37 protein-coding genes and 1 pseudogene (1 of these 38 running past the window's edge) are annotated in these 57,671 nt (G+C 70.3%); 26 read left to right on the plus strand and 12 right to left on the minus strand.

Going from position 1 to position 57,671, the window contains the following annotated elements:
* Positions 1-182 precede the first annotated feature (182 nt).
* From HLI28_RS06985 to HLI28_RS07005, 5 genes are all read left to right on the plus strand, one after another.
* The gene (locus HLI28_RS06985; protein ID WP_171246864.1) at positions 183-803 is read left to right on the plus strand and encodes an ATP-dependent Clp protease proteolytic subunit; all 621 of its coding nucleotides are present in this window, start codon (positions 183-185) and stop codon (positions 801-803) included.
* Positions 804-853: 50 nt separating this feature from the next.
* Entirely contained in the window at positions 854-1,567 is a 714-nt protein-coding gene (locus HLI28_RS06990; protein WP_246246503.1) for an ATP-dependent Clp protease proteolytic subunit, read from the plus strand.
* 153 nt (positions 1,568-1,720) lie between these two features.
* Positions 1,721-2,986, plus strand: a complete 1,266-nt coding sequence (gene clpX / locus HLI28_RS06995; RefSeq protein ID WP_171246797.1) for an ATP-dependent Clp protease ATP-binding subunit ClpX — start codon at positions 1,721-1,723, stop codon at positions 2,984-2,986.
* Positions 2,987-3,063: 77 nt separating this feature from the next.
* Positions 3,064-3,441, plus strand: a complete 378-nt coding sequence (locus tag HLI28_RS07000) for a chorismate mutase (RefSeq protein ID WP_171246798.1) — start codon at positions 3,064-3,066, stop codon at positions 3,439-3,441.
* Positions 3,442-3,621: 180 nt separating this feature from the next.
* Positions 3,622-4,863, plus strand: coding sequence for a baeRF2 domain-containing protein (locus tag HLI28_RS07005; protein ID WP_171246799.1), 1,242 nt, complete (start codon positions 3,622-3,624; stop codon positions 4,861-4,863).
* Positions 4,864-4,951: 88 nt separating this feature from the next.
* Here HLI28_RS07005 and valS read toward each other — a convergent pair whose 3' ends face one another.
* The gene (valS, locus tag HLI28_RS07010; RefSeq protein ID WP_171246800.1) at positions 4,952-7,738 is read right to left on the minus strand and encodes a valine--tRNA ligase; all 2,787 of its coding nucleotides are present in this window, start codon (positions 7,736-7,738) and stop codon (positions 4,952-4,954) included.
* 109 nt (positions 7,739-7,847) lie between these two features.
* Here valS and HLI28_RS07015 point away from each other — a divergent pair, with 109 nt between their 5' ends.
* The 4 genes from HLI28_RS07015 to HLI28_RS07030 all read left to right on the plus strand — a co-directional run bounded on the left by HLI28_RS07015 (position 7,848) and on the right by HLI28_RS07030 (position 11,506).
* A complete protein-coding gene (locus tag HLI28_RS07015; protein WP_171246801.1) occupies positions 7,848-8,744 on the plus strand; it encodes a bifunctional helix-turn-helix transcriptional regulator/GNAT family N-acetyltransferase in 897 nt (298 codons plus the stop codon).
* Positions 8,745-8,771: 27 nt separating this feature from the next.
* Positions 8,772-9,782: a TIGR03557 family F420-dependent LLM class oxidoreductase gene (locus HLI28_RS07020; protein WP_171246802.1), complete on the plus strand. Its 1,011-nt coding sequence runs from the start codon at positions 8,772-8,774 to the stop codon at positions 9,780-9,782.
* Between the two features lie 53 nt (positions 9,783-9,835).
* Complete coding sequence (cofE, locus tag HLI28_RS07025; RefSeq protein ID WP_171246866.1) at positions 9,836-10,618, plus strand: coenzyme F420-0:L-glutamate ligase; 783 nt, start codon at positions 9,836-9,838, stop codon at positions 10,616-10,618.
* 99 nt (positions 10,619-10,717) lie between these two features.
* Complete coding sequence (locus HLI28_RS07030; protein ID WP_171246803.1) at positions 10,718-11,506, plus strand: alpha/beta fold hydrolase; 789 nt, start codon at positions 10,718-10,720, stop codon at positions 11,504-11,506.
* Positions 11,507-11,542: 36 nt separating this feature from the next.
* Here HLI28_RS07030 and HLI28_RS07035 read toward each other — a convergent pair whose 3' ends face one another.
* Positions 11,543-12,763 (minus strand): AI-2E family transporter, encoded by a 1,221-nt coding sequence (locus HLI28_RS07035; RefSeq protein WP_171246804.1) that lies wholly within the window; start codon positions 12,761-12,763, stop codon positions 11,543-11,545.
* Positions 12,764-12,865: 102 nt separating this feature from the next.
* Between HLI28_RS07035 and HLI28_RS07040 the strand changes: the two genes are divergently transcribed.
* Positions 12,866-13,315: a cold shock domain-containing protein gene (locus HLI28_RS07040; RefSeq protein WP_171246805.1), complete on the plus strand. Its 450-nt coding sequence runs from the start codon at positions 12,866-12,868 to the stop codon at positions 13,313-13,315.
* A gap of 9 nt (positions 13,316-13,324) precedes the next feature.
* Here the strand turns inward: HLI28_RS07040 and corA are convergent, their stop codons facing one another.
* A complete protein-coding gene (corA, locus tag HLI28_RS07045) occupies positions 13,325-14,482 on the minus strand; it encodes a magnesium/cobalt transporter CorA (RefSeq protein WP_171246806.1) in 1,158 nt (385 codons plus the stop codon).
* Positions 14,483-14,775: 293 nt separating this feature from the next.
* Entirely contained in the window at positions 14,776-15,819 is a 1,044-nt protein-coding gene (locus HLI28_RS07050) for a zinc-binding dehydrogenase (RefSeq protein ID WP_171246807.1), read from the minus strand.
* A 146-nt stretch (positions 15,820-15,965) separates the two neighbouring features.
* Between HLI28_RS07050 and HLI28_RS07055 the strand changes: the two genes are divergently transcribed.
* Entirely contained in the window at positions 15,966-18,287 is a 2,322-nt protein-coding gene (locus tag HLI28_RS07055) for a M28 family peptidase (RefSeq protein WP_171246808.1), read from the plus strand.
* Positions 18,288-18,300: 13 nt separating this feature from the next.
* Here HLI28_RS07055 and HLI28_RS07060 read toward each other — a convergent pair whose 3' ends face one another.
* Together HLI28_RS07060 and HLI28_RS07065 are read right to left on the minus strand one after the other, a co-directional pair.
* Positions 18,301-19,002, minus strand: coding sequence for a histidine phosphatase family protein (locus HLI28_RS07060; protein ID WP_171246809.1), 702 nt, complete (start codon positions 19,000-19,002; stop codon positions 18,301-18,303).
* A gap of 126 nt (positions 19,003-19,128) precedes the next feature.
* A complete protein-coding gene (locus tag HLI28_RS07065) occupies positions 19,129-20,076 on the minus strand; it encodes an NAD(P)-dependent alcohol dehydrogenase (protein WP_171246810.1) in 948 nt (315 codons plus the stop codon).
* An 83-nt stretch (positions 20,077-20,159) separates the two neighbouring features.
* On the opposite strand from HLI28_RS07065, the gene HLI28_RS07070 reads away from it, so the two are divergent.
* Both HLI28_RS07070 and HLI28_RS07075 read left to right on the plus strand, forming a co-directional pair.
* A complete protein-coding gene (locus HLI28_RS07070) occupies positions 20,160-20,801 on the plus strand; it encodes a TetR/AcrR family transcriptional regulator C-terminal domain-containing protein (RefSeq protein ID WP_171246811.1) in 642 nt (213 codons plus the stop codon).
* Between the two features lie 93 nt (positions 20,802-20,894).
* Positions 20,895-21,329 carry a hypothetical protein gene (locus HLI28_RS07075; protein WP_171246812.1) on the plus strand — a complete coding sequence of 145 codons (435 nt, stop codon included), beginning with the start codon at positions 20,895-20,897 and terminating at the stop codon, positions 21,327-21,329.
* A gap of 50 nt (positions 21,330-21,379) precedes the next feature.
* Here the strand turns inward: HLI28_RS07075 and ddaH are convergent, their stop codons facing one another.
* On the minus strand, positions 21,380-22,141 hold the full coding sequence (ddaH, locus tag HLI28_RS07080; RefSeq protein WP_171246813.1) for a dimethylargininase: 762 nt from the start codon (positions 22,139-22,141) through the stop codon (positions 21,380-21,382).
* A 332-nt stretch (positions 22,142-22,473) separates the two neighbouring features.
* Between ddaH and HLI28_RS07085 the strand changes: the two genes are divergently transcribed.
* The 9 genes from HLI28_RS07085 (at position 22,474) to HLI28_RS07125 (ending at position 45,463) form a co-directional block, all read left to right on the plus strand.
* Positions 22,474-23,187 carry an 8-oxoguanine DNA glycosylase OGG fold protein gene (locus HLI28_RS07085; protein ID WP_171246814.1) on the plus strand — a complete coding sequence of 238 codons (714 nt, stop codon included), beginning with the start codon at positions 22,474-22,476 and terminating at the stop codon, positions 23,185-23,187.
* A 72-nt stretch (positions 23,188-23,259) separates the two neighbouring features.
* Positions 23,260-24,459: a DUF6361 family protein gene (locus tag HLI28_RS07090; protein WP_171246815.1), complete on the plus strand. Its 1,200-nt coding sequence runs from the start codon at positions 23,260-23,262 to the stop codon at positions 24,457-24,459.
* A gap of 23 nt (positions 24,460-24,482) precedes the next feature.
* Positions 24,483-26,267 carry a phospholipase D family protein gene (locus HLI28_RS07095; protein ID WP_246246504.1) on the plus strand — a complete coding sequence of 595 codons (1,785 nt, stop codon included), beginning with the start codon at positions 24,483-24,485 and terminating at the stop codon, positions 26,265-26,267.
* Positions 26,264-29,803 carry a helicase-related protein gene (locus HLI28_RS07100; RefSeq protein WP_171246817.1) on the plus strand — a complete coding sequence of 1,180 codons (3,540 nt, stop codon included), beginning with the start codon at positions 26,264-26,266 and terminating at the stop codon, positions 29,801-29,803. Before HLI28_RS07095 ends, HLI28_RS07100 begins: the two co-directional genes overlap by 4 nt.
* A 143-nt stretch (positions 29,804-29,946) precedes the next feature.
* Positions 29,947-35,139 carry a DEAD/DEAH box helicase gene (locus HLI28_RS07105; RefSeq protein ID WP_171246818.1) on the plus strand — a complete coding sequence of 1,731 codons (5,193 nt, stop codon included), beginning with the start codon at positions 29,947-29,949 and terminating at the stop codon, positions 35,137-35,139.
* A complete protein-coding gene (locus HLI28_RS07110) occupies positions 35,139-37,982 on the plus strand; it encodes a helicase-related protein (RefSeq protein ID WP_171246819.1) in 2,844 nt (947 codons plus the stop codon). Before HLI28_RS07105 ends, HLI28_RS07110 begins: the two co-directional genes overlap by 1 nt.
* Positions 37,979-42,025 (plus strand): Eco57I restriction-modification methylase domain-containing protein, encoded by a 4,047-nt coding sequence (locus HLI28_RS07115; RefSeq protein WP_171246820.1) that lies wholly within the window; start codon positions 37,979-37,981, stop codon positions 42,023-42,025. The genes HLI28_RS07110 and HLI28_RS07115 overlap by 4 nt, the downstream gene beginning before the upstream one ends.
* Before the next feature lies 1 nt (position 42,026).
* A complete protein-coding gene (locus HLI28_RS07120; protein ID WP_171246821.1) occupies positions 42,027-44,273 on the plus strand; it encodes an McrB family protein in 2,247 nt (748 codons plus the stop codon).
* Positions 44,273-45,463, plus strand: coding sequence for an McrC family protein (locus HLI28_RS07125; protein WP_171246822.1), 1,191 nt, complete (start codon positions 44,273-44,275; stop codon positions 45,461-45,463). The genes HLI28_RS07120 and HLI28_RS07125 overlap by 1 nt, the downstream gene beginning before the upstream one ends.
* A gap of 60 nt (positions 45,464-45,523) precedes the next feature.
* Here HLI28_RS07125 and HLI28_RS16035 read toward each other — a convergent pair whose 3' ends face one another.
* A complete protein-coding gene (locus tag HLI28_RS16035) occupies positions 45,524-46,114 on the minus strand; it encodes a SprT-like domain-containing protein (RefSeq protein WP_425483384.1) in 591 nt (196 codons plus the stop codon).
* 439 nt (positions 46,115-46,553) lie between these two features.
* Here HLI28_RS16035 and HLI28_RS07135 point away from each other — a divergent pair, with 439 nt between their 5' ends.
* The 3 genes and pseudogenes from HLI28_RS07135 to HLI28_RS16040 all read left to right on the plus strand — a co-directional run bounded on the left by HLI28_RS07135 (position 46,554) and on the right by HLI28_RS16040 (position 52,879).
* Positions 46,554-49,571, plus strand: a complete 3,018-nt coding sequence (locus HLI28_RS07135) for a PD-(D/E)XK nuclease family protein (protein WP_343035713.1) — start codon at positions 46,554-46,556, stop codon at positions 49,569-49,571.
* Positions 49,568-52,081 (plus strand): annotated as a pseudogene (locus HLI28_RS07140) (UvrD-helicase domain-containing protein); the annotation flags it as partial. The gene HLI28_RS07135 and the pseudogene HLI28_RS07140, both read left to right, overlap by 4 nt.
* 42 nt (positions 52,082-52,123) lie before the next feature.
* The gene (locus HLI28_RS16040; RefSeq protein ID WP_425483385.1) at positions 52,124-52,879 is read left to right on the plus strand and encodes a PD-(D/E)XK nuclease family protein; all 756 of its coding nucleotides are present in this window, start codon (positions 52,124-52,126) and stop codon (positions 52,877-52,879) included.
* Positions 52,880-53,581: 702 nt separating this feature from the next.
* On the opposite strand, the gene HLI28_RS07145 is transcribed toward HLI28_RS16040, so the two are convergent.
* From HLI28_RS07145 to HLI28_RS07160, 4 genes are all read right to left on the minus strand, one after another.
* Positions 53,582-54,832, minus strand: coding sequence for a hypothetical protein (locus tag HLI28_RS07145; RefSeq protein ID WP_216077473.1), 1,251 nt, complete (start codon positions 54,830-54,832; stop codon positions 53,582-53,584).
* 239 nt (positions 54,833-55,071) lie between these two features.
* On the minus strand, positions 55,072-55,572 hold the full coding sequence (locus HLI28_RS07150) for a hypothetical protein (RefSeq protein WP_171246824.1): 501 nt from the start codon (positions 55,570-55,572) through the stop codon (positions 55,072-55,074).
* A gap of 40 nt (positions 55,573-55,612) precedes the next feature.
* The gene (locus tag HLI28_RS07155; RefSeq protein WP_171246825.1) at positions 55,613-56,872 is read right to left on the minus strand and encodes a HipA domain-containing protein; all 1,260 of its coding nucleotides are present in this window, start codon (positions 56,870-56,872) and stop codon (positions 55,613-55,615) included.
* A gap of 1 nt (position 56,873) precedes the next feature.
* Positions 56,874-57,113, minus strand: coding sequence for a helix-turn-helix transcriptional regulator (locus HLI28_RS07160; protein ID WP_343035710.1), 240 nt, complete (start codon positions 57,111-57,113; stop codon positions 56,874-56,876).
* 169 nt (positions 57,114-57,282) lie between these two features.
* Between HLI28_RS07160 and HLI28_RS07165 the strand changes: the two genes are divergently transcribed.
* Positions 57,283-57,671: the 5' portion of an MFS transporter gene (locus HLI28_RS07165; protein WP_343035711.1), read on the plus strand. 994 nt of this gene lie beyond the right edge of the window; 389 of the gene's 1,383 nt are visible here — the first part of the coding sequence; the start codon lies at positions 57,283-57,285; its stop codon lies off the right edge, out of view.

Here is a 57,671-nt window from a genome sequence, read left to right on the forward strand (position 1 = left end):
GACGACGGCCCGTACCCTCCGCGCGGAGGGTACGGGCCGTCGTCGTCCCCCGGTCCGGCGGGTCCCGGCGCCTGTGCGCCTGCAGCGAAACATGCGGTTTCCGGGACTCGGCGGGCACCCGGTGCACGTTAGGGTCGAGCGACAGCGAAGCGAAGGAGACGGACGTGAACGACTTGCTGCAGATGGGTGACGGGGCACCGCAGGCCCGCGCCGAGGGCCAGGGCTTCGGCCTCAACGACTCCATCTACAACCGGCTCCTCAAGGAGCGCATCATCTGGCTGGGTTCGGAGGTGCGCGACGACAACGCGAACGCCATCTGCGCCCAGATGATGCTGCTCGCGGCGGAGGACCCCGAGAAGGACATCTACCTCTACATCAACTCCCCGGGCGGCTCGATCACGGCCGGCATGGCGATCTACGACACCATGCAGTTCATCCAGCCCGACGTCGCCACCGTCGCGATGGGGATGGCTGCCTCGATGGGCCAGTTCCTGCTGTCCTCCGGCGCGAAGGGCAAGCGCTACATCACGCCGCACGCCCGCGTGCTGATGCACCAGCCCTCCGGCGGCGTCGGCGGCACCGCGACCGACGTGCGCATCGGCGCCCAGCTGATCATGCACATGAAGAAGGTGCTCGCGGAGCTCACGGCCGAGCAGACCGGCCAGCCGCTCGAGAAGATCCTCAAGGACAACGACCGCGACAGCTGGTTCACGGCCGAGGAGGCCCTCGAGTACGGCTTCGTGGACCGGGTCGTCGCCAACGCTTCCTCGGTGTCCGGGGGCGGCGGCACGACCGCCGAGTGACCCGACCACGGTCGACCGAGACCCCAGCTGACTTCCCACCGAGGAGAACCATGAGCTACTCCGCCGAGTACCAGTTCGCCGAGCGGGCCGCGCGTCTCGCCGGCGACGCCGCCCGCCCGGGCGGGATCGCGCTGCCGCACGGCGCCCCGTCGTCGCGGTACGTCCTGCCACAGTTCGAGGAGCGCACGCCGTACGGCTTCAAGCGCCAGGACCCGTACACCAAGCTTTTCGAGGACCGCATCATCTTCATGGGCGTCCAGGTCGACGACGCGTCGGCCGACGACATCATGGCCCAGCTGCTCGTCCTGGAGTCCCAGGACCCGGACCGCGACGTGATGATCTACATCAACTCCCCGGGCGGCTCCTTCACCGCGATGACCGCCCTGTACGACACGATGCAGTTCATCAAGCCGCAGATCCAGACCGTCTGCCTCGGGCAGGCGGCCTCGGCGGCGGCCGTGCTGCTCGCCGCCGGGCAGCGGGGCAAGCGGCTCGCGCTGCCCAACGCACGGGTGCTGATCCACCAGCCCGCGATGGAGGGCGGCGGCTACGCCCAGGCGTCGGACATCGAGATCCACGCCAACGAGCTCATCCGCATGCGCGAGTGGCTGGAGGAGACGCTGGCCCACCACACGGGCAAGCCCGTCCAGGAGATCCGCGACGACATCGAGCGCGACAAGATCCTCACGGCCGCCCAGGCCCAGGAGTACGGCCTCGTGGACCAGGTCCTCGACTCCCGCAAGCCCGCTCAGCTCGGTGCCTGAGCAGCCGGTTCACCGGTGACGACACCGCTCGCGACCCGGGTGCCGACCCTCGTGTCGGCACCCGGGTCGCGCCACACCGGAGTTCTCGGCTGACAACCGGGCCCGGGTGGTGTGGAATGGTCGAAGACGCGCACGAGAACAAGGAGGCCCGCGGTGGCGAGAATCGGTGACGGTGCAGACCTGCTCAAGTGCTCCTTCTGCGGGAAGTCGCAGAAGCAGGTCAAGAAGCTCATCGCTGGGCCGGGTGTGTACATCTGCGACGAGTGCATCGACCTGTGCAACGAGATCATCGAGGAAGAGCTCGGTGAGACCACGGAGCTGGGGCTGACCGAGCTGCCGAAGCCGCGGGAGATCTTCGACTTCCTCGAGCAGTACGTCATCGGCCAGGAGCCGGCCAAGCGGGCCCTGGCCGTCGCGGTCTACAACCACTACAAGCGCGTGCAGGCGGCGCCGGCGGCGAAGGACGACCAGGACGCGGTGGAGATCGCCAAGTCCAACATCCTGCTCATCGGCCCCACGGGGACGGGCAAGACGTACCTGGCGCAGACGCTCGCGAAGATGCTCAACGTCCCGTTCGCCATCGCCGACGCCACGGCGCTCACCGAGGCCGGGTACGTGGGCGAGGACGTCGAGAACATCCTCCTCAAGCTCATCCAGGCCGCCGACTACGACGTCAAGAAGGCCGAGACCGGCATCATCTACATCGACGAGATCGACAAGGTGGCCCGCAAGGCCGAGAACCCGTCGATCACGCGGGACGTCTCGGGCGAGGGCGTGCAGCAGGCGCTCCTGAAGATCATCGAGGGCACCAGCGCGTCGGTGCCCCCGCAGGGCGGGCGCAAGCACCCGCACCAGGAGTTCATCCAGATCGACACCTCGAACGTGCTGTTCGTCGTCGCCGGAGCGTTCGCGGGTCTGGACGACATCATCGCCTCCCGGGCGCGGCAGCGCGGGATCGGCTTCTCCGCCCCGATGGAGTCGACCACCGACGTCGACCTCTTCTCGGAGGTCCGGCCCGAGGACCTGCACAAGTACGGGCTGATCCCCGAGTTCATCGGTCGACTGCCCGTGATCTCCTCCGTCTCGCCGCTCGACCGCGACGCCCTGGTGCGCATCCTCAGCGAACCGCGCAACGCCCTGGTCAAGCAGTACCAGCGCATGTTCGAGATCGACGGCGTGCGCCTGGAGTTCGCCGACGACGCGATCGACGCGATCGCCGAGCAGGCGCTCCTGCGCGGGACGGGTGCACGCGGGCTGCGCGCCATCATGGAGGAGGTCCTCCAGCAGGTGATGTTCGACGTGCCGAGCCGCGACGACGTCGAAGGCGTGGTCATCACCCGCGAGGTCGTCGAGGAGAACGTCAACCCGACGATCGTGCCGCGGTCCTCCGGTCCCGTGCGCAACCGCAAGTCCGCCTGATCGCACCGCCTCGGACGGCCGACGGCCACATCGTGGCCGGGCCGTCGCGCTGACGTCGCCGCCCGTAGGATCGAGCCATGGCTGAGCCCTTCGACGAAGCGCCCGTGCCCGAGACCGGTCGTGCGCTGCCGACCGAGATCCTCGGCCTGCGCAGCACGATCGACAACATCGACGCGGCCCTGGTGCACCTGCTCGCCGAGCGGTTCCGCGCGACGCAGCGCGTCGGGGAGCTCAAGGCCACCGAGGGGCTGCCGCCGGCGGACCCGCAGCGTGACCGTCAGCAGATCGACCGTCTGAAGGCCATCGCCTCGGGCGCCGGGCTCGACCCCGAGTTCGCCGAGCAGTTCCGCCACTTCATCGTCTCCGAGGTGATCCGCCGCCACGAGCGCATCGCGGCCGAGCACGCCGCCGCCGGGCGTGCCGACGAGGTACCACCCCTGGACACCTACAGTTGAAGGGGTGGCGGCTTCTGAGCCGCCCGAGCACCTCGTCCTGCCCGGCCCCGGTTCACGGCGGACCTGCGCCCGCCCGTGCATCGCCCCTGGTGAGAAGGCCTTTTCGTCAGCGCGGATGCGCACTGCGCCGATCCGGAGCAGGCTGGAGGTTCACAGTCGACGGACCCGAGGGGGAACTGCATGAAGATCGATTGGCTCAAGCCCTTGGTCGGCCGCCCCGGCCCGTTCGCGACCGTCTATCTCGACGCCACGCGTTCGGTCGAAGCCGGTGACAAGGATGTGGCGAACCGCTGGCGCTCCGTGCGCCGTTCGCTCGCCAAGCAGGGTGCCGCGGACCAGGTCCTCAACGACCTGGACGACGCCGTGGACCGCCCGACGTGGGTGCACGGGCCGCACGGTCGAGTGCTCATCGCCGACGACGAGGGCGTTCTCGTCGACCGGGTGCTGAAGGAGCCGCCGCCGGTGATGGCGGGTGTCTGGCACCGCGTGCCGAGCCTGCTGCAGGCGGCACGCTCGGCCGACGAGGAGGTGGACGCGCTGGTCGTCGCCGTCGACCGGCTGGGGGCCGACTTCTTCCCGGTGGGGTCCGACGGGTTCCCGTCCGGGGACAAGGAGACGTTCGAGGGCCCCGACGACGAGGTGTCGAAGACCTCGAGCACCTCGACGAAGCGGTCGGTGATCGAGTCGCGGGCCGAGGACTCCTGGCACCGCAACGCCGAGGCGATGGCCGGCGAGATCGACCGCCGCGTGGCCGCCTCCCGACCGGAGATCCTCCTGCTCACCGGCGACGTGAGGGCCGTGAGCATGGTCCGGGACGCGCTCGGCCAGCAGGCGGCTCAGCTGACCGTCGAGGTGTCCGGCGGCGGCCGGGACGACGGCGTGCACGCGGGGCACTTCGCCGAGACCGTCGTCGAGGCGCTGGACTCGTTCCGGGAGCGCCGCCGGGAGGCGGTGCTCGCCGCGCTGCGTGAGGGTCTGGGCCGGGAGTCCGGCGCCGTCACGAGCATCGGTGACGTCGCCCAGGTGCTGGCCCGTGGCCAGGTGAAGCAGCTCGTGCTCTCCGAGGAGCTCGCGGACGACGCGGCCCGGGCGCTGCACGCGTGGGTCGACGGTTCGGTCGAGGAACCCGGCCTCGGTGGGCTGCTCAACGGGTTCCAGCTCTGGATCGGACCGGACCCGATGCACATCGCGGCCTCGCGGACCGAGCTCGACGGGGTCGGGGACCTCGAGGAGCTCCCGGCCGCGACGGCCCTGCTGCGTGCCGCCATCGGCCAGGACGCCGGGCTGGTCTTCGCGCCGACCGGGTCGGTCGAGCTGCGCGACGGCGTCGCGGCGACGCTGCGCTGGGACGACGGCGGCACGCCGCACGAGTCGGCGGCCACGATGAGCGGCGACGACGGACGGGTCTCCATGGCCCACTGAGAGGTCGCACGACACGGCCCCGGCACCCTGGGAAGGGTGCCGGGGCCTCGTGCTGTCGAGGGTGCCCCGCGGAGGAGCGCCCGGGGGCTCAGCCGCGCGGCTTCTTGACCGGCGGCTCGCCCAGCTCGTGCTCGACCACGACGATGCCGCCCTGGACGTCCGGGTCGCCCTGGCCGTCGGTGGCCTCGACGAGCTCGAGGGGCCCGGTGACCCGGCCGGCGCCGCGCAGGTCCACCACGGCGGACTCGACGCCCGGCAGCAGGTGTGCGGGCACGGCCACCGTCCCGGACAGGATCGGGGTCTTCATGGAGACCTTGGCGGCCGACTTCAGCTTGCGCAGCGCCGCCAGGGCGTGGCCCGCGGCGGTCAGGCCGGTCGGGTCGACGCCGGCCGCGGCGTCGCGCAGCGGCCGGGCCGTCGGCCACTCCGCGCGGTGCACGGACCCGCTGCGCCACCAGGACCAGACCTCCTCGGTGGCGAACGGGATGAACGGCGCCAGCAGCCGCAGCATGACGTCGAGCGCGATCGCCAGCGCCGTGCGGGCCGAGAGCGTGTCGGCGGTCACCGTGCCGTCGGCGCCGTACGCGCGGTCCTTGACGAGCTCGAGGTAGTCGTCGCAGAACGCCCAGAAGTACGACTCGGTCAGCTCCAGGGCCCGGGTGTGGTCGTAGGACTCCAGCGCCGTGGTCGCCTGGTCGACGACGTCGGCCAGCCCGGCCAGCATGGCGCGGTCCAGGTCGACGGTCACGGCCGCGGGGTCCAGCGCGATCTCGCCCGCACCGGTCTCCGGGTCGACGCCGAAGGTCAGCGCGAACTTCGAGGCGTTGAGCACCTTGATCGCCAGGCGCCGGCCGATCTTCATCTGACCGATCTCGAACGCCGCGTCCGTCCCGAGGCGTGCCGCGGCCGCCCAGTACCGCACGGCGTCGGACCCGTGCTGCTCCAGCAGGTCCATCGGGGTGACGACGTTGCCCTTGGACTTGGACATCTTCTTGCGGTCCGGGTCGAGGATCCAGCCGCTGATGGCCGCGTGCTTCCAGGGCAGCACGCCGCACTCGAGGTGCGAGCGCACGACCGAGGAGAACAGCCAGGTGCGGATGATGTCCTGGCCCTGCGGGCGCAGGTCCATGGGGAAGACGCGGTCGAACAGGTCGGCGTCGCGCTCCCAGCCGGAGACGATGAGCGGCGTCAGCGAGGACGTCGCCCAGGTGTCCATCACGTCGTTGTCGCCGACGAACCCGCCCGGCACCCCGCGCTGGGACTCGTCGTAGCCGGCCGGGGCCTGCGACGTCGGGTCCACCGGGAGCTCGGCCTCGGACGGCGTGATGAGGCGGTCGTAGTCGACGTCGCCGTGCTCGTCGACGCCGTACCAGACCGGCACCGCCACGCCGAAGAACCGCTGCCGGGAGATGAGCCAGTCACCGTTGAGGCCGTTGACCCAGTTCTCGTAGCGGACCCGCATGAAGTCGGGGTGGAAGTCCAGCTCCTTGCCCCGTCCGAGCAGCTCGGCCTTCAGGTCGCGCCGGGTCCCGGCGGCGTTCCACTCGCGACCCCCGTTGCGGATGTACCACTGGCGCGAGGTGACGATCTCGAGCGGCTTGTCGCCCTTCTCGTAGAAGTTCGTCATGCGCTGGGTCGGGGTCGGCTCGCCGTCCAGGTCGCCGGACTCGCGCAGCGCGTCCACGACGGCGGTGCGGGCGCTGAACGACGTCTTGCCGGCCAGTCCCTCGGCGTAGAGGTCGGCGCCGGGGCCGCCGGCGATCCACTCGGGCGTCTCGCGGGCGAGCCGGCCGTCCCGGCCGATCACCGAGCGGGTCGGCAGCTGCAGCTCGCGCCACCACTGCACGTCGGTCAGGTCGCCGAAGGTGCAGCACATGGCGATGCCGGCACCCTTGTCCATCGCGGCGGCGTGGTGGGCCAGCACGGGCACCTCGACGCCGAACAGCGGCGAGGTGACCGTGGTGCCGAACAGGTGCTGGTAGCGCTCGTCGTCCGGGTGGGCGATGAGCGCCACGACGGACGGCACCAGCTCGGGTCGGGTCGTCTCGATGTGGACCGGCTCGCCGCCCTCGCGGTGGAACGCGACGCGGTGGTAGTGGCCGGGGTACTCCCGGGCCTCGAGCTCGGCCTGGGCCACGGCCGTCTGGAACGTGACGTCCCACAGGCCGGGCGCCTCGGCCTGGTAGGCCTCGCCCCGGTCCAGGTTGCGCAGGAACGCCCGCTGGGAGGCCGCGCGCGAGGTCGCGTCGATGGTCTGGTACGTCTGCGACCAGTCCACGGACAGGCCGAGCAGGCGCCACAGCTCCTCGAACTGGCGCTCGTCGTCGGCGGTGAGCTCCTCGCAGAGCTCGATGAAGTTGCGGCGGCTGATCGGCACCTGGTCCGCCGGCTTCACCTTCTTGCCCTCGGTGCCCTGGTGGGGCGGGGTGAAGCCGGGGTCGTAGGGCAGCGACGGGTCGCAGCGCACGCCGTAGTAGTTCTGCACGCGGCGCTCGGTGGGCAGGCCGTTGTCGTCCCACCCCATCGGGTAGAAGACCTCCTTGCCGCGCATGCGCTGGAACCGGGCGACGACGTCGGTGTGGGTGTAGCTGAAGACGTGGCCCACGTGCAGCGAGCCGGAGACGGTCGGGGGCGGGGTGTCGATCGAGAAGATCTGGTCGCGGGTGGCCGACCGGTCGAAGGCGAACGTGCCCTCGGCGGCCCACCGCTCGTCGAACTTCTGCTCCAGACCGTCCGTGCTGACCTTGTCCGGTACCTCCCTGACCACCGCGCGCACGACGTCGGCTACCTGCTCGGCCTGGCTGCCGGAGGTCGCGTTCGCTGCGGGGGTCTGTGCGGGCGCGGCGGGCGCCCCGGGGTTCGGGAAGTCGCTCATGGTGCCTCATTGTCCCAGATCCCCCGGGGCGGGCGGACGCCCCGTCGCCACGAGGGAACGCGGGGTGGGGCATGGTGCTCGAGCGGCGCGACTGGCTAGGGTCGGGCCCATGAGCGTGAGGGGTCACGTCGACGTCCTGCGGCGGTTCAACCGGAGCTACACCCAGCGGGTGGGCGTGCTGGAGGAGTCCTTCCTGGGCCTGGGCATGGCGCTCGGCACCGCGAGGCTGTTGTACGAGATCGGCGCCGCCCCGGACACGACCCGCGCCCTGCGCGCGCGGCTCGGCCTGGACCGCGAGTACCTGCGCCGGTTGCTGCGTCGGCTGCAGGAGGAGGGGCTGGTGAGCGTCGCGCCCGACCCGGAGGACCCGCGCCGTCGGCGGGTCACCCTGACGCCGGCGGGCCGTACCGCCTGGGAGGAGCTCGACCGACGCTCCGACGAGCGGGCCCGTCGGTTCGTCGACCCGCTCACCGCGCGGCAGCGTGCCCGGCTCTCGGCGGCGCTCGGCGAGGCGGACCTGCTTGTCCGCGCCGCCACCGTCGAGCTGGTGATGGTCGCGCCGGACGATCCGGTGGCGAGGCGGGCCGTGCTCGCGTTCTTCGCGGAGGTCGGCGAGCGCATCGGCAGCACCGACGCGTTCGACGTCGACGCCGCGCTCGCCGCGGACGCCGAACGGCTCGTCCCGCCGCTCGGCGGGTTCGTCGTCGCCGCCTCCGGCGGGGACCCGGTCGCCTGCGGGGGTGTCCAGGACCTGGGGGACGGCGTCGCCGAGATCAAGCGGATGTGGGTCGACACCGCCTGGCGCGGTGCCGGGCTCGGCTCGCGACTGCTGCGCCGCCTGGAGGACCTCGCGGTCGAGCTCGGGCACAGGGAGGTCGTGCTCGACACGAACGGGGTCCTCGGCGAGGCGGTCGTGATGTACGAGGAGGCCGGCTACCGGCAGGTCGAGCGCTTCAACGACGACCCGTACGCGACGCACTTCTTCGCCAAGGACCTGACCACGTGAGGTCCGCGGCGGCGTAGGGTCGTCCCCATGGCAGCTTCGAAGGACTTGACCGTCGGCTACGCCGCGATGCTCGAGCAGTTCCACCCCACCGACGTGGTCGACTACTCGGCCTACGCCGAGGAGCACGGATTCGACGGCGTGATGGCCGCCGACCACTTCCAGCCCTGGGTGCCGCAGCAGGGGGAGGCCGCGTTCGTGTGGAACGTGCTGACCGCCCTGGGCGAGCGCACACGCGGTGACATCGGTCCGGGGGTGACCTGCCCGTCGTTCCGGTTCCACCCGGCGATGGTGGCGCAGGCCTCGGCGACCCTCGCCGCGATGTACCCCGGCCGGCACTGGCTCGGGCTGGGCTCCGGCGAGGCGCTCAACGAGCACGTCACCGGCGGCTACTGGCCGGAGGCGCCGGAGCGCATCAACCGGATGTTCGAGGCCATCGACATCATCAAGAAGCTCTTCGCCTCGGGCGTCGAGGGCAAGGACGTCAAGCACTCCGGGCAGTTCTACAAGATGGAGTCCACGCGGTTGTGGACCATGCCCGAGGTCCCGCCGGAGATCCTCGTCGCTACCGCCGGGCCGATCACGGCCAAGCGGGCCGGCAAGCACGCGGACGGCCTCATCACGGTGGGGGCGCCGCTGGAGAAGATCGAGATGCTGTTCGGCCGGTTCGACGCGGGCGTCAAGGAGTCCGGTCGGGACGCCTCGACGATGCCGAAGGTCCTCCAGGTGCACATGTCCTGGGCGGAGACCGACGAGGAGGCCATGGCCAACGCCATGACCGAGTGGCCGAACGGCGGCATGAAGTTCCCCAAGGCCGACATCCGGTCGCCGCACGACTTCGCCCAGATGGCCAAGCTGGTCCGCCCCGAGGACTTCTCCGGTCGCATGGTGGTCTCCGCCGACCCGGACGAGCACCGCCAGGCCATCCAGCAGTACGTCGACCTCGGGTTCGACCGCATCTACCTGCACAACGTGGGCCGGAACCAGAAGCAGTGGATCGAGGTCTTCGGGCGCGAGGTGCTGCCGAAGCTGGTCCGGTGACCGGTCCCGACGACGCGGCGCACGGCGCCACGGCCCGGCTCGACGGCGCCCGGATGATGCTCTGGGCGCCGCCGGGCCTGGGCGAGGTCCGCCCGGGCGACGACCTCGCCGTGCTGATCGGCGACCTGCTGGCGGCCGACGCCGACCGGACCGGTGACGCCCTCGCCGAGGGTGACGTCGTCGTCGTCACGTCCAAGATCGTCTCCAAGGCCGAGGGGCGCGTGGTGCGCGCCGCGGACCGCGAGCAGGCGATCACCGACGAGACCGTGCGGGTCGTCGCCACGCGCGAGCGGCCGGACGGCCTGCCGCCGCTGCGGATCGTCGAGAACCGGCTCGGGCTGGTGATGGCCGCCGCCGGGGTCGACGCCTCGAACACGCCCGACGGCACCGTGCTGCTGCTGCCCGAGGACCCGGACGCCACCGCGCGCTCGGTGCGGGCGGCGCTGCGGGCACGGTACGGGCTGGACCGGCTCGGCGTCGTCGTCACCGACACCGCGGGGCGCCCGTGGCGGGAGGGTGTCACCGACATCGCGATCGGCGCGGCCGGTCTGATGGTGCTGGACGACCTGCGCGGCGGCACGGACTCCCACGGGCGGCCGATCTCGGTGACGGTCACGGCGGTGGCCGACGAGATCGCCGCCGCCTCGGAGCTGGTCCGCGGCAAGGCGACGGGCCGGGCGGTCGCCGTGGTGCGCGGCGTCGGGCGGTTCGTGCTCGGCGGTGACGACGGTGCGGGACCGGGAGCGCGCCGCCTCGCGCGGACCGGTCCCGACGACCTGTTCCGCGAGGGGAGCGCCGAGGCGTACGCCCGGGGGCTGGCCGACGGCCGGGGGTGACGGGCCTCACGAGGTGGGGCGTCCCGTCGCCGAGCGGCGCCGGGTGCTGCACTATGGCCCTGGCGACCGGGTCGACCACCCGGCGGGAAGGAGACGGAGATGACCCACCACGTGACGAGCGTGGCCGGAGACAGGGTCGGGTTCGACCGCGACGGCGAGGGGCCCGCGGTGGTCTTCGTCGCCGGGGCGGGGCCGTACCGGGCGATCGACCCCGTGACCACCGAGACCGCTCAGCGGTGTGCGCAGCAGGGGCTGACCGCGGTGGTGTACGACCGGCTGGGTCGGGGCGACAGCCCGGCGGACGGGGTGCTCGACCTGGAGCGTGAGCTGTCCGCCCTCCACGCGGTCGTCGACGCCGCCGGTGCGCCGGTGGTGCTCGTCGGTCACTCCTCGGGTGCCGCGCTCGCGCTGTGCGCCGCGGACGCGGAGATGCCGGTCTGCGGGCTCGTGCTGTGGGAGGCGCCGTTGGCGCGGTCGGCCGACGACACCTACGAGTGGATCACCGAGTTCGAGAAGCGGCTGGACGCCGAGGACTACGTGGGCGCCCTCGAGCAGTACATGAAGGACATGCCGCGCGAGTGGCTCGAAGGGCTGCGCGCCTCGCCGGACTTCGAGCAGATCGCGCGGGCCTCGATCAGCCAGCGCGCCGACGGCCAGGCGCTGGTGCGGGCCACCGACCTCATCGAGGCGGACCTGCTGCGCGAGCTCGCCGTCCCGGTCCTGGCGACCTACGGCACGCGGACCTTCGACGAGATGCCGGTCGCCGCCCAGCGCGTCGCGGACGCCGTCACCCGCGGCCAGGCACGGGAGGTCGCCGGCGCCGACCACACCTGGGACGTCGGGGCGATGGCCGACCAGATCGTGCAGTTCGTCCGCGACGAGACCTGAGCCCTGCCGACGCGGCAGCGCGTGCGCCGGCCGGGGTCAGCGCGGCGCGTCGTCGTCGGCGTCGCCCCGGGCGGGGCCCTCCGCATCCTGCGGGGCGGTGGCGGGCCGGTCCGGTGCTGCCACCACGGGGCCCGGGGCGGCCCGGTCCTCCGCCGCGGGGTCGACGTCGTCGCCGGAGAGCCAGCGCAGCCAGTCCTGACGGGGATCGCCCTCGAGCAGCAGGGCCCGGACCAGCAGCGTCAGCGGGATCGACAGGATCGCGCCGAGCGGGCCGATGACGAACGTCCAGAACACGACGGACACGAAGCTCAGGGTGAGCGAGAGCGAGACGGCGTCCGAGACGAACTTCGGCTGGACGAACACCTGCAGGACGACGTTGACCACGCAGTAGATCGCGACCACGGCCAGGGCGAGCTGCCACCCGCCCACGACGAAGGCCATGACCATGGGTGGCACGAGGCCCAGGATGAAGCCGATGTTCGGCACGAAGTTGGTGACGAACGCCAGGATCGCCCAGATCGCGGCACCCGGGACCCCGAGCAGCGACAGCGCGATCCCGTCCACGACCGCCACGACCGCGCCGAAGGTGGCGTTGACGACGTAGTAGCGGCGCACCCCGCTGCTGAAGCGGGTGGCTCGCTCGATCGCGCCGGCACGCGAGACGCCGAAGTGCCGGGAGGCGGTGGCGTACCGGCCGGCGTCGGCCGCCATGAACACCGCGTAGGCGAGCACGAAGAAGAACGCGGTCCCGATGCTCAGCGCCGTCCCGCTCACGTCGCCCGCCAGCGACAGGATGTTGGTCGGCTGCAGCCAGGAGGTGACCGCGTCGGCGATCTGCGTGTCCAGCCCGGCGGTGGCGAGCCAGGTCTCGACCTCCGAGACCGCGTCGCGGAGCTGCGGCAGGAAGTCGCGCACGAGCGCGGCGAACCGGAAGCCGGACCACACCAGCATCGCCAGCAGCGCGGCGAGGATCAGGTAGGCGACGACGATGACGGCGGTGGTGGCCAGCCAGCGGGGCCAGCCCCGCGCCAGCAGCGGGAAGCGGACCGGGTGGCAGATGATGACGATCACCGCGGCGAGGAAGAGGGGGGCGATCACCTCGGCGGCCGCGTGCAGGCCGGCGAGCACCACGACGCCGCAGGCCAGGGCCAGCAGCGTGCGTGACGCCGGGGACGACGCGGGCCCGGGCCGGGCCGACCGGCGGTCGCCGTGCGGGGGAGGCGTGCTGCTGGCCGGGGAGCCGGGCGTGGACGTCACACGGCGACCCTAGCCGCGGGGTGTGCGCTCCAGCCCGCCGCCGCGCCGTCCCGCGGTTATGCTGCTGTGAGACGGGGCGACGGCGACAGGGGGCGGTGGACGGTGCGCGGTGACGTGGTGCGGTACGACGCGATCAAGGGCTACGCGTTCGTCGCGTCCGACGAGCTGGACGAGGACGTGTTCCTGCACGTCAACGACCTCGACTTCGACAAGGCGCTGATGGCGGTCGGCACCGTCGTCGACTTCACCCACGAGATGGGCGAGCGCGGGCCGCGGGCGGTGAGCGCCTCGCTGATCTCCTCCCCGGTGGCGGACGCGGTGCAGGCCGCGATGGGCGGACCGTCGTCGCGCGACGGTGCCGCGCCGGCGAGTCCCGCCGCCTCGGGAGACCAGCACGACGGGTACGCCGACGTGCTCTCGACCGCCGAGCTGCGGTCCGAGGTCACCGAGACGTTGCTGTCGACGGTCGGCGACCTCACCGGCCGGCAGGTGCTGGCGGTGCGCGGCGCGGTCGAGAAGATGGCGCGACGCCACGGCTGGCTGGACGCCTGACGGACGTCGTCAGATCCACTTCTTCCAGCGGAACACGGCGAACAGGCTCACGCTGACGCCGAGCATGAGCACCAGCGCGACCGGGTAGCCCCAGGCCCAGTGCAGCTCGGGCATGATGTCGAAGTTCATGCCGTACACGGTGCCCACCAGCGTCGGGGCGAACAGGATCGCGGCCCAGCCGGAGATCTTCTTGACCTCCTCACCCTGCTGGATCGACACCTCGGTCAGGTGCGTCATCTCCTCGTTCTGCCGCTGGGCGACGAGGGTGGCGTTCACCGTGAGGATGTCGCGCAGCGCGACGCGGTAGGTCTCCACCGACTCGGCGACCTCCGTGAGGTGGTCGGCGACGTCGCGCAGGTAGGCCTGCAGCTCCTCGTCGACCTGGTACTTCTCGGCCCCCTTGGCCAGGGACAGGCAGACGCTCTGCAGCGGGCGCACCGCGCGCTGGAAGTCGACGAGCTCGCGGGACAGCTCGTAGATGCGCCGCGACACGTGGGCGTCGCCGGAGAAGACCTCGCCCTCGATCTGGTCGATGTCGTAGTCGAGCCCGGAGACGACCGGCGCGTAGTCGTCCACGACGCGGTCCATGATCGCGTACAGCACGGCCTCGGGGCCGCGGGCGAGCATCTGCGGCGTCGACTCGAGCCGGGCGCGCACGGCGGTCAGGTCGGGGGAGTCCCCGTGCCGCACCGAGACCACGAAGTCCGGTCCCACGAACAGGTGCAGCTCGGAGAACTCGACCTCCTCGATCGAGTCCAGGTAGCGCGCGGCGTGCAGGACGACGAAGAGCGTGTCGCCGTACCGCTCGATCTTCGGGCGCTGATGGGCCTGGATCGCGTCCTCGATCGCCAGCGGGTGCAGGTCGAACTCCCGCGCCAGGGCGGCGAGCTCGTGCTCGTCGGGGCGCTCGAGCCCGATCCAGGCCATGCCGCCCGGGGTGGAGCGCAGCGCGCGGAAGGCGTCGGCGAGCCGGGTCACGCTCGCGCTGCGGTGCCCCTCGTCGTCGTAGACGGCGGCGGCCACCATCGCGGAGCGCGGGCGGATCGGCGTCGGCGGGGTCGGGGTCTCCGCGGCGTACGGCGGCGTGCCCGGCGCGCCGGGACGACGCGGGCGCAGGGCACCCAGCATCTGGCGGGTACGGACGGAACGGTTGGAGCTGAAGGCCATGAGGGGACTCCCAGGCGTGCAGGAACGGTGGTCTGCGTGCTGGATCCCGCGACTGACGACGAGTGCGCCGTGCCGACGGCGTGGGGGAGCGGTGGCATCACCCGCCCGATGACGGACGGGTCGTGTCGAGCCGGGTCAGTCGCGGCTCGGACTACTGGGAGGCTCGCTGCGGGTCATGCGCGGTACCTCCTTCACGTTCGGGCGGCGCTCACGCCGCCGACTCCTGGCCGAGGTCAGTCTACTCCGGGCCTGTTCACGGTGCCCGAGCCGGGCGCCGTGGCATCGGTCACGCGTCAGCGCCGCGGGTCGCAGACCGTCATGCCCGCCCGGCTCGTGGTCCGCAGGTCCGGCAGCAGGCGGGCGGCCGTGTCCAGGTCGACCACGTCGTCGAGCAGGTCCTGGGGGCGCAGGGTGCCGTCGGCGACGAGGGCCATCATCGCGGGGTAGTCGGCCGCGGGCATGCCGTGCGAGCCCAGCAGGTCGAGCTCGAGCGCGATGACGCGGTCCATCGGCACCGGGGGATGACCCTCGACGGCGGGCAGCAGCCCGACCTGCACGTGCCGGCCGCGCCGGCGCAGCGCGCCGATCGCCGTCGCGCAGGTCTCGGGGGAGCCGACGGCGTCGAGCGCGACGTGCGTGCCGCCGTCGGACAGCTCGTGGATCTCCGCCACCACCTCGCCGCCGTCGGCGAGGAGCGTGTGGTCGGCACCGGCCCGGCGGGCGGCCTCCAGCGCGGCCGGGTCGCGGTCCACGGCGATGACGCGCGCCCCGCGGGCTGCGGCGACCATGACGGCGCTCAGGCCCACGCCGCCGGCCCCGACGACGGTGACCTGCTCGCCGGCGCGCACCCGGGCCCGGTGCGTGACCGCGCGGAACGCGGTGGCGAACCGGCAGCCCAGTCCGGCCGCGGTGGTGTCGGTGACGTCGTCGGGCACCGCCACGAGATTCGTGTCCGCGGCGTGCAGCGCCACCAGCTCGGCCCATGAGCCGTGGTGGGTGAACCCGGGCTGGGTCTGGTCCGGGCACACCTGGGCGTCGCCGGCGCGGCACCAGGCGCAGCGCCCGCAGCCGCACACGAACGGCGTGGTGACCCGGTCCCCGACGCGCCACCGCTCGACCCCCGCGCCGACGGCGGCGACCGTGCCGGCCAGCTCGTGCCCGGGGACGTGCGGGAACGTCGTGATGTCGCCGTCGTGACCCGCCCACCCGTGCCAGTCGCTCAGGCACAGCCCGGTGGCGTGCACCCGCACGACGACGCCGCCGTCGGGCGCGACCGGGTCGGGCAGCTCGCGCACGGTGACAGGACCTCCGAAGGCGTCGTAGACGACGGCGCGCACCTCAGGCCTCCTCGGCGGGCTCGGGGATCTCGAACGACTCGGCGGAACGGGCGGCGATGTCGGTCATGAGCCGATGATGGCACGGCGGGTCCACGGCGCACCCGACGCAGGTCCTCGCGCCGCGGCACGCTAGCGTTCCGCCCGTGATGACGCGCACGCGAGCGACGACGCTCCTGGTCTGGTTGTTCCTGGGCGCCCTGACGGCGCTCTCGGTGTGGGCGGTGCTGCCGCCGTCGCCCCGTGGTGCGGACGCGCCGGCCGACGAGTTCTCGGCGCAGCGGGCGTTCGCCGACGTCGAGGTCGTGGGCGGGGCCGTGCACCCGACCGGCACCCCGGCCAACGACCGCGTGCGGGCCTACCTGGTCGACCGGCTCACCTCTCTCGGGCTGGACCCTGCGGTGGTCGACGGCGTGGGCATGTCCGGACGCCTGGGCGGGCAGGCCCGGGTGGCCGCGACGCAGAACGTCGTCGCCACGCTCCCCGGCACGGACCCGACCGCGCCGCTGTTCCTCATGGCGCACTACGACTCGGCCGAGGTGTCCTTCGGCGGCAACGACGACGGCGCCGGGGTGGCCACGATCCTCGAGACCGTGCGCGCGCTGGGCGAGGGCCCTGCGCTGCGCAACGACGTCGTGGTCGTGCTGACCGACGCCGAGGAGGCGTGCCTGTGCGGGGCCGAGGCGTTCGTCGACGCCGACCCCCGCGCCGCGGACGGCGGGGTCGTGCTGAACCTCGAGGCGCGGGGCACCTCCGGGCCGGCGATCATGTTCGAGACCTCGCCCGGCAACGCGGCGCTGGTGGACGCCTACGCCGAGGTGCCTTACCCGGTCGGCAGCTCGCTGGCCGTCGAGGTGTACCGCATCCTGCCGAACGACACCGACTTCTCGCCCTTCCTGGACGACCCCGAGGGGCGCTTCACCGGGCTCAACGCCGCCTACATCGACGGCTCGGCCGCCTACCACTCGCCGTACGACACCCCGGAGCGCATGTCCCTGGCGAGCCTGCAGCACCATGGCTCCAACGCGCTGGCGCTGGTGCGCACGCTCGGCGACGCCGACCTGGCCGCGCTCGCCACGCCGTCGCCCGGCGACGCCACCTACTTCCCCCTGCCCGGCCGGGTGCTCGCCGCCTACCCGGGATGGCTCGTGTGGCCGCTCGCGCTGGTCGCCCTCGGCGCGGTCGTGGCGCTCGCCGTCGTCCTCGTGCGCCACCGCCCGGACGGCCGCGAGCGGCTGGTCGGCCCGGGGCGCCTCGCCCTCGGCTTCCTGGCCGGTCTGCTGCCGCTCGTCGGCGCGGTGCTCGGCGCCCTGGGACTGTGGTGGCTGATGGTCGCCGTGCGTCCCGGGTACGAGGAGATGATGGACCCATGGCGGCCGTGGGGGTTCCGGGTCGCCCTGCTCGGGATCGTCGCGGTGGTCGTCACCGGGTGGTTCGTCGGGCTGCGCCGAGCGCTCGGCGGCGTCGCGCTCGGTGTCGGCGCCCTGGGCTGGCTCGCGGTGCTCGGCGCGGTGCTGGCCGAGGTGACACCCGGCGGGTCCTACCTGGCCGCGCTGCCGGCCCTCGCGGGAGCGGTCGCGGGGATCGTGGCGGTGCGCCGCGGCGCAGTCGGCCGCCGGGTCGCCGTCGGGGCGGGGGCTGCCGTCGGCGTGGTGCTGCTCGCGCCGGTCGTGGTGCTGTTCTTCCCGGCTCTCGGCCTGGCCACCGGTGCTGCGCCGGCCGTGGTGGCGGTGCTGCTCGGCCTGGCCCTGGTGCCGGTGCTCGTGGTGACGCTGCCGCGGCACGGCCGGGCGGGGAGCTGGCTCGTCGGGGGGTCCTGGGTGCTGGCCGTCGGTGCGCTCGGGGTGGGGTTCGCCGTCGACACCTTCGACGCCGAGCACCCCGAACCGACGACGCTCGGCTACGCCCTGGACACGGACTCCGGGCAGGCGTGGTGGGTCTCGGACGAGTCGACGCCCAGCGACTGGACGGCCGGGTTCGTCGACGGCCAGGCGGGCCTGCGGTCCTTCTTCCCCCTGCTGCACGACGGGGTGTGGGCGGGCCCGGCCGAGGTGGCGGAGCTGTCCGCCCCGACGGCCGAGATCCTCGCGGACGAGACCTCCGACGACGAACGCACCGTGACGCTGCGCATCCGGCCCGGGGAGGACGAGATCGGGACGGCGGGCGCGCTGCGCTACATCGAGCTGCACAGCGGTGGGACGTTCGGGAACACCGTGGCCGCGACCCTCGAGGGTCGGGAGATCCCCGTGGGGGACGACCGCCTGCTCGACACCCGCTTCTACGCCCCGGACGACGAGGGGTTCGAGGTGACGGTGACCGTGCCGGCAGGCCAGGAGGTGGACTTCCGCCTCGTCGCCGCCGGTGGCGGGCTGGACGACCTGCCCGGGCACGTCGAGCGGCCCGACGACGTGGGCGTCGCCGGGTCCCACACCGCCGAGCTGGTGCTCGTCGGCAGGACCGTGGTGCTCTGAGACGGGCTCTCGGTCAGGGTGCGGCGACCGGTGCCGGCACGGTGGCCGGTACCGGGGCAGGACGGGCCGCGACCGCACCGTGGCCGGCGACGTCGACGCCCACCTGCACGACGCGGGCGACGCCGCCGGACACCTCGACCGTCGAGACCGACGCGTTCGGCAGGGCTGCCAGCCGGGACGGGTCCACCGTCCACAGGTAGGCGGCCAGCGTCAGGCCGTGGCCGACGACGAGGACGTGCTTCCCGTCGGCGCGACCGGCGCCGGTCGCGCCGACGTCAGGAGCCGCGTGGGCCGCGACGATGCGCGCGAACACCGAGCGCACCCGGTCCATGAAGTCTCCGCCGGACTCGCCCCCGCCGACACCCGGGTGGGTGCCCGCGAGCATGGCCGGCACGAGCTCCGACCACGGGACCTCGGCGTCGAGGGTGTGCTCCGGGCGCCGCTCGAAGCTGCCGAACGACAGCTCGCGCAGCCCCTTGTCGATACGGAGCCGGTGGCCGGGGTGGTGCTGGAGGATCTCCGCGGCGGTCTGGACGGCGCGGCCCTGCGGAGAGGAGTAGACCGCGTCGAAGGACCGGTCGGCCAGGTGCTGCGCGGTGACGCGGACGCCCGCACGGCCGGTGCGGGTCAGGGGTGAGTCGCAGGCGCCCTGCAGGTGGCGTCGGGCGTTGAGCGTCGTCTGCCCGTGGCGGACGAGCGTGAGCGTGAGGGTCATCGTCGGTGTGACCTTTCGTCGGGTGTCTTCCTCCTCGACGGTAGGGCCGCGAGATGGACCGCCGGTGGCCGGCCGGTGTCCGGGCGCCGACGATCCGACGGCGGACGCATCGCGTCGCGTCGGTCCTCAGGGCGTGACGACGATGTTTCCGACCTTGCGACCGGTGTCGATGCGCGCGTGCGCGGCGGCGACGTCGTCGAGCCCGCCGACGGACTCGACGACCGGGTCGAGCTCCCCGTCGGCGAGGAGGCGGAGCAGCTCCGCGACGTCCTCGGGCTTCTCGGGCGCCGGGCCGGAACGGACCCGGCCGAACGAGGTGATCGTCTGGCCGAACGTACCGGTGACGAGCAGCAGGACGCCGTCGTCGGTGAGCAGGCGTCGTCCGGCCCGGGTGCTCAGCGCCCCGACGACGTCGACCACGACGTCGTAGCGGCCGGTGAGCTCGGCCACGGGTGTGGTCGTGTAGTCGACGACGTGCTGGGCGCCGAGCCGCCGGACCAGGTCGAGGTTCGGCGTGCTCGTGACACCGGTGACCGTCGCGCCGAGGTGGCGGGCGAGCTGGACGACGCTCGTGCCCACCGCGCCGGAGGCACCGACCACGAGCACCGTGGTGCCGTCGGTGACGGTCGCCCGGCGCGTCAGGTAGTGCAGCGCCGTCGTGCCGCCGAAGGGCACGGCCGCGGCGTCCTCGTGGCTGACGCCCCCGGGCTTCGGGACGGCCCGCTCGGTGGGGACGACGACGAGCTCGGCGTGGGTCCCCATCCGGCCCCCGGTCATCCCGGCGACCTCGTCGCCGGGTGAGAGGCCGGTCACGTCCGGGCCGACCGCCTCCACGACGCCGGAGTAGACGCCGCCGAGGATCGGGCGGCGCGGACGGCGGAGGCCGAGGCCGAGCCGGGCGAGGAGGCGGAACCCGGCGGGGAACCGCGACCCCCGAATGCGGGCGTCGGCGACCGTGACCGCGGCGGCCCGCACGCGGACGAGCACCTCGCCCGGTCTGGGAACCGGATCGGGGACGTCGTCGACGTGGACGACCTCGGGCGGGCCGTACCGCCGGGCGACTGCTGCACGCATGATTTTTCTCCTGACAGGTGTAAGGCTGGTGGCTCCACTGTAGGCTTACGCGTGTAAGAAAGACAAGGGTCCAGGGAGGATTCGTGGCACGCACGACGCTGAGCAGCACGAAGATCGTCGAGGCGGCGGTCCAGGTCGCCGACGAGGGCGGGCTGACGGCCGTCAGCATGCGCAACGTCGGACGACGTCTCGGCGTCGAGGCGATGTCGCTCTACCACCACGTCGCGAACAAGGAGGCGTTGCTCGACCAGCTCGCCGACTGGGTGTTCACCCGGATCGCCCTGCCCACGGTCGGCGACCCGTGGCGACCGGCGATGGCCGCCCGGGCCGAGTCGGCGCGAACGGTCCTGGCGGCGCATCCCTGGGCCCTCGGCCTCGTCGAGTCACGGCGCACGCCCGGCCCCGGGCTGCTGCACCATCACGACACCGTGCTCGGGTGCCTGCGTGCCGGCGGCTTCTCCGTCGCACTCGCGAGCCAGGCCTTCGCGGCGATCGACGCCTACGTCTACGGGTTCGTCCTCACCGAGCAGAGCCTCCCGTTCGAGGCCGGTGAGGACGCCGGGGAGTTCGTGGCGGCCGTCGACCTGCCGCTGGCGGAGTACCCGCACCTGGCCGAGATGGTCGGCGAGCTCGTGGTCGGCGGCGACTACCGCTTCGCCGACCAGTTCGACGACGGGCTCGCACTCGTCCTGGACGGCCTCGAGCGGCGGCTGGCCGACGCCTGATCCCGAGCGAACCCGTCCGCCCCCGGGGGTTCCGCACGGCGGTCCGCGAGGTTACGGTTCCCGGGTCGGGCACGTCGACGAGGGGCCAGGGGCATGGACGATCTGATCGGACCGCGCTACTACGACCTGGACGGCATGCCCATCTCCCAGGCGCGCTGGGCCGTCATGTGGCACACGGCCGAGCGGCTCGTGGCGCAGACGCTGGTGGGCGCCGACTACGTCGTCGAGGTCCGCTGGGTCGGTGTCGACCGGGAGGAGGCCCGGCACGAGCGCCCGCTGATCTACCGGGTGAGCGTGCACCCGCTGGGTTACGTGCTCCCGGCCGGCGCCGACGACGACAGTCCGGTCTCGTTGCTGCTCACCGACGAGACGACGCACGAGGAGTCCTACCCCGACCGGACGACGGCGATGGCCGGGCACGACCAGCTCGTCGACTCCGTCCGGCGTGGCCTCGCCGCGGCGTCGTCCCGGACCAGCGGGTGCGTCCCGTTGCGCGACCTGATCGCCGAGCCGCCCCTGGCGGCCTGATCCCCGCGAGTCAGGACTTCTTGCCGCGAGTCAGGACGATCGGCGGCGAGTCAGCGCACCCGCACCGACAGGCAGGTCACGCAGCCCTCCAGCTTCTCGAACTCCGTCACCGGCGCGGTGACGACGTCCAGGCCACGGTCCCGGAGCAGGTCCGCGGTGCGCGGCGCGCTCGCCGACAGCAGCACCGTGCGGTCGTCGAGGACGACGACGGCGTTCCCCTCCGGCTCGGGGACGGGGACGAAGCGATCGAACAGCTCGGGGGCGTCGACCAGCGGCTCGTGGCCGATGACGGTGCCGTCGGGCAGCGCCGTCACGGCGCTCTTGAGGTGCAGCACACGGGTCACCGGGACGGGCACGACCCGCCAGCCGCGCGGCTCGAGGAGCGTGCGGAGCTGGTCCACGCCGGCGTCGTCGGTGCGGCTGCTGCGTCCGACGTAGACGGTGCGACCCACCTTGAGCACGTCCCCGCCCTCGAGGGTGGCGTGCTCCTCGATCGCGGCGACCTCCAGGCCGAGGCCTTCGACCACTGGCCGCATGCTCGCGACCTCGCCCCGGCGCGACGCGGCGCCGGGGCGGGTCAGGACGGCGAGGTCGTCGAACACCACGACGGTGTCCTCGACGAAGACCCCGTCCGGGTGCGCATCCGCGGCGGGAAGCTCGTGCACCTGCCAGCCCCGCGCGGCGAACGTCGTCCGGTACTCCTGCCACTGTCGTCGCGACAGGTCGGCGTCGACCGGGACGCGGTCGAGGTGGGTCAGCTCGCCCTCGGCGAGACGGGGCGACGGCGGGCGGACGAGCAGGGTGCCGGGCATGAGGCGACCGTAGCGTGCCGCCGTCGGCCGGCAGCTGTTCGTGGCATCGTCCGCCGTGCAGACTCCCCGTTGTCGCTCGCGGTCGTACCTTCCGTCACCGGGTCGTACCCGCCGGGTACGTCCCGGGCGCGGAAGGTACGACCGCGCGAGGAGGGGCGATCTCGGACGTCTCTTCGGCCGGAGGCATCGGGGTAGATCGGTGGTGCGTGCTGGTCACCGCCGCCCGTCTCGGCCAAGATCTACGTCGTGCCACCCGTCCCGGTGCCCTGGCGTGCCGATGACGGGGAGCGAGCCCCCTCCGTCCGACGCCATCCGAAGGAGCATCAACGACCATGGCGACACGCTTGGCCGGTGGCCAGTCCTTGCTCGAACGACTCCCCGGGCGGGAGGCGCTGCTCGGGCAGGACGTCCGGTTCCGTCCGCGGTGGTGGACGACGCGCGTGCCGGCGTCGGGGTGGCTCGATGACCTGCCCGAGGACCCGGACGGACGGGAGTACCGCCGGATCTCGCGCGGCCGGGTGCTCGCCGCCGCCGACGGTTCTGACGACTGGGAGGCGCGGGCGCTGCTCGCAGCCGGCGTGTGGAGCGCGGGGGACCGGGCCCTCGCGGCGAGCCGCGGCGCGCGGGCCCTCGGCGGAACGGATCCGTCAGAGGTGCTGTCACGGCTGCGCCTGGCCGCCAAGCACCTCGGCACCGGGCGGGGCGCCGTCGATGCCTACCGCTCGATGCTGCGCGGCGGGTCCGCGCACGTGAAGCACCTCGGCCCAACACTGATCAGCACCTACCTCTACGCCGCGGACTTCGGGAGCCGGGGCGGGGTGCGCGGCGGTGACGCGCTGGTTCTGGACCGGTCCGTCGTCCGGGCGCTCAACGACCTCCACGGCTGGTCGGTGCCTGAGGACGGTCCGTGGTCCGCGGACCTGTACGCCCGGTGGCTGGACACCGCCGCCGAGCAGGCCTGGTTGGCGGCGATCGAGCTCGGCCGCACCGTGAGGGGCGACGAGATCGAGCACGCCTACTTCGCGCACGGCAAGTCGCTGGGGTAGTCAGACGCCAACCGGGTGAAACCGGACGCGTGCTCTGGTCACACGTCCGGCAGGTCGGCAAGGATCAACCTCATGGTGTCCTCCTTCGGCTGGCTCGATGTCGATGCCCAGCAACGGCAGAAGATGCTCGAGGTCGTGGCCCTCTTCCGGGAGCAGGGCACCGTCGACGACCTCGGGGTCGGCACCATCCGCGACGCGATCTCCGACCTGCTCTTCCCCGGCACCTCCGTGCTGCACACCCGGCTGAGATACGTGCTGTTCGTCCCGTGGCTGATGCAGCGGGCCGCGCACAAGAGCAGCCCGACGGAGATGAGTGCCGAGTTCCGACGCCTCGAGTTCCGCCTGATCACGAGCCTGATGGCGGGCGGTGAGACCCAGGGAGTCATCGGGAACCGTGCGCGGACAAATCTGAAGCAGCTGCCCAGCGCGATGTACTGGTCGGCGCTCGACGCCTGGGGCGTCCGCGACGTCGCGACCGCCGACGCGTACTTCCGCCGGATGCACGACACCCGCGCCCTGCAGCGCCGCACGGCAGCGACCGACGACCCGGAATCCCGTGCCTTCGTCCCGGCCACGGGGATCGACCCGCACCTGCCGCCGGCACCGGACGAGCTGCTGAACGCCACCGGCCTCGCGCTCACACCGGCCGAGGAGCAGTACCTCTCCGACCGCATCGCGGCGTCGACGCGCGGTTCGATGCTCGCGTGGCTCGTCCACCACCCGCCGGGCGAGCTACCGCGGAGGGTCTGGGACCTCGAGCATCTCGACGAGGCGCCGGAACATCTCCGCGTCGCGGTCGACCACGCCCGCCGCTACAGCCTGGCGATCCACGGGGCGGCGCTCCTGTACAACCTGCTCCTGGCAGAGGCCTCCGAGCAGGAGGAGCTCGTGGATGCGTACCGCGACGCACTGGGCGACTGGCGCTCCGAGCTGGACGCGACCGGGGCGCTCGCGGACTGGGACCGCGCCGACTTCTGGGCCACGGTCCACGCCAGCAACCCGCGGGTCCGCGCGGTGACGCGTGCCTTCGTCGACCGATGGCTCGACCTGATCGCCGCGCACGACGGCGTCGCCGATGCCGACGAGGCGCGCATCCTGGTGAGCACGCGGGAGAAGAGCATCAAGGGCGGCCGTGCCCGCCTGCTCAACCAGTCGGCGCTGGACCGCTGGACCGGCGCGAGCGGCACCGGCCGCCACGACTTCCGCTGGCTCGTCGCGCGGTCCCACCTCGAGGACCTCTACAGCGCCCGCGGGATCGAGGTGGCGGCCTGATGCTCACTCCACAGACCCGCGTCATGCTTACCGACGCCCTGCGTCCGCCCGCCGGCTACCGCGTCGACACCGCCGTCGGGACCTCCTACTCGCTCGATCTCACGGCCCTGCTGCTCGCGCCCTTGTCGTTCGCGCTCTACGACCACTCCGGCGACGACGTCCTCGCCGTCGATCCGGTCCGCCTGCTCGAGGCGGTGCGCCGGCACACCGCCCGCACCACCGTGTTCTGCCAGGCCGGCGGGATCCACGTCCCCGCGGCCTACCGCCCGATCCACACGTTCGTCGAGGACAGCGTGCTCGAGGTGATGCCGCCCGAGGGACGCACGCTGTTCCACCCCAAGATGTGGGCGCTGCGGTTCGTCGGCCCCGACGGCGGCTTCGTGCACCGCGTAGTGGTGCTGAGCCGGAACCTCACCTTCGACCGCTCGTGGGACACCGCACTGGTCCTGGACGAGTCCGACGGCGGCACGATCGAGGCGGCACCGGCCGCGGAGTTCCTGCGAGGGCTCCCGGGACTGGCGCTCCGCGAGCTGCAGCCCGACCGCGCCGCCCAGGTCGACGAGCTCGCCACGACGCTGGCCCAGGTGAGCCTCGCGCCGCCGGAGCCCTTCACGGGCGGCCGCCTGCTGCCGATCGGCTTGGCGGACGAGCCGGTGTGGCCGTTCCCGGACGAGGCGCGGCGGCTGCTCGCCATCAGCCCGTTCCTGACCCGGCACGCGGTGCGTCGGCTGGGCGCGCTGAGCACCGACCGGGTGCTGGTCTCTCGTCCCGAGTCCCTGGAGCTCGTCGGTTCGCAGGCGTTGGCGGGGTGGGAAGCCACGGTGCTGCAGCGCCTCGCCGAGGCTGGTGAAGACGTCGACGCACCGTCGTCGGCACCCGACGAGTTCGCCGTCGGTGAGGGCCTGCACGCCAAGACCTTCGTGCTCGACCTGCCGCGGTCGCAGTCGATGACCGTGACCGGCAGCGCCAACCTCACCGCGGCCCCCTGGGGCCGCAGCGTCGAGTTCGACGCCGTGCTGACCGGTCCGACGGCGTCGTGCGGCGTGGCGGCCACCCTCGACGGGTCCGACGAGGCCCCCGGGCTGCGACGGATGCTCGCCGAGCACGCGGTGTCCACGGCTGAGGGGACCGACGACGCCGCGATCGAGACCTCGTACGCCCTGGAGGCGTTCCACCGGGCGCTCGCGGTCGGTGGGCCGGTCCTGCACGTCGAACCGCTCGACGACGAGCGGGTCCGCGCCACGCTGACGCTGACCCTGCCGGACGACATGCCCGGCGAGACCCGCGTCTGGCTCGCCTCCCTGCCCGGGGACGGCCAGTCCCGGACCCTGGCCGGTCAGGTCGAGTGGACCGTCGCCCCGTCCCACGTCACCCCGTTCGTCGCCGTGGAGACCACCGCGGGCAGCGGCGACGCCCGCGCCACGCGGCGCTGCGTCCTCAAGGCCGACCTGACCGGTGCCGTGGGCTCACGTCGCCAGGACGCCGTCGCCTCGGTCCTGCAGAGCAAGGCCGACGTGCTGCGCTACCTCGTCCTGCTGCTCGGTGACCCCTCGTACGACGCGTTGTTCGCGCAGCTCGCCGGCGTCGACGGTGCCGGTTTCCACGGCGGGTCCGGGCACTCCGTCGAGGACGTCGCGCTCTTCGAACCGCTGGTGCGTGCCACCGGCCGTGACGAGGACGCCCTAGCGCGCGTGGCCAGCCTCGTCGAGGAGCTGCGTGAGCTCGACCGCGCCGAGGACCTCGTCCCGGACGGTTTCGACGAGCTGTGGGATGTCGTGTGGCAGGTGCACCAGGAAGGACGCGCATGACCGAGACCCGGCCTGACGTCGAGCGCACGCTGGCGAGCCTCAAGGACTTCCAGCGCGCCACCGTCGAGCACGCCTTCCGACGGCTGTTCACCGACGAGGACGCCATCAAGCGGTTCCTCGTCGCCGACGAGGTCGGGCTCGGCAAGACGATGGTCGCCAAGGGAGTCATCGCCCGGGCCGTCGACCACCTGTGGGACGACCCCGACCGGCGCCTCGACGTCGTCTACATCTGCTCCAACAGCCAGATCGCCCGGCAGAACCTGTCCCGGCTCAACGTCGTCGGCGGCACCGAGCTGCGCCACGCCGACCGCCTCACCCTGCTGCCGCACGTCATCCGGGACCTGCGCCAGAGCCGCCTGAACTTCGTCTCGTTCACACCGGGCACCTCGTTCCAGGTGAGCAGCACGGGCGGCAAGGCCGAGGAGCGGGCGCTGCTCTACCAGATGCTCGCCAAGAGCCGCGGCGGCGAGTTCACGCGGCGCAACGCCTGGAAGAAGTTCTTCCAGGGCTGGATGAGCCTGGAGAACTTCGAGCGACGCCTCGCTGCCGTCGACCGCGCCGATCTCGACGACGAGCTGTGCCGGTCCCTGGAGGAGGAGATCGCGCAGGCCACCGGTCCCGGTGGCGCACCGCTCACCGCCGAGCTCGAGGCCTGCGCCGACGAGTTCGCCTACCGGCGCCGCCCCGCCGAGGGCGAGCTCGCCCGGCGCCGGGACCGGCTCGTCGGCACGTTGCGCCAGCTCGTCGCCCGCGCGTCGGTCGAGCACCTGGAACCGGACCTGGTGATCCTCGACGAGTTCCAGCGGTTCAAGGATCTGCTCGACGCGGACGCCGACGACGAGGGGGCCGGTCTGGCGCACGCCGTCTTCGACCACCCGGATGCCAAGGTGCTGCTGCTCTCGGCCACGCCGTACAAGATGTACACGTTGCCCGACGAGCCGGAGGGTGACGACCACTACCGCGACTTCACCCGCACCATCCGATTCCTCGGCGGCGACGAGCGGGCCGCCGTCGTCGAGCGCGGGCTGCGCACCCTGCGCGCGGAGGTGCTCACCGGTGGCGACCCCGACCGCGCCCGCGCCGCCCGCGACCGCGTCCAGCACGAGCTGCGGCAGGTCATGTGCCGCACCGAACGACTCGCCGCGACGCCCGACCGGGACGGCATGCTCTGCGAGAAGCCGCTCGACGTCCGCCTCACGCCCGACGACCTGCGTTCCTGGCGGACCTTCGACGAGGTGGCCCGGCAGATCGACCGGCACGACGTCTTCGAGTACTGGCGTTCCACGCCGTACCCGCTCAACCTCATGGATCGCGACTCCTACCAGGTGCGGACCCGGTTCCAGGCGGCCGTCGAGCGGGGCGATCCGGACGTCGCCGCTGCGCTCGCGCAGGCGTCGGGGCTCTTGACCTGGGACGACGTGCGCAGTTACCGGGCGATCGACCCGGGCAACGCCAAGATGCGCGGGCTGGTCAGCGACGTGCTGGACCGCGGCGCGTGGCGGCTGGCGTGGGTGCCGCCGTCACTGCCGTACTATGCCCCGGCCGGTGCGTACGCGGATCCCGCGCTGCGGTCGTTCACCAAGCGGCTCGTCTTCTCCGCGTGGGCGGTGGTGCCCAAGGCGGTCGCGGTGATGATGAGCTACGGCGCCGAGCGGCGCGCGATGGAGGCGTCGTCGGGCGACATGCCCGCGGCCGGCCGGCCGCGCCGACGGTACGACGACCGGCCGGTGACGCCGCCGCTGCAGTTCCGCATGACCTCCGGCGACGATCCGCGACCGGGAGCGATGTCGACGCTCGGGCTGCTGCACCCGTCCTCGGTGCTCGCCCGGCTGGGGGACCCGCTCGACGTCGCCCGCGAGCTCGACACGCTGGACGCGGACGCGCAGACAGTGCTCGACGTCGTCCGCGGACGGCTTGAGCCGTTGCTCGCCGCGTTGCCCCCGGGGGGTGAGAGCGGCGACGTCGACCGGCGCTGGTACTGGGCCGCCCCGATGCTGCTCGACCAGGCGGGGGAGCACGACGACGGAGCGTTCTGGCATCTCCTCGCCGACGGCGGCGAGGACGACCGCCACGACGACGGCTCCGCCTTCCAGGCGCACCTGCGGCTCGCGCAGCAGGTCTCCGGGCTCGGGCTGGGTCGGCGGCCCACCGACCTGGCGACGGTGCTCGCGCAGATGGCGGTGGCGGGCCCGGGAGTGTGTGCGTTGCGGGCGCTGTCACGGGTGACCGGCGGAGAGCGGGCGCTCGGGCACCCGGTGATCCGGCGCGAGGCGTTCTTCGTCGCGCAGGGGTTGCGGTCGCTGTTCAACAAGCCGGAGATCGTGGCGATCCTGCGCGCGGAGGACGACGAGCGCTACTGGCGTGCCGTGCTCGACCACTGCCTCGACGGGGTGCTGCAGTCCGTCCTCGACGAGTACGCGCACGTGCTGGTCGAGTCGGAAGGCTTGCAGGAGGCGCATCGGCTGGATCGGGCTGTGACGATCTCGGACGTCATGACCGAGGCGCTCACGATCCGCGCGGCGACGAACGTCGTCGAGCAGGTGCGGGTCGCCGACGGCCGGGTCGAGCTCGACGAGCACCGCATGGCGAGCCACTTCGCGGCCCGGTACGGGCGGGCAGCGACCAGCGATCAGACGGCGGTGCGCGAGTCGACGGTGCGCGAGGCGTACAACTCGCCCTTCCGGCCGTTCGTGCTGGCCTCGACGTCGGTGGGGCAGGAGGGACTGGACTTCCACACCTACAGCCACGCCCTGGTGCACTGGAACCTGCCGAGCAACCCGGTCGACCTCGAGCAGCGCGAGGGGCGCGTGCACCGGTACAAGGGGCACGCGGTGCGCAAGAATGTCGCGGCCGACCACGGTGGTGCGGTGCTGGGCGGCCTTGACGGCGACCCCTGGTCGGGTGTGTTCGCCGCGGCGTCACGGGCGTGCGCGACCGACGGGTCGGACATCACGCCGTACTGGGTCTACGCGCGCGACGGCGGCGCCGCGATTGAGCGGTACGTCCCGGTGCTCCCGCTGAGTCGCGAGAAGCAGCACTACCGCCGGCTTCAGCGCACGGTCGGGGCGTACCGGATGGTGATCGGCCAGCCGCGCCAGGACGACCTGCTGCAGTACGTGGGGGAGAGCGGGGCCGATGCGTCGTGGCTGCGCGTCGACCTGACGCCGGAGCCGGTCGAGGTGCCTGCGGCCGACGGGAGGGCGCCGGCCGCGGACCGGCCGGTCTTCGACCCCGTCAAGGACGAGCCGCCGGTCGCGCCGGACCCGTGGGGGAGCGGCGCGGCCGCTCTCTGGTCGCAGGTGCTGTACGACGGCGGGCTGCTCGCGATCAACGTCCGGGAGGGGCGCGGAGCGACGTCGGCCGAGCACCGGGACATCGCATGCCGTGCCGGGTACGGCGACGGGCGTGGTGTCGCCGGGACGCGGGCGACGCGCGGCGCAGACGGCGACCTGTGGCTGACGTTCGTCGGTCGCTGTGAACTGGGGGAGAGCGCCTACGCGCTTGGTAGAAAGTTGCCGGTGGACCTGGGGTGGTGAGAGATAGGCAAGTGCAATGAAAGGAGCTCGCGGCTCGGCGATTTCGGGGCTTGGCCAGACATGACGCTGATAGTGTTGGCCCAGGTCACAAGCATGATGTCGGCACCAGGTCAGCCGCTGGTGGCCGAGGAACGGCGGGGGCATTGGACGCTTTCAAGGTTCACCAAACACTGATCGACGACTACCGGAGGTTCACCGAGGGGTTCGTCGATATCCGCGACGATAGGGTCCGGTCCTCCGTCCGGGAGCAGGCGACCCGGGGGGCCCAGTGGCCGGATCCGTGGCTGTCCCTCAACCCTGCGTTCGAGTCCGGTGGCTCGGCTGATGATCTTGTAGCAGCCGGAACTCTTCACCCGAAGAACGCGGAGGTCTTCCGGGTCGGCAAGGCTGCGAATGCCGGCAGCGCGCCGCCGATCGTGTTCCACCAGCACCAGAGGGGAGCGATCGAAGCCGCACGGACTGGTGACTCGTATGTCCTCACCACGGGCACCGGCTCCGGCAAGTCCCTCGCCTACATCGTTCCGATCGTCGACCATGTGCTGCGGCGCGGTTCGGGGCGAGGTGTCCAGGCGATCGTCGTGTATCCGATGAACGCGCTCGCCAACAGCCAGCAGGAGGAACTGGGGAAGTTCCTTCGTGACGGGTTTGGGGAGGGGAACGAACCAGTCACGTTCGCCCGCTACACAGGTCAGGAGAGCCCCGCCGAGCGTCAAGCGATCCTCGACAACCCGCCTGACATCCTTCTGACGAACTACGTGATGCTGGAGTACGTCCTCGTCCGGCCAAAGGAGCGCGACCGGCTGGTCACCGCCGCACGGGGCCTGCAGTTCCTCGTCCTCGACGAGCTCCACACGTACCGCGGTCGACAGGGAGCAGATGTCGCACTTCTGGTGCGTCGAGTTCGCGAGGCGACCGAAGCCGGCAACGCTCTCCAATGCGTCGGCACGTCAGCCACGATGTCAACGGCCGACACGGTGGGTGAACAGCGCCGCGAGGTCGCCGAGGTCGCTTCGCGCATCTTCGGTACCGATGTCGCGTCAGATCGTGTCATCACGGAAAGTCTGGTGCGGGCGACCTCTGATCGCAGTCCTGCGCCTCAGGCGCTTGCGGTAGCCGTCGACGCGCGCGGGGACGCCGAAGCTGCCGATCCGGTCCTCACGAACGGATATGGCGCACTCGCCGAGGACCCTCTCGCAAGTTGGATCGAGGACACCTTCGGCATCACGTCGGAGCCCGGCTCCGGCATTCTCGTGCGGACACCACCGACCACGGTGGAGAGGGCATCCGAGATGCTCGCGACGGTCACCAACCGTGATCACAAGGCTTGTGAGATCGCTATTCGGGCTACTCTGCTGGCCGGGTCGCGAGTGCGAGACCCGCGGAACAACCGGCCGTTGTTCGCGTTCCGGCTGCACCAGTTCATCTCCAAGGGCGCTTCCGTCTACGTCACCGCAGAGCCCGAATCTGAGCGCGAGATTCTCCACGAGTACCAGCTCTTCGCACCGAAGCCGGAGCGTCGCCTGTACCCGTTGGCCTTCTGCCGGGAATGCGGGCAGGAGTACCTCATGGTCCGCTACGACGAGGCCAAGGGCGTGTTCCTCGCACGCACGAGGATCGCGCTGGAGTCAGGCGAGGGCAAGACCAAAGACGGCTATCTCTTCGTCGACAGCAACGACCCCTGGCCCGCGGACCCGATAGACCGCCTCCCCGATACCTGGCTGGAGGAGACTGCCTCCGGGGTTCGAGTGCGAAAGTCTCGTCGCGACCGGGTGCCCCAACCCGTGTACGTCGCACATGACGGTTCCGCCTCTGCCGCCTTGTCCCAGGGTGAGGACCCCGCAGAGTTCGGGGTACAGGCGTCCTGGATTCCCGGTGGCCTTCTGTTCTGCATGCGGTGCGGCGTGAGCTACAACCAGCCTCGCACCAGTGAGAACACGAAGATCGCCGCCCTCGACGTCGAGGGACGGTCGAGTGCTATGACGGTGCTGTCGACGAGTATCGTGCGGTCACTCGATGCGGATCCCGACTTGGATCCTGAGGTGCGCAAACTTCTCACCTTCGTGGACAACCGCCAGGATGCAAGCCTGCAGGCCGGGCATGTCAACGACTTCGCCCTCGTCGGACAGCTCCGCTCCGCGCTGTACGCGGCTGCGTGCGAGGCCGGTGACAGCGGGGTCGATCCGCTCGACTTCGGATCCCAGCTGACGAAGTTCCTGGGCCTCGACGCCAAGCACTATGCGCAGATGCCCGATGCGTTCGACACCTCGCAGGCTGATGCCGCCCTCCGTCGGGTGGTTGCCTTCCGCGGTATGGAAGACCTCAAGCGCGGATGGCGGGTCACACTCCCCAACCTTGAGCAGACCGGGTTGATCCGGGTGCACTACCCGATCGCCAGACGGCTCTGCGAGGCAGGGGATCGCTGGGAGGGCTCACACGCGCTCCTGAAGAACCTGGACCCGGAGCAGCGCTACGAACTCGTCGAGGTGCTCCTGGACGAGTTCCGTCGCGTGCTGGCGATCGACACCGACGTCTTCTCGCAGGAGAACGTTGAACGTCTGCAGACCCTGAGCCGAGAGCATCTCACCGGCGTGTGGACCATCGGGGATCGGGAGAGCACGCCGTATCTCGGCATCGCAACACTGGAGCCGCAGAGCAAGGGCGGTCCCCGCAACGCGCTGGCCCTGACACCTCGTGCGTCGTACGGCCGGTGGCTCGCCCGGAAGTTTCCTGACGTCGGCGACCTCGATTCCGTCACCCTGACCGACGTCCTCCATTCGCTCGTCGGTGTGCTCGCAGACAACGGCATGCTCACGGAGGTTCGCGATCACGGCAACAAGGGGTTCCGCCTCAAGGTTCACCAGATCCGCCTCTTTGCATCCGACGGCGAGAGCGGCGCCCCGGACCCCGTCCGGCGCGTCCATTCGGCCGAGACCGCGCCGCGTGTCGTCCCGTTCTTCCGAGACCTGTACAAAGATGCGGGTCGCCAGCTGTCCGGTCTGGTGGCCCGCGAGCACACGGCCCAGGTTCGGGCCGAAGTGCGCCAGGAGCGTGAGAGGAACTTCCGCAGCGGTGAGCTCAAGCTCCTGTACTGCTCGCCGACGATGGAGCTCGGCGTGGACATCGCGTCGCTCAACACGGTCGGTATGCGCAACGTGCCACCGACGCCCGCGAACTACGCGCAGCGGTCTGGTCGTGCCGGGCGATCCGGTCAGCCCGCTCTCGTCGTGACCTACTGTGCGAGCGGAAACGCCCACGACTCGTACTACTTCGCCCGGAGCGACCAGATGGTTTCCGGTCGGGTCATGCCGCCCCGCATCGACCTCGCGAACGAAGACCTCGTGCGTTCTCACGTCCACTCCATCTGGCTCGCCTGCACCCCGGCGGCGTTGGGCCGCTCGATGAAGGAGGTCGTCGACGTCGGATCGTCCGACTACCCCTTGCTTCCCGAGCTGAAGTCGGCATTCGACGACCCTGGCCTTCCCGCACAGGCACGCGCCGCCGCGCACGCGGTCCTCGACCCGCTCGCGCACGAGCTGGAGGCCGCACCCTGGTGGAGCCCGGAGTGGTTGGACGATGTCGTCGCCGGCGCTTCAGCAGCCTTCGACCGAGCGTGCGACCGATGGCGCATGCTGGACAAGACCGTGCGCCAGGAGATGGACACCGCCTACGGTCAGCTCACGAACGTGTCTCTGCCGAAGAAGGAGCGGCAGAACGCGGAGATGCGTCAGCGTGAGGCGAGTCGGCAGCGAGAGCTCCTCCTCAACGAAGCCGACACCTTCGGCCAAGGGGACTACTACCCCTACCGGTACTTCGCCTCCGAGGGGTTTCTCCCGGGTTATTCGTTCCCCCGCCTTCCGCTCGCGGCGTACGTCCCGGGAATCCGCGGCGCCGGCGCAACCTGGCTGCAAAGACCCCGCTTCCTCGCGCTGCGAGAGTTCGGGCCCAATGCGCTCGTGTACCACGAGGGCGCCCGGTATCAAGTCACCCGCGTCAACCTCCCTCGAGACCCTGTCGGCGATGCGAGCACCTCGGGCAACGCAGGCGGGGTCACGCTTTCCGCCGTCAGGATCTGTAGCGCGTGTTCCTACCATCATGATCGCCAGGTCGGAACCGACGTCTGCGAGAACTGCCACGCTCCGCTCAAGCACGGGCTCAACAACCTGATGCTGATGCAGACCGTTGTGACCCGCCGGCGTGACAGGATCAGCGCCGACGAGGAGGAACGTCAGCGCCTCGGCTTCGACATGGTGACGACGTATCGGTTCCGGCCACGGGGAACGGCCCCGGCCAGTGTCCATGCGATCGCTGAGGAGAGCGGCGTCCCCGTGGTGGAGGTCCGTTACGGCGATGCCGCAGAACTCCGCGTGACGAACACCGGTCCGCGGCGGCGGAGCCCCGGAAGCGCCCCCGGATTCTGGATCGACACCGTCAAGGGCAACTGGCTCTCCGAGAAGAAAGCCAGTGAGCTCGATCAGCCGGTGGACGACGACGGCGAAACCATCGTCGCGGAGGACGTCAAGCGCAAGGAGCGAGTCGTCCCGTACGTCGAGGATCGGCGCAACATCGCCGTCCTGCGCTGGACCGATCCCGTCACTGATGACGAGGCGACGACGCTCAGGTACGCGGTGGAGCGGGGGATCGAGGCGGCGTACCAGCTCGAGGACTCTGAGCTGTCGAGCGAACGGCTGGAGGATAGTGACGGACAGGGCCGGTTCCTTCTCATCGAGGCGAGTGAAGGGGGCGCCGGCGTCCTACGACGACTTCATGCTGAGCCGTCGGCGCTGGCGAGCGTCGCACGCCGGGCACTCGGCATCATCCATGTCGACCCGGACACCGGCGAGGAGGACGGAAACTCGTGCGTTGCCGGGTGCTACCGGTGCCTCCTGACTTACGGGAACCAGGGCGATCACGAAAGCATCGATCGTCGGCTCGCGGTTGCTGCCCTTCGACGTTTGGCGCGATCGACGACGCGTCCGGACGCTCCGCCCTCGTCCGACGACTCTGGTCAGGAGGGGCCCCACGAGGATGCTCCCGAGTCCGAGCCGCGGGCCGTTGTCGTGGAAAGAGGGTCCGGAGTCGTTGCCGAGCTCTTCGCCTTGCTCGAGGAGCGCGGCCTTCGGTTGCCGGCCGAGGTCGATACGACGGTCGCCGGTTGCCCAGTGGACATGGCATATCCGGCGCAGAACGCCGTGGTCATCGTCGATACGCCCGACGGTGACCCGCGAGACATCACACCGCTGGTGTTCGGTGGGACTCATGTCATCCGTATCTCAGTCGGTGACGACCTCAGGAAGGTCGTCGCCGCGAACCCCTCGACGTTTGGGAGCAGTACCTGATGGCGTCTTTTGCCTCCGGCACTCTGGTGCGAGCGCGTGGCCGGGAATGGGTCGTGCTTCCCGAGAGCACCGAGGACTTCCTGGTGCTCCGACCGCTGGCTGGCGGCGACGCCGACGTGGCCGGGGTGCTTCCGCGCATCGAAGACGTGGAGTCGGCAACGTTCTCACCGCCGCAAGCGGACGACCTGGGTGATCACCGTTCTGCGAACCTGCTCCGCGATGCCCTGCGCGTCGGGTTTCGGTCCACCGGTGGTCCCTTCCGCTCGCTGGCGCGGCTTGCCGTCGACCCGCGGCCGTACCAGTTCGTCCCGCTCCTGATGGCGTTACGGCAGGAGACGACGCGACTCCTGATCGCCGACGACGTGGGCATCGGCAAGACCATCGAAGCGGGACTTGTCGCCAGTGAGTTGCTCGCCCAGGGCCAGGTGAGAGGACTGACCGTTCTGTGCCCTCCGAGTCTTGCCGAGCAGTGGCAGGCCGAGCTGCGCGAGAAGTTTGCTCTCGACGCCGAACTCGTCCTCGCGTCCACCGTCACTCGCCTCCAACGCGGCCTCGCCCACGACGAGTCGATCTTCGAACGCTACCCGGTCACCATCGTCTCGACCGACTACATCAAGAGCGACCGGCGTCGCGACGAGTTCCTCCGAACGGCACTCGATCTGGTGATCGTCGACGAGGCGCACACGTGCGTGGTGGATGACGCCGGACGGGCCGGCGGGGGTCGGACCCAGCGCTACCGCCTGCTGCAGGATCTCGCCAAGGACACCGAGCGGAACCTTGTTCTCGTCACGGCCACGCCCCACTCCGGAAGCGAGGCCGCATTCCGCAACATGCTCGGTTTGCTCGACCCAGCCTTGACGGATCTGGACCTCCGCTCGGACGGTGCCCGTGCGCGCGTCGCTCGCCATCTCGTGCAGCGGCGCCGAGCCGACGTGCGCGGGTATCTCGACGAAGACACCACGTTCCCCAGCGACCGACGGAGCCGGGAGGTCGGGTACCGACTGTCGCCGGCCTTCCGCGCGTTGCTGGACGACGTCGTCGCGTACGTGAGGGGTCAGGTGCAGGACCGCTCGGGCACGAAGCTGCAGCAGCGCGTCCGCTGGTGGTCAGGACTCGCGCTCCTGCGATCGGCAGCCTCGTCCCCGGCGGCGCTCACGGCGACCTTGATGACCCGTTCGGCCACCGTGTCGGCTGCCGATGCCGAGGGCGCGAACTCCCTGGGCCGCGAGGCCGTTCTCGACTTGGTCGAGGACGACTCGAGCGAGTCGGACGACGCCGCGCCGGGTGCCGTCCCTGACGCCGACCTCGCCTCTCCCGAGGCCCGAGTTCTCGCTGATCTGGCGGAACGTTCGCACGCGCTGGACCCGGCGGAGGATGCGAAGCTCGCGGCACTCGTCAAGCAGGTACGCGGACTCATGCGAGACGGCGTCTCGCCCATCGTCTTCTGTCGCTACATCCCGACAGCGCACTATGTGGCTCGCCAACTGCGGCAAACCTTCAAGAGGGTCGAGGTCGAGGTGGTCACCGGCGAGCTCGCGCCGGACGACCGTGCCGCGCGGGTCGGCGGACTGCTCGACGCTTCCGAGGGATCTCCCCACATCCTCGTCGCCACCGACTGCCTCTCCGAGGGCGTCAACCTCCAGGACGGCTTCCAGGCGGTTGTCCACTACGACCTGGCGTGGAACCCGACGCGCCACGAGCAGCGAGAGGGCCGCGTCGACCGTTTCGGCCAGGAGGCCGAGGTCGTCTACGCCGTCACGCTCTACGGTGAGGAGAACGGCATCGACGGCGTCGTGCTGGACGTCCTCCTGCGCAAACATGCCCAGATTCGCAAGGACCTCGGGATCAGCGTCCCAGTACCGAACGAAGCCAATGACCGCGTCCTGAACGCCTTGCTCGAGGGGGTGCTGTTGCGGGGCGGCGAGTACGAGCAGCTGGAGCTCGACATCGGCCTCGTCCCCGAGGCACGCGAGTTCGACGACGCATGGTCGTCGGCGGCCGAGCAGGAGAAGGTTTCCCGCACGCGGTACGCGCAGGCCACGATCCGGCCGGACGAAGTCGCCCGCGAGATCGAGGAGGCACGATCACGTCTCGGACGCCCTGACGACGTCGCGGCTTTCGTGAGCACCGCACTCGCCGAGATCGGAGGGTCGGTGACGAGGACGGACCACGGGCTCGTCCTCGCGTCCCACTCGGTGCCCAGCACGCTTCGTGATCGGCTCCGCGTCGATCGTGACCTGCTGTGGGCGTACGACCTGCCGGCCCCACGCGGTGCGGCAGTCCTCGCCCGGACCGACCAAAGGGTCGAGGCGTTGGCGCGGTTCGTGCTCGATGGTGCACTGGACCGCCGTGTTCCCGAACCCGAGCGGCCGGCACGTCGTGCCGGTGTGATCACGACCGCTGACGTCAGCGCGATGACCGTGCTCCTGCTGGTGCGTGTCCGCGTGCACGTCACACTTCCGGGGCGGCACGGAACACGCACCGATGTCGCCGAAGAGGCTCGGCTCATGGCCTTCCAGGGGACTCCGAACGATGCGGTATGGCTCGATGAACAGCAGGTTCAGGAGCTCATGGCGGCACAGCCGTCGGCGAACACACCCAAGGACCGCGCCGAGATGCTGGTCCGGAACGTCGTAGCGGCGCTCCCGCCGTTGCAGGACCGACTCGAGGCCGAGGCGATGCACGTGGCGGCGGAGATCCGCGAGGCCCACAGCCGTGTCCGACGGGCTGCACGAGGCCGCGAGGCGGCGGGCGGCTTGGGCGTTCGGGGGCTGGCGGTCGAGCCCCAGCTCCCCGTGGACGTGCTCGGGCTGTTCATCTACCTGCCCGGAGGTGTCGCATGAGTGCCCTGCACGCCATTCGCGTCGAGGGTGGCATCGTCCCGTCGACGCTCTTCCAACGTATTCAGGCCGATGAGATCGGAACAGCCGCATCGCGCCAGCCGTCCTCCTACCATCTGGTCGGCAGGGAGAGCATCCGTGACGCCGCGAACCGATCCTGGTCCTACCTCACCGGGGCCTGGGAGGCATGGCGTACCGCACAGGCCAAGGAACCCGCGGGGTACGACAGCACGAGCGCGGCGCTTGCCCGTGATCGGTGGCTCCTCGTGCTGCTCGCCGAGCTGGGCTACGGCCGCGTGCCGACGACGACCGGCGGGATCCGGGTCGAGGGCACCGACGACGCTTACCCGATCTCTCACGCATGGCAGCACCTGCCCATGCATCTCCTCGGCCCCGGCGTCGACCTCGATCGCCGAAACCCTGGAGTGCAGGGAGCGACTCGCTCTCCGCAGGCGATGGTCCAGGAGCTGCTCAACCGGTCGGACGACCACCTCTGGGCGATCCTGTCCAACGGCCACCGACTCCGGCTCCTCCGTGATTCGACCGCTCTCGCCGGGTCGGCGTTCGTCGAGTTCGACTTGGAGGCGATCTTCGACGGCGAGCTCTTCTCCGAGTTCCTGCTGCTCTGGCAGACGTGCCACGTGTCCCGGCTGGAAATCCCTCCCGGCGGGGACGAGGCCTCGCCGGCGGACTGCTGGCTGGAGAAGTGGCGATCCGATGCCGTCCGGGCCGGGGCGCGCGCGCTCAATCGGCTGCGGGCCGGTGTTGAGCAGGCCATCGGCCATCTGGGGACCGGCTTTCTCGCGCATCCTGACAACACTCGCCTGCGTGAGGAGCTTCGCAACGGACGGCTCGCTGCTGCCGGCTATCACCGGCACCTGCTTCGGCTCGTGTACCGCCTGATCTTTCTCTTCGTCACCGAGGATCGCGGCGTGCTCCTGGACCCGTCGGCTGATGAAGCGGCGCGCACCCGCTACCGCGACTACCTGTCCACGCAGCGGTTGCGCCGCCAAGCCCGCGCGCGGCACGGCAGTCCCGCCTATGCGGATCTCTGGCAGGCTCAGCGTCTGGTCCTGCGCGGTCTCGGCGGTGACGGCGAACCGGCGCTCGGACTGCCGGCGCTCGGCGGACTGTTCGATCCGGAGGAGGGCCAGGGGGAGCCGCTCCTGGCTTCTGAGCTGGACAACGAGGCGTTCCTCGAAGCCGTGCGGGATCTGGCGTGGATCGCCGCCGGGCAGGAACGTGTTCAGCCCGTCGACTACCGGAACCTGGACGCGGAAGAGCTCGGCAGCGTCTACGAGGCGCTGCTGGAGCTCGTGCCTCACGTGTCGGTCGAGGAGCATAGGTTCAGTCTTGCCACGCTCAGCGGAAACGAACGCAAGACCACAGGCTCGTACTACACACCGTCCGCGCTGGTCTCGGCGCTGCTCGACTCGGCTCTCGATCCGGTCATCGACGGCGCTGTTCGTGGCGCCGGTGACGCGGTCGAGGCCGAACGGCGTCTCCTGGCGTTGACCGTGTGTGACCCGGCTTGTGGTTCCGGGCACTTCCTCGTCGCGGCAGCGCGACGTATCGCCCGCCGCGTGGCCGCCCTGCGCTCGGGCGAAGATGAACCGACGCCCGACGACGTCCGCCACGCCCTGCGTGACGTGGTGGGCCGTTGCGTCTATGGCGTCGACATGAACCCACTCGCCGCGGAGCTCGCCAAGGTGTCGCTGTGGCTGGAGGCCATCGAACCCGGCAAGGCGCTCGGCTTCCTGGACGCGCGGATCCGCGTGGGGAACTCTCTGCTCAGCGCGACACCGACGCTGCTCGCCTCTGGCGTGCCGGACGACGCGTTCAAGCCACTCGAGGGTGACGACAAGAAGGTCGCCGGTGCAGTCTTCAAGCGGAATCGCGCTGAGCGGGGGACGGCCAGTGGTGGTCAGGACATGCTCGAACTCGACCTCGGAGACGGGAACACGACCAGCCTCGCGGGCGAACGAGAGGCCTTCGTCGAGCTGTACGACGACGCGGCCGCGGTACGGCAGCAACGGCGGCAGTGGCGCGAGTACACCGAATCCGCTCGGTACATTCGGCGCAAGGTGCACGCCGATGCGTGGGCGGCAGCATTCGCCTGGCCCCTGGTGACGACGGAAGACGCGGGACATGCGCCGACATCGGCGGTCCTGCGCCGCCTGGAGTCTGACCCTGAGGGGGCGGGCCTTGCGACAACACGTGCTCGGGTGGAGAGATTGGCCGCGGAATACCGGTACTTCCACTGGCATCTTGAGTTCCCCGAGGTCTTCGAGCGCTCTACGGGCATTGTCGGGCCCGCAGGCTGGGCCGGTGGGTTCGACTGCATGCTCGGGAACCCGCCCTGGGAACACATCGAGCTGAAAGAACAGGAATACTTCGCGGCTCGCGATCCGGAAATCGCAGCGGCCACGGGATCGAAACGCAAGAAGATGATCTCGGCACTAGCGGTCGACGATCCGCCCCTTGACCGTCAGTATCGTGCGGACAGACGCCGCATTAATGTGCTGAGATCATTCGCGGCAGGATCAGGACTTTACCCGTTGACAGGTCGAGGTCGGGTGAAGACAGACTCGGTGTTTGCAGAGCTCTTCCGAACCTTGACGGCGTCCCAGGGGCAGACGGGCGTCATCGTCCCGACCGGAATCGCCACGGATTCGACGACCCAGCACTTCTTTCGCGATCTCGTAGAGACCAAGGAGATCGCGGCGCTCTACGACTTCGAGAACGCTGCGCCGATCTTTGACGGTGTGCACCGTAGCTTCAAGTTCTGCCTCCTGACCATGAATGGGCGCGACCTTCCTGCCCGTGCCGCGGCGTTCGCGTTCTTCTTGCACGATCCGCGCGACATCGAGTCTCGACGATTCGTGCTGACGCCAGAGGAGATCATCCTTCTGAACCCGAATACGGGGACGTTGCCGATCTTCCGCACGCGTCGTGACGCCGAGATCACTCTCGGAATTTATGAGCGAGTGCCCGTTCTGGTCGACGAGAAGAAGGTGGCCGCCGGGGACCCCGGCGGGAACCCCTGGGATGTCTCGTTCATGCAGGGCCTGTTCAACATGACCTCCGACTCGGGTCTCTTCCGCACTCGCGACGAGTTGGAATCCGAGGGATGGATCCTTCAGGGCAACGTCTTCGTCCGACCCGAGGTCGGTGCGGAGACGCACGCAGCGGATGACGCTCAGGATCGCTATCTCCCCCTCTATGAGTCAAAGATGCTGCACCATTTCGACGATCGCTGGGCGACGTACGAAGCCGATGGGTCGATCCATGAAGTGGGAGTTTCGCAGAAGCGAAATCCAGAATTCGCGGCAATGCCTCGATATTGGGTCGGGCAATCTAATGTTGATGCTGCTGCGGCATCGAATGCAGACCTGATCACGGGCTGGCGAAAGATATGCCGAGCTACGGATGAGCGCACTCTCATCTCTTTCGGATTCCCACGCGCAGGGCTCGGCGATTCGGCGAATGCAATTCTGACAGACCGAAGCGACGCTTGGTTGCTTACAATGTCAGTTGCTTCGTTTGTTGTCGACTATGTCGCTCGACAAAAAGTCGGCGGAACAAACTTCAACTTCTTTCACATGGCGCAGATGCCCGTGCCGGCGCCAAGGCGATTCGCGACTTCGCAGGCCGGCGGCAAGGACTGGTATGCCGCCAGATCTCTGGAACTGACCTACACGTCATTCTCGATGACTTCTGCAGCGGTCGGTTTCGGCGATGGTGGCGCGCCGTTTGACTGGCTTCCTGAACGCCGCGATCTGCTTCGAGCAGAGATTGATGCTGCCACATTCCATCTCTATGGCGTCGAGCGCGACGATGTTGACTACATCATGGAGACGTTCCCCATCGTGCGACGCAAGGACGAGGCTGCCTATGGTGAGTACCGCACCAAGCGCCTGATTCTCGAGGTCTACGACGCGATGCAGCATGCCATCGACACGGGCACCGAGTACCAGACGATTCTCGATCCGCCGCCAGGACAAGGGCCGCGCCACCTGGCCAGGAGTGCTGGAACGGAGGGCTGACATGTCTGAACTGCCATCGCACGTCGTTGAGACGGCTGAGGCCGGTCGTGTCGTGCTCGATCACATGCTCGGCGACCAGAGGTCCGTCGTGGACCCGTTCCGTGTGATCTGGACGGCTGAGAACGCCGAGAAGCTCCGCGCCTCGATCGAGGACAACCTCGACGAGGGGTCCGGTACCTACTACGAGAAGTTCGAGCACCAGCTGGCGGGCCGCGATCGCGACGTCAAGCTTCTTGCCGCTGAGATGACGTACTTGCGCGAAGTCCCATTGGAGAATGTCAACCCGGCGACGAAGCGCAAGCACGTCGAGACGATCCTGTCCTGGATCCCGGACCCCCCATCGATCCCGCGGCAGCTCGCTGAAGGGCTCGGCAACCGGGGCGTCTTCCACGGTGGGATCGGCTATAGCCAGAGTGCGTGGAAGCACATCGTCTGGCTGAGCAAGTTCGTGATCACCTGGTCCGGCCTCGACTCCGCCGCCCGCGAGCTGGCGCGGAGTGACCCGTGGGCTTTTCGGTCGGTCGTGTCCCAGGTGCCGGGTGGTGTGCCGACGATCCGCAATGCGCTGCTCTACCTGGCCTTCCCCGGGTCGTTTGAGCCCTCGGTCAACGACAGTCACCGTCGGCAGATCCGGGACGCCTTCGCTCACGAACTTGACGCCACGGCCGGTGACGACCCCACCAGTATCGACCATGACCTCCTTGCCATCAGGGAACGTCTGGAGGCTGCGCAGGGCGGTCACATCAACTTCTACGACGAGCCGTATCTCTCGGCATGGCAGAGGCGTGCCGCCACGACCGGCGAGCGTGCCTGGGCCGTTCGGACGCGACCAGCGGGGCGGGAGCTCATCAATCGGTGGGTACTGGAGGAGTTCGTCTCGCTTGCCGGTACACACCTGCCGGACGTCGCAGTCGGCAGCGACAAGGAGGTTGTGCGGCAGGCGGTCGCCGAAGGCTACGACCACGTCGACTACGCTCAGCGACTGAGCCTCACCGAAGACTATTTCGCGTTCCTCACGAGGATGGGCGAGGGCGACGTCGTCGTTGCCCGTCACGACGACGAGGCCTGGCTCGGGCGCATCACCGGCGCGGCAGAGTTCTTCGATGACGAGCCACGGCTGCGCAGGTCGGTGCAGTGGGAACCCGATCCGGTCGCCGTCGATGTTCTGCCGCCTCCGGTGCCCAACCTCCTTGCGGCGCCGGCGCGAAGCGTGGTGGAACTGACGGAAGCCGTCAATGACCTGGCCAAGCTCTTTGACGAGGAGCCGGACGAGCTCGAGCCTGAGGCTCGTGAGGTGCCACCACCGACAGGGGCCACGACCCCGGCGCTTCGTCGCGCCACCGAGGATTTGTCCTGGCGTCTGCACATGGACAAGTCCTGGCTGGACGAGTATATCGACCTGCTCGAATCTCGACACCAGGTGATCGTTCATGGCCCTCCGGGTACGGGGAAGACGTATGTCGCCTTAAGGATCGCAAAGCATGTCGCCGGTGACGAGGCCGTGCGCATCGTGCAGTTCCATCCCTCATATGCGTATGAGGACTTCTTCGAAGGCTTCCGTCCTCGCGCCCGGGAGGACGGCGGGCTGGCGTTCGACAAGGTACCGGGGCCGCTCCGTGAGATCGCCTCGGAGGCTGCCGCCAACCCTGGGGCCCCGTACGTCTTGATCATCGACGAGGTCAACCGCGGCAATGTCGCCAAGGTGTTCGGCGAACTGTACTTCCTGCTGGAGTATCGTGACGAGAACGTCTATCTACAGTATTCTCCGGACCGCCCCTTCTCGTTGCCGAAGAACCTGTTCATCATCGGGACGATGAACACGGCAGACCGTTCGATCGCCCTGGTCGATGCGGCGATCCGTCGTCGGTTCTCGTTCATCGAGATGCACCCGGACGGCGAGCCTGTGCACGGGCTCCTTGCGCGTTGGCTCGAGGCGAATCAGCGGGATGGCCACCGCGCGGAACTGTTGGCGGCGCTCAACCGCGAGATCGGCGAGGAGGACCGCGACTTCAAGGTGGGGCCGTCGTACCTGATGAGGCCCGATGCCGACACGGATCCTGGTATGGAGCGGATCTGGCGGCATGACATCCTGCCTCTTCTCGAGGAGCACTACTACGGTCGGCTGACGCGCGACGAGGTGGAGGCGGCATTTGGCCTCGAGGCGCTGCGTCGTCGGGTCGCCTCGCGTGCGGACATGAGTGAGACAGTCTCGGCCGAGGACGAAGCGGCACTACCTCCGGAGCGGTAATGCGCGTCGAACTGCCGGAGAACGACCAGAGTGGCGGCGTCCTTCCGTTGGAGGACGCGGCTGCGACTGCCCTGGCGCTCACGGAGCTGGTCGAGGTGCGCAGGGACACACCCACCAGATGGCGAATCCTGCCGCGGCGGAACCGCATCGGTGCCGTGCGCGTCGGGGAACTCGAGGTCGTCGTGAGGCCCAAGGCGGCCTTCGCCTCGGTGATGTTCATGCTGGGCTACGCCCGTGACCCGGGCTACCTTCCCTGGGAGGTCGATGGGTTCGTCGAGGACGATCTCTGGTCGGCCGTCGGGGAGACCCTGGCGAGGCTCGCCGAGCGAGGATTGATGCAGGGTGTGCTCCAGGGATACGTCACCCGTGACGACGCTCTCGGTGTTCTGCGGGGACGCGTCCGAGCTGCAGATCAGGCGGCCCGGCGTCCCGGGGCGCTGTTGCCGCTGGAGGTGACGTACGACGAGTACGAGCCGGACATCGCCGAGAACCGGATTCTGAGAGCAGCGCTGAATCGGATGATGCTGGTGCCCAGACTGCCGCGCCGTGTGCACTCACGCCTCGGGCACCTCTCCGGTCGGCTGGATGGCGTGTCGCCGCTTGTCCCCGGGGCACCGCTGCCGGCATGGCGACGGACGCGCATGAATCTGCGCTATCAGCCCGCACTGCAGCTTGCCGAGGTGGTGCTGCGGTCTGTCGGCCTGTCGTCGACCGTCGGGGGGATGCCTGTCGCATCGTTCGTGGTGGACATGGCAACGGTCTTCGAGGACTTCGCGACGACGGCTCTGCGAGAGTCGCTGTTCCGCTTGAGTCCACGTGGCCGAACCGTCGCCCAGCACCAGGCGTGGGCCGACGAGGGTGAACGCGTACGTATCAAGCCCGACATCGTGCATTTTGCCGGTCGGCAACCACGAATCGTCTTTGACGCCAAGTACAAGCTTGGCTCCGAGGACGGCGGGTACCCGACGTCCGACGTCTATCAAATGCACGCGTACTGCACGGCACTGGGACTGAGGCGCGGCTACCTCGTCTATGCCGGCTCGCGAGCCGAAGGGGCGGGCGCCTCGACCCACCGGATACTGAACACCGAGATCGACGTCGTTCAGTGGCCCCTGGACGTGCGCGCCGTTCCCGCCGAGCTCCTCGACCAGATCGACGTACTGGCGATCGACGCTGGTCAGTACCCGTGACCGTGTTGCCGCGTCAGATGGTCGGTCGCAGGGCCGGCACCCGGCACCCGCAACTTCTTGTCAAGGAGTGCGTTCACCGTCCACCGGGGCAGCGAGCCGGAACGGAACGCGGAGTGCTGTCCCGTCGGAGAATCTCACGACATACCGAGTGCCCTTGACGTGTGTGATCGACCCCCCGTGACCCGTCCATGCATGGTCGCCCCTGAGATCGACAGTCGTGCCGGGCTCGAGGATGGGGGTGCCCCTCCAGCGCCAGGAGAGAAGGTACGTCTCGTCGAAGCGCCGGGGTGAGCACGTTCCGCACGAGACCCTGAGATTCTTCGGTGCGCGGTGAAGGTCGCGGGTGTGGCCGACGGGGCACTCCCCGGTCCAGTCTCCCTCGACTCGAGCGATGGAGGAGTCGTAGCACCGTTCCGGACGAGCACCGATCTCAGCAGCCTTCGCCTTCCACACCTTGCCGTGCCCGTGTGTGGGACCCACGAGGGCGTGCGCGATCTCATGAAGGATGGTGTTCGTCGCCTCGTCGCGTGGGAATTGGCGCATCAAGGGTGTCGAGAGTGAGATCACGCGGTCTCGGTGCCGCGTGAGACCCGCACGACGGACGGCGCGATCCCATCGGAACGTCCAGTCACTCAGCCCGTGATCATTCATCAACCGGCGGGCGATGATGCCGAGCTCGGGCAGTGGCAACGGCCCTGCATCCGCGACAGGGGTTGTCGTGGCGGGGCTCGCCCACTCGACAGATTCAGGACCCTCGTCGAAAAGGTCACCCGGGCCGACCGGCAAGAGTTCACCTTGTCCAACCAAGGCGGGCCCGCCGCGGTGCAGCGTGCTATCAGATGTGGCGCTACCTGGTGGATCGTCCGTCGGGGCCGCATCGAACAGGTCGGGTTGGTGCCACTCCGCGCTCACCGTCGCGTCACGCTCCCTGTTGGTTGGTGTGGTCTACAGAGCGTATGCGAGACATATGTGCATCGACCCGTTTCCGTCGGGTGAAATCGGCAGTTTGTCCCGCGAAAACACCGCGTGTGTCGCTCGCCCGTGCTTGCATGGCCCCACGGATGTGAGGTGAGGTGACGTGTTGCAGGTCGTGTCTGTCGCGAACGGTGCGCCTGCGCTGAGCCGGCTGCGTGAGGAGATCTCAAGGATCAAGGCGCACGACGCCATGGCGTCGGTGGTGCTCATCGCACCGAACCAGCTCGCGGGTACGGTGGCGCGTCGGCACCTGGCGCGGCATGGCCGCGAACAGCGGGGCGGCGATCGGGTGCCGGGGATCGCGGGCCTGGATGTCACCACGATCGACCGGTTCGCCGAACGCTTGGCCGCTTCATTGCTGACACCACGGCGTCCTGCCACCGGGCCGGTACTCGCCACTGCCTGGCGCGCAGCCCTGGCAGATGAACCAGGCCTGTTCGGTGAGGTCGCCGACCACACCGCCACGATCGAGGCCTTGGTTGCCGCCCACCGCGAGCTGCGCGATCTGGACGAGCACGAACTGAACGCCCTCGCCGCCGACGGCCCGGCTGTCACCCGCGACCTGGTCCGCCTGCACCTCGCGGTCGCCGCGCGCCTCGCCCCCGACTGGTACGACACCCGTGACCTGCTCGACACAGCCACCGCTGGGGCCTCGGTGGTCACCGACCCCGTCGTGCTGTACCTGCCGCAGGACCTGAGCAACCCGCAGCAGCGCTTCATCGCGGCGCTCGCCGAGGGGACCGACGTCGTCGCCATCGAGCCCGACACCGACACGCCGTCGGCCACCGCAACCCGCGTTGCCAACGCCTCGGACTCTGACGACGAGATCCGCTCCGCCGTCCGCGAGGTCGTCGCCGCGTTGCGCACCACGCCGGCCGAGCGCATCGCCGTCCTGTATACGGCCCGTGAGCCGTATGCCCGCCTGCTGCACGAGCAGCTCACGGCAGCGGGTATCCGCGTCAACGGCCCCGGCGTGCGGCCCGTCGTCGACCGCGCCATCGCGCGCACGCTGACCGAGATCCTCGCCCTCGGGCCCGCAGACATGCCGCGCGCCGACCTCTTCCGCGCGTTGGCCGGAGCCCCGGTGCGCGCACCGGACGGGGACCGGGTCCCGGTCGCACGCTGGGAGCGCCTGTCCCGCGAGGCCGGGATCATCGGCGGCGACGACTGGTCCACGCGCCTCGAGTACTTCATCGAGTCCGCCCGGCAGCGCGCCGCGGGCCAGGAAGCAGGCTCCACGCGGGCGGAGTTCGCGACCCGTCAGGCCGACGACGCCACCGCGCTGCGCGCATTCGTCGGGCATCTGCACGGCGAACTCGCCCGCGGCGCCGCCGAGGAGACCTGGGCAGGCCTCTCCGAGTGGGCCCTGGACCTGCTGCGCACCCTCCTTGGCGCCGACGAGGACCTGCTCCGGCTCCCGCCCGAGGAGCAGCACGCCGCCGCGGCCTGCACCCGCATCCTGCGCGGTCTCGCCGTGCTCGACGACGTCGACGGACCGGCCTCCCTCGAGGCGCTGATCGAGACGCTGCACCTCGAGCTGGAGCACGCCCGCCCGCGCGTCGGCAGCATCGGCGATGGCGTGCTCGTCGCGCCGGTGTCCGCCGCCGTCGGACTCGATCTGGACCTCGCCGTCGTCGTCGGCCTGAGCGAAGGTCTCTACCCGGGCAGGCCGCGCCTCGATGCTCTCCTGCCCGAGTCGGTCCGCACCGCCGTCGACTCGCTTCGCACGGCTCGCGACGAACTGAAGACCCGGCACCGGCACCTGCTCGCGGCGTTCGTCGCCGCCCCGGACGTGGTCGCCTCGTTCCCGCGCGGTGACCTGCGTTCGTCCGGGCACCGGCTGCCCAGCCGCTGGCTGCTCGATACGCTGCGCGAGCTCGCCGACAGCTCCGACCTGGCGGCGACTGCGTGGGAGAACGCCGACTACCGCGGCCGCATGGCCCAGTCCGCCTCCTTCGCGGGCGAACTGCTACGCACCCCACGGCCCGCCACCGGCAGCGAGTGGCGAACCCAGGCCGCGCGCGCCGGCTTCCTGCACGACGATGTCGCCACAGCCGCTCAGACCTTGTTGCGCGCGCGGCGCTCACCGAACCTGACCCGGTTCGACGGCAACCTGACCGGCGTGCCCGGACTGCCGGACCACGCCGACGGGGAGCACCCGATCGCGCCCACCACGCTGGAGAACTATGCCGGGTGCCCGCACGCCTACTTCGTGGAACGACTGCTCCAGGTCCGGCCGATCGACCTGCCCGAGGAGATCGTCACGATCACCGCGCTCGAGATCGGCAACATCATCCACCAGGTCCTGGACCAGCTGATCACCGAACACCTGGGTGCCGGCTTGTTGCCTGGTCCGGGGGAGCCCTGGCCGCAGGCGGCCCGCGACCGGCTGACTGCGATCGGGCAGGAGCTCTGCCAGTCCGCCGAGCAGCGCGGCCTGACCGGCCACCCCCGCCTCTGGGAGAACGAACGCACGCGGATCGCCGCCGACCTGCTCGCCCTGCTCGACGCCGACGACGCCTGGCGCGCCGAGCGTGTCGCTCACCCGGTCGCCAGCGAAGTCGCCTTCGGCACCGGAGCCGACGACGCTGCCCCTGCCGTTGAGGTTCCGGTGACCCGCCCGGACGGCACTCCCGGACGCGTGCTCCTGCGCGGCAGCGTCGACATGGTCAGCCGCGCCGCGGGCGGCACCGTGCTGGTCACCGACCTCAAGACCGGCAGGCGGGATGCCTTCAAGCCCATCGAGGCTGGCGACCCGCTGGTCGCCGGCACCAAGCTGCAGTTGCCCGTCTACGCGTTGGCGGCGCGCGACGCCGTCGGCGACGGCACGGCCGGTGTCGAGGCCGGCTATTGGTTCGTGCGCAAGGATCCTGGACGGATCGAGCTGCCGCTGACGCCCGACCTCGAGCAGCGTTACGCGGCCGCGCTCAGCGTGCTGGTCGGTTCGATCGCCACCGGGCTGTTCCCGCAACGACCACCGGAGAAAGACGACTACGCCTACACCCAGTGCTGGTACTGCAACCCGGACGCCGTGGGCTACGGCCCGGCCCGTGGCCGGTGGGAGGCCAAACAGCACGATCCGGCTCTCACAGATCTGATGTCGCTCATCGCCCCGGACGGAGGCGCTGCGTGACAGCCACGCTCGGCGATCAGGACATCCGCGACCTGATCCGCGACGCCACCGACCGCACTCTTGTCGTCAACGCGGGGGCCGGGTCCGGCAAGACGACGGCACTGGTAAGTCGGGTGCTCGCCCTGGTGCTGCGCGACGGCGTCCCGCTGCGGGAGATCGCCGCCGTCACCTTCACCGAGAAGGCCGGGGCCGAGCTGCGGGACCGGCTGCGCGTCGAGCTCGAGGCGGTCGGGCGCTCCGCGGACGACCCGTCCTCGGACTGGCGGCGCCTCACCGATGTCGACGTGGCCGAGCTGCGTCGGCGTGCCGACACCGCGCTCGACGACCTCGACGCCGCCGCGATCGGGACCCTGCACTCCTTCGCCCAGCGGATCCTCACCGAGCACGCGATCGCCGCCGGCTTGCCTCCTGTTATCGAGGTGCTCGAGGAGGTCGGGTCGTCCGTGGCATTTGGCGAGCAGTGGTCGGCGCTCCAGGTCGCCCTCCTGGACGACGACGAGATCGCGCCCGGCCTCCTGTTGGCGATGGCCGGCGGGGTCCGGCTCGACGACGTGCGCGCTCTGGCCCGGGCGTTGGGCGGCGACTGGGACCTCATCGAAGACCGCGTCTTGGACGAGGACGTCGTCGAGGACGTGCCGCTCGTGGTGCGCACCGATCGAGTCGAGGAGCTTGCTGAGCAGGTCCTGTCCCTGCGGAGCCTCTGCCGCAACCCCGAGGACAAGCTGCTCGCGAAACTCGGCGAGCTGGAGACGGCCTTGCACACGTTGCGTGCGGCGGTGGACGACGGCGGACGGATCGCAGCGTTGACCGTCCTACCCACGATCAAGGTGGGCAATGTCGGGCAGAAGTCGTCCTGGGGCTGTCCGACCACTGAGGTTCGGGATCTCGTCAAGGTTGTCGCTGGGGCCGCCGAGTCCGAGTACGCGCGTGTGCTGAACCATGCCGTGCGGCGTCTGACCAGGTGGACTGCCAGACACGTGCTGGAAGCCGCCGAGGATCGACGGCGTGACGGGCGCCTCGAGTTTCACGACCTGCTCGTGCTGGCCCGCCGTCTACTGCGCCAGAGTTCCGAGGCGCGCGAGGCGCTGCATCACACCTACACGCGGCTGCTGCTGGACGAGTTCCAGGACACCGACCCCATCCAGATCGAGCTCGCCTGCCGCATCGCCGGGGGAGCAGGGGCGAACCAGGCGCGATGGCAGGACATCGAACTCCCGCCGGGCCGTGTGTTCGTGGTCGGCGACGCCAAGCAGTCCATCTACCGGTTCCGCCGCGCCAGCATCGCCACCTACCTCGACGCTGCGCAGCACTTGGGCGAGCAGGTGAGCCTGACCACCAACTTCCGCAGTGTCGACACCGTGCTGAATTGGGTCAACGAGGTGTTCGACCAGGTCATCACCCCGGAGGAGGGCAGGCAGTCCACCTACGAGGCGCTGGCCACCCACCGCCGGGCTGCCGACGCCCCGGCCGCCGAGGCGCCCGGCCTGCCCGGCGTCGTCGTCCTCGGTGCCGAGGCTCACGAGGACAAGCCCAAGGCCGACGAGCTGCGCGAACGTGAGGCTGCCGACGTCGCCGCCACGGTCCGGCAGGCTCTCGACGACGGCTGGCCCGTCTGCGACCCGGACACCCACGAGTGGCATCCCCTGCGGCCACGGGACGTCGCCGTCCTGGTCCCCGCGCGCACGTCGTTGCCGCATCTCGAGGCGGCGCTGGAGGCTGTCGGCGTGCCCTACCGGGCCGAGGCCAGCTCCCTGGTCTACGAGGCCGCCGAGGTGCGCGACCTGCTCGCGTGCGCCCGCGCCGTCGCGGACCCCAGCGACGAACTGTCCCTGCTGACCGCGTTGCGGTCGCCGCTGTTCGGCTGCGGCGACGACGACCTGTGGCGGTGGAAACACGCCGGTGGGCGTATCTCGCTGTATTCCCGGATCGACGAGCCGGCCGAGCTCGCCGACGGGCCGGTCGGTTCGTCGCTGGAGTGGCTGCGCGGCCTGCAGCGCCGCGCCCGCTGGGCCACGCCGTCGGAGGTGCTCGGCGACATCGTGGCCGGACGGCGCATGCTCGAGGTCGCCGCCGGCAGTCCCCGCGCCCGCGACGTGTGGCGCCAGCTGCGCTTCGTCGTCGATCAGGCGCGTGCCTGGGCCGAGGTGTCGCACGGCGGGCTGCGCGCCTACCTCGCCTGGGCGGCCCACCAGGCCACCGAGACCACACGGGTGGCCGAGGCCGTGCTGCCCGAGACCGACGTCGACGCCGTGCGCATCATGACCATTCACGCCGCCAAGGGACTTGAGTTCGGGTTCGTGGCGCTCTCCGGACTCACGTCGAGAGGACGGCGCAACAGCGGGGTGTCGTTGCTGTGGCCCGACGACGGCGATTTCTCCGTGCGACTGCGCAGCGGCATCGAGACCGACGACTTCAGCGTCGCCCAACCGATCGACGAGCAGATGGACGACCTGGAGAAGCGACGCCTGCTCTACGTCGCCGCGACGCGGGCGCGCGACCACCTCGTCGTCTCGCTGCACCGCACCGGTAACGCGAACACCGCCGCTGCGACACTGGCCGGAGCCGGAGCAGGAACCCTCGGGGAGTCGCGGTTCGCGGCGACCGCGGAGACGACCGGCACAGCGGAGCGAGCCGAGGAGCCCGCCGTCGTGCCGCCGTCGTACGAGGATTGGCTCGCCGGGGTCACACAGGCTCGTGAAAGCAGTGAGCGGGACGCCGCCATCAGCGCCTCGGGACTGGAAGGAACCGAACCGGCGGTCGTGCTGGCGCCCGGCGACGAGGTCGCCGAGGGGCTTGCCAAGGGTGCACGCAACCTCGAGCTGCCGCCCTGGTCGAAGGGGCGGTACGGCTCGGCGATCGGGCGCGCCGTGCACGGGGTGCTGCAGGCCGTCGATCTGAGTACGGGTGACGGGCTGGACGATGCCGTGGCGGCGCAGGCGGTCGCCGAAGGCGTCGTCGGGCACGAGGACCTCATGAGCGACCTCGTGCTTGCTGCGTTGGACAGCGACCTCGTCCGCCAGGCCGCCGAGCGTCGGCACTGGCGCGAGACGTACGTCGGCACTGTGGACGACGATGGCGCCGTGCTCGAGGGCTATGTCGACCTCATCTACGCCGAGGACGACGGCACGCTCGTCGTCGTCGACTACAAGACCGATGCGGTGGCGTCCGGGGCGTACGAGAGCCGGCGCATCTACTACGCGCCGCAGCTTCTTGCCTACGCACGATGCGTCGCCGACGCGACCGCTGCGCCGGTGCGGGCCGAGCTGTTGTTCCTGCACCCCGAGCGAGCGGTGCGTGTTCCTGTGTAGGTCGGGCAGCCTTTTGGACCGGGCTGCGGAACACCAGATATCACCCGCAAGACAAGGAGGAATCTGAGACGATGCTGTGGGGCCGTTTCGGTGCTCCCGCGCCAGACACGACGATGCTGACAGACAGGCAAAAATGATGAGCAAAAAGCTGATAATCGAAGCTCTCGTCAAGTACGGTCCTCTGGTCGCGGAAGCTCTCGCGAAAGTGATCAAATCCATTGACGGGAATGTTTCCGAAGAGACTCGTGAGCGCCTCCGACGATTGGCCAAGCAAAGAACGACTGAAGGGCGGGCACGAGCGGCCATCGCGGTCGTCCGGGACGAGATTGAGCGTTCGGGCGCGAACTCCGAGGTGGCGGGCAGAAATCGGAGGTGGTCAGAGGAGGCTGACCGCCTGGAACGTGCGCTGGATGTGCTCCGTGGGTCATCTGGTCGTGCCCGTCGCATGCAGCTTCGTCGTATCAGGAAGCGGACGGATGAACTGGTGGCAGACGTGATTTCATCTCTTGTGCCGATGACTGACGTGGATCGACCAGGAGCGGGGCCCATGGATGAGGATAGGCGTCCATTCTTTCGCCGAGGAGGCAAACAGCGGACGCGGCGCCCGAGAGCCTGATCGGGCCGTGTCGAAACCTGGCCGCACCTGCGCCCAGGCCGTCCGGCACTCAGATCCCGCGGGCGAAGGCTCGTCGGGTTATGCAGTCACCCGTGGCTTTCCTCCCGATCCCCTTGGCGCCAACCCCGTGCCCGATCGGTGATGTCGCGGGACAAGGTGCTGGTCGCGGAACGCGCCCTGTCGAAGGTCTCTCCTCCGACGCGCCGTGCGGTATCGAGGCCGTCAGTGCCGGTGGTGATCGCCTTGTCGCGCACCTCGGTAGCCGCGTCCAGCCAACGTCGTGCCTCGACGCTCTGTTGATCGCCCTCGATGCCGAGTCGGTCGTGAAAGTCCACGACCTTGAGACTGACCTCATTGCTCGACGCGACGATCGTTCGAGCAGCGTTCGGGGCAAGCAGCACCTTCGCGTTGGCTCTCGCCGCGGCCGCGGACATGCGCGCGACGAGGTTCCCGGTGCTGCGTGAGATCAGGTCCAGCCGATTCCGCCGCGCGGCTTGGAGCGCGACACGGTGCTGGTCGAGTTCATCGGGCGAGGAGTTCAGGACGCGGTCGAGCTCGAGAACGCCGACCGCCTCCTGCAGCTGGAAGCACCGGGCGAGGACAGCGAGCCATTCGTGCACCGATGACTCGGCTTCCCTGGCGGCTTTGGCGGCCTCACCGACCTTCGCCTTGTCCTCGAGCTTGCCGGCCAGGGAATCGAGCTGCCGCAGCGCATAGGCCTGCGTTCGTGCGATCGTCATCGACGTGGACTGCACCTTCGACCACGTGATCTCCGAGACTCGCCCCACATGCTCACGGACGGTCATGGCTTCCTCGATCACGAAGTCCACACCGATCATGTCCGCCAGGACGGCGTCCTTCTGCGCACGCAGGATGTCGTCGACCTTCTCATCGATCACCGCGAGGTAGTCGGTGATCTCCTCCATGGTCTGCTGCATGGCGAGCTGCGCCATGAGTCCTGCGGCACCCGCCAGCATGGCTGGGTTGGTCGCGATGGATCCTGGCGTCTTCACGACCTCGAGGAGACCCTTGATCTTTCCGTTCTCGGTCAGCACCGCGCGGCTGACCGTGGGGTCGGACCCCTTCATGAGCGGGAGGCTCTTCATCGCCCGCGCAGAGTCTTCGGTCAACTTCACCCAGCGGCCCGAGCTAGCGGCGATCTCTGAGCCGATATGCGTCGCGTTGCCGGCGGTCGCGAAGGCTGGTCCGAGCCGCTGCATGCCCAGTTCCTTCGACGACAGTCGTTCGGAGACCAGGAAGCGTTCGACGGCGGCCGGATCCCCGATGACGGCGACGCCGTTGCCGTCATTGACCAGATGGATCTCGTTGTCCAACATTCACTCCCGGATCGTGGCGGGTGGTCCCCGCGTTTCATGGACAGGCGCCTACGGAGCCGAGGGGTCCAGAGCTCGGGTGACGCGACAACGCAGATCGAGACGGGTTGGCGCCGTTCGTGGCGCCCCCATCACGGTCTGTGCGTGAGGCTAGCGTCGCCACGACCTGACTGTTGCGAGCGGCAAGGGTGAAATCGACGCGGGCTGCCAGGCGAACTAGGGGATGGCGTTCAGGCCGCCGATCAGCCGCGGTGCCGGAGCCACCAGCGGGTGTAGGGCGCTTCGTTCCCCGGCCCCACACGTCTCGCGATCTTGCTGCGCAACTGAACGGCGTCGTCGTCAGAGAGGCGAACCAGCGGCCGCCGAAGGCGGATCGACCAGGCCGAACCAGCGCCATCGAACGCCGCGAGACGGTCGACGAGCGGAGCTAGTTCGATGCCGTCGCCGAAGGGAGCGAGAGGCCCAACGTCCAATGGGCAGCCGAAAGGAAAGGTGCGGTCGCCGAACGTCACCGGTTCTTCGAGACGCTCGACGGGTCCGGCGACGCGAGCGGTGCCGACGATGCGGCCCCGGTCGCGGGTCGGATTCTTGAAACAGCCCCGAGTCGTGTAGACGAATAGCTCGTCGCCGGGCTCCAGAGCGGCGACCTCGCTGCGGCCGCGCGACGGGAACGCTGTGCGGTGCTCGGTCAGGATCCAACCGAGCGCGACGCGGTCGCCGACGACGAGCAGATAGGAGGTCATGCGTCGATCCTGCCGAACTCGCTGCTCGGATGCAGGCCTGTCAGTGCCGCCGTGCCTCGAGCGCGGGCAGCAGGCGAGTCTTCAACTCACCTACGTGGCCCTCGACGTCGTCGATCTCGTCGAGCGTGGCCGCGAACGCCGCCGGCGCGCCCTCCTGCATCGTGGCGACCCGAGCAAGGACTGTGCTCGCGTCGAGGTTGGCGGCCTCGGCCCAGCGTGCCCATCGCGCGTCGTCGACGGCGTCGGCATCGAAGGAGTCGCCGATGCTCATCGACAGCACCCGGTCCGACCCGGGCGGCATGTCGTACGCCAGCCCGGTGGCGACGTCGAACAGCGGCGCGAGTCGCACGTCGTCGCCCTGCAGCAGGACGGCGTAGTTGCGTGCGTGTGCGTCCGGCGCCGCGACCACCGTGTTGTAGATCAGCCCGTCGACGAAGCGATCGACGTTTCGGCGCGCCGCGGCCGCGGTGGCCGAGGCGTCGCGGAGGAACCGGACGATGGCGTGGCTCGACGGACCGCCGTACTCCTCGTACTTCTCGGGATTGCCCATGGCTTGGCACAGGTCTTCCTGATGGAGTCTCATCACGTCGCCGCTGGCGGAGCGGCGCCGGTCGAACCGGGTGACGACGACGGCGTCCTGCGACCGGAACGACGTGAACTCCGTGGCCGCGACGTCGACCCCCAGGTGCTGCGCGGCACGCATGGACACGTGCTCCACCAGGGCCTGGGCCCGCATCCGGCGGATGCCGGGCTTGACGATGTGCGTGGTCGGCTCGGCGCCGTGAGCCACGAACCAGCGATCCGCCTCTCGGCGCAGCGCGAGCTTCTGTTGAGTCCCTCCCAGCGACCAGTGCTCGCCGGGCATGGTCCACGCGGCGTCCTCGTTCGTGTCCATCTCGTCCAGGCGAGCCTCGATGTCGCCGACGGTGCACTCCTCGAGCCGACCCGCACGACGGATGGTGTCGTCGATCTCCTTCTCCCGGCAGAACTGCACGGCACCGGCGCAGTCCTTCCCGATGGCGGTGAGGACGTCGAGGATGTCGTCCGGGTCGACGCGATGGCGCCGCGCGATGGACCGCAAGGCGCCGGTGCTCTCGGGGACCAGGCCGGCGAGGAACTGCTCGACCGGGGCTCCGACGTGCGTGGTCTCGCTGGGCGGTAGCGAGAGCGACAAGGGAGTGGCGCCGGGCCGTCGCGCTTCCGGCCTGTACGTCAGGCGCAGGACGCCGGAGCGGGTCCGGCTCAGCTCGGCGACATGGCGGCCCTCGAGCAGCACGGCCAGATGGTTCGTGCGTGCCATGTCAGGCGTCCTCGCGGTCGTCGCGGACCGTCAGGCTGGCGTCGAGCGCGTCGAGGACGCGCATCAGGCGCCCGACCTCGAGACCGGGCGTCTTGCCACTCTCCAGGCCGACCAGCCACTGACGGGACACCTCCGCACGTCGGGCCAGCTCGGCCTGAGTCATCCCGCGGTCGAGGCGCAAGCGTCGGACCGCCGCTCCCAGCCGGGGGAGCGAGCGGGCGTTGAGCAGGTTCGACTCCACAAAGTCAACGTACGGCGACATGGCTGCGATGTCAACGTACGGCGACCTCTCTCTCGTGTCGCCGTACGTTGACATCGGGCTCATCGCTGCTGCAGCGACCTAGATCACGGCACGATGTGTTGCCAGCATGTAACGTGGCCCCCGGTCGGGACGTTTCGACGTCCCGGCGGTGAACGAAACAGGCTTGTGTATCTACCAGGTGCTCCTCGCGCCCACGGCGGCACGACGATCGTGCGGCGACGCCGCGCTGGAGGAGACCGAGAGCATGGCCATGTCCGAGACGCTGGCCCGGACGACGAACGCCCCGGCCACGGACCGCCCCACCGCGGAGTCCGGAACCACCCTGGTCCAGGCGATGGGCCGCACCTACTTCCCGCTGGCCTTCGTCGCGCGGCTGCCGTTCGCGATGATGGTCGTCGGTGTCCTGACGATCGTGGTCGCCGGCCGTGACTCCCTGACCTTGGGTGGCATGACGTCGGGCGTCGTCGGCGTCGGTGGCGCGGCGATCGGCCCGCTGATCGGCGCCTGGGCGGACCGTGCGGGTCAGCGCACCGTGCT

The organism is Isoptericola sediminis, assembly GCF_013085345.1.
GTDB lineage: Bacteria > Actinomycetota > Actinomycetes > Actinomycetales > Cellulomonadaceae > Isoptericola > Isoptericola sediminis.

Excerpts from the sequence above, each read along its gene's own strand:
- HLI28_RS06985 (WP_171246864.1), top strand. The coding sequence starts at position 183 with ATGGGTGACGGGGCACCGCAGGCCCGCGCCGAGGGCCAGGGCTTCGGC.
- HLI28_RS06990 (WP_246246503.1), top strand. The coding sequence starts at position 854 with ATGAGCTACTCCGCCGAGTACCAGTTCGCCGAGCGGGCCGCGCGTCTC.
- HLI28_RS07000 (WP_171246798.1), top strand. The coding sequence starts at position 3,064 with ATGGCTGAGCCCTTCGACGAAGCGCCCGTGCCCGAGACCGGTCGTGCG.
- HLI28_RS07005 (WP_171246799.1), top strand. The coding sequence starts at position 3,622 with ATGAAGATCGATTGGCTCAAGCCCTTGGTCGGCCGCCCCGGCCCGTTC.
- valS (WP_171246800.1), bottom strand. The coding sequence starts at position 7,738 with ATGAGCGACTTCCCGAACCCCGGGGCGCCCGCCGCGCCCGCACAGACC.
- HLI28_RS07015 (WP_171246801.1), top strand. The coding sequence starts at position 7,848 with ATGAGCGTGAGGGGTCACGTCGACGTCCTGCGGCGGTTCAACCGGAGC.
- HLI28_RS07020 (WP_171246802.1), top strand. The coding sequence starts at position 8,772 with ATGGCAGCTTCGAAGGACTTGACCGTCGGCTACGCCGCGATGCTCGAG.
- cofE (WP_171246866.1), top strand. The coding sequence starts at position 9,836 with ATGATGCTCTGGGCGCCGCCGGGCCTGGGCGAGGTCCGCCCGGGCGAC.
- HLI28_RS07030 (WP_171246803.1), top strand. The coding sequence starts at position 10,718 with ATGACCCACCACGTGACGAGCGTGGCCGGAGACAGGGTCGGGTTCGAC.
- corA (WP_171246806.1), bottom strand. The coding sequence starts at position 14,482 with ATGGCCTTCAGCTCCAACCGTTCCGTCCGTACCCGCCAGATGCTGGGT.
- HLI28_RS07055 (WP_171246808.1), top strand. The coding sequence starts at position 15,966 with ATGACGCGCACGCGAGCGACGACGCTCCTGGTCTGGTTGTTCCTGGGC.
- HLI28_RS07060 (WP_171246809.1), bottom strand. The coding sequence starts at position 19,002 with ATGACCCTCACGCTCACGCTCGTCCGCCACGGGCAGACGACGCTCAAC.
- HLI28_RS07065 (WP_171246810.1), bottom strand. The coding sequence starts at position 20,076 with ATGCGTGCAGCAGTCGCCCGGCGGTACGGCCCGCCCGAGGTCGTCCAC.
- HLI28_RS07075 (WP_171246812.1), top strand. The coding sequence starts at position 20,895 with ATGGACGATCTGATCGGACCGCGCTACTACGACCTGGACGGCATGCCC.
- ddaH (WP_171246813.1), bottom strand. The coding sequence starts at position 22,141 with ATGCCCGGCACCCTGCTCGTCCGCCCGCCGTCGCCCCGTCTCGCCGAG.
- HLI28_RS07085 (WP_171246814.1), top strand. The coding sequence starts at position 22,474 with ATGGCGACACGCTTGGCCGGTGGCCAGTCCTTGCTCGAACGACTCCCC.
- HLI28_RS07090 (WP_171246815.1), top strand. The coding sequence starts at position 23,260 with ATGGTGTCCTCCTTCGGCTGGCTCGATGTCGATGCCCAGCAACGGCAG.
- HLI28_RS07095 (WP_246246504.1), top strand. The coding sequence starts at position 24,483 with ATGCTTACCGACGCCCTGCGTCCGCCCGCCGGCTACCGCGTCGACACC.
- HLI28_RS07100 (WP_171246817.1), top strand. The coding sequence starts at position 26,264 with ATGACCGAGACCCGGCCTGACGTCGAGCGCACGCTGGCGAGCCTCAAG.
- HLI28_RS07110 (WP_171246819.1), top strand. The coding sequence starts at position 35,139 with ATGGCGTCTTTTGCCTCCGGCACTCTGGTGCGAGCGCGTGGCCGGGAA.
- HLI28_RS07115 (WP_171246820.1), top strand. The coding sequence starts at position 37,979 with ATGAGTGCCCTGCACGCCATTCGCGTCGAGGGTGGCATCGTCCCGTCG.
- HLI28_RS07120 (WP_171246821.1), top strand. The coding sequence starts at position 42,027 with ATGTCTGAACTGCCATCGCACGTCGTTGAGACGGCTGAGGCCGGTCGT.
- HLI28_RS07125 (WP_171246822.1), top strand. The coding sequence starts at position 44,273 with ATGCGCGTCGAACTGCCGGAGAACGACCAGAGTGGCGGCGTCCTTCCG.
- HLI28_RS16035 (WP_425483384.1), bottom strand. The coding sequence starts at position 46,114 with ATGAATGATCACGGGCTGAGTGACTGGACGTTCCGATGGGATCGCGCC.
- HLI28_RS07145 (WP_216077473.1), bottom strand. The coding sequence starts at position 54,832 with ATGTTGGACAACGAGATCCATCTGGTCAATGACGGCAACGGCGTCGCC.
- HLI28_RS07150 (WP_171246824.1), bottom strand. The coding sequence starts at position 55,572 with ATGACCTCCTATCTGCTCGTCGTCGGCGACCGCGTCGCGCTCGGTTGG.
- HLI28_RS07155 (WP_171246825.1), bottom strand. The coding sequence starts at position 56,872 with ATGGCACGCACGAACCATCTGGCCGTGCTGCTCGAGGGCCGCCATGTC.